Consider the following 57,255-nt stretch of genomic DNA (forward strand, 5'->3'; position numbering starts at 1 on the left):
GTTCAGGCGGAAGCAATAGGCCAGCCAGATCGTCAGAACGCAAAAGCTGGAATCCACCAGCAAAGCCAGAGCGCGTTTGGCAACCCGCGGCATCGCCAGCAGAGGAGTGACGAGCGCTTGCATCGGCGTTAGGAACCATGCCGAGCGCGACGTCTCAGTGGGCGTATTGTCAGGCATTGCTAACCAGCGTCTCGTGGATCAATCGGACAAGCACCTTCTTGTCATTTTCTGCAACGAGCGCAACTGAAATAATCGGAAAGCACAGTCTTCCGCACCGTTCATCTATCAGAAGTAGGTGGTTTAATGCCGTATTCCCTTTCGGCGGATAACCTTCCCTGCGGTCATAAACAGGACGCGCATATCGAAGCCGAATGAACGTCGCTCGAGATATTCGACGTCGAATTTCACCTTCTCTGGAATCGGCAACTCGTCGCGGCCGTTGATCTGTGCCCAACCCGTCAATCCGGGCAGTAACTTGTCGACGCCGTGCGCCGTCCGCAATTCGATCAGATCATCCTGATTGTAGAGCGCCGGCCTGGGTCCGACGAAACTCATTTCACCCTTGAGAATGCACCAGAGTTGCGGCAGTTCGTCGAGGCTGGATTTGCGCAAAAAAGAGCCGATGGGTGTCAAAAACCGATCCGGATTTTCGAGCAGATGCGTGGCAACCGTTGGTGTGTCGACGCGCATGCTGCGGAACTTCGGCATCAGGAAGATCTGATTGAAGCGGCCGACACGTTTTGACCAATAGAGGATTGGTCCCGGCGAGGTGAGGCGAACACCAAGAGCGATGATAAGGATCGGAACGAGCAGGATGATCGAAGCAATCAAAGCCAGGAAAAAATCCACCGCCCTCTTCAAACCCATGTTCCCCAGCTCTCTTCCCTACCACCGGCGGTTCCCGCCATTTGCGCTATCGATTGCCGTATCGTCAAAAAGCATTTCGCGTCAACTGCGCGAAATCGTACCCTCTGTGGACCGGCGTGGTTGATCATCGGACTCATTCATTTCCCTGGTTCCGAAGAACCGAGCATCCTGTAACTCTTTGATCACAAACCTAGAAGCGTCCAATAAGAAGCTATCTCGCCCTTCATTTCCGTCACATTTCATTAACCATAATAGTCACCACACAAAGGAAGAGCGAATTTCATCCCGCTTTACCTCTCACCGGCGAATTGATACGGGCGAGCGCCATCAACATCGGTCCGATGGCAAATTCCCCCTTTTCGGCGCGGCGTGTCAGATCGCGCAGATAACCGCCGGCGGAGGTGATATGCCCTGCCCTTTCGAGGACGCAGGCCATGACGGTGGCAGCGTTTTCAGCTCCCATGATCTCGCAGGCCTGCTCATAGGCCGACGGACTGACGCCGAGCATCGACCGGACGACCACGGCCGCGGCCATCAGATCGCGCCACGTGCCAATCGCGCCCTGGGGTCCGTATGCTGTGATTTCCGGACAGGCCTGCAGCACCAGTCCCAGCGGGAAGGATTTGAGCGCAGCGTTGGCCGAGGCGGCGGCGTTTGCGCCCGAGACAGGTTCGCTTTTCCGCTCAACCTTCTGTATTTGTTCTGTCGGCCCGACCCGACCTTTCGATCGGTCATCCGCCGTCTCGCCCTGCTTCCTTTCGAAAGCTGGTTCAAGTTCAGTAATGGATTGTGGATTTGAATTCTGTATGTGCCGCTCAGTCTGTTGGGCATTGCCGCTTTGATTATGGGTTTTAACCTGCATTTCCAACTGATTGACGATCTCTTCGCGCAGCATCTCCATTTCGTCGAGCGTAGTGGCGATTTGTTCGGCGGACGGCGACCGTGGCAGTTGCTCGACGACATTGCGAAAATGCAGATGAATAGCGCTCCAATCGCCAGCAGCACCCTCCTCCAAGGCCATCTCGATCAGCTTGGCGACGTCGCGCCGGCAAAGCGTCAGACGTTCTCTCAGCCGCTGCAGGTGCAATCGCTCCGCCACCACCTCCGCCGCCAGCCGCTCGATCTCCTCAGCACGCACGAGCAGCGGCGCCAGCGAAAAGCCGAATGCTTCGCGCAGTTCTCCACCCTGCTCCTTGCGGGCGTAACGCTTACCGTTTGGGCTATCCTTGCGGATCAACAGCCCGGCCTCGATCAAGGTCGCCAGATGCCGACGGATCGTCTGTTCCGCCATTCCATGCGCGCGCAGCGAGAGCTGTGCATTGGAAGGAAACACGACGAGCCCGTTGTCTTCGGAGAGCTCTCCCTTGGGATAAAAGCTCAGCAAGGCGTTCAGAATGGCGAGCGCCCGGTCGGTGATGCCGAGCAACGGCCTGGCCTCGCACAGCGCGCGATAGAGTTTCCACTTATCAATTGATTGGCCGGGCTCGATTTTTCGAGCAGCCGCCTGGCTTGCTAACATGCCAAGCGTCATCGACCGCCGCCCGAAGGGCGTCGTCACACTTCCGCTTTCCATTTTCTTCGCCTTCTTCAAGGCAAAAGATCACAGCTCACCAAATTCGGTGCCAAAGACTCTTGACTATGATTCGCGGAAATGTGATTCTCTGGGTGTCTAGATCAGAGAGGGCTTCCGCGGCGGCAACGTTCGGGGGCCTTTTCTTTTGCTTATTGATCTCCGTTTTTCGTCAAATCCTGTGTCTTCTCGAACGCCTCGTAAAGACGATCCAGATTGCTGGCGATATAGGCTCCAAAGGCTGACGCCTTCTCCGCCTTCAGCGCGATGGTGAACTGCTTCCCGTCATCCTTGATCTTCGCCTTGACCGCGCCGTCCTTGCGCTGCCAAGCGCGAGCGGCAGGCTGAAGCGCCGCTATGGATGATATCGGCTGTTGCCTTCTGCTGATGAAGGCAACCAGCATATCGAAGCGGGCATCCGGCTCCGCCGTCTCGAATTCTGCCGACGTGCTGAACTCTATCGCCCGAGCAGAGATGTTATCGGTCTCGAATTTTACCGACAGATCGTGCCAGCGGTCACGGCCGATGGTCTTTGCCGCACCGATTGCGGTCAAGACTTCGGCTGGGATCCGTTTGGTGACAGACAGCATCTTAGAAACCGTCGTTTTTTCGGCGCTGAGCGCCGACATGATTGTATCCCTATCGAAACCCAACGTGTCGAGCTTGTCGGCGAACATCGTCCTCTCGATGAACGAAAGATCGGCGCGCGCCGAATTCTCCTGGCCCTGCGCGATGACATGATCGCGATCGTCAAGCTTTTTGACGACGGCGCGGACAGGTCTACCCAGCTCTTTGGCGGCCCGGGCGCGACGGTGGCCGAAGGCGATCTGATACCGGCCGTCCTTTTCCGGATGCGGGCGAACGAGGATCGGTGAATCCTGACCCCGCTGGCGGATAGCCTCGACCAATTCGCGAAACTGTTCGTCGGTATGCGCCAGCCGGTCCATGACGAACGAATCTTCGATCAGGGCAGGGTCGAGATCAATCACCGTCTCGCCGGTCGCCAGCTTCTCCTCGATGGCTTTGGCCGCATCCGCCTTGGCAGCTAGCGCATCGATGCTGCGCGTCACCGCACCAAGAGCGCCGATCCCCTTATAGGCGATATGCTGTTTCTCGTCCCTGTGGGGCGGCGCATCTTCATTGTTTACCGCAGTAAACTTCTTGGAATCGTCCATCAGGCCCGAGAGTAAGTTTTTACGCGCCATCAGCCAGCTCCCCGCCCCGGTTTACCGCAGTAAACTTCTCGGTCATTTCCGCCCCCAGGCCTTGTGAACGAGATCGACGATCTCATTATTGACGGCATCCATCGCCTCCATGGCGCGGTCGTAGGTCGCGCGGGTAAACTGGCTCCGCTCCACCTCATAAAGCGTCTGGTTGGTCATCGCCGCATCGGAGATCGCGACACTGCGCAACATCGGATTGGTCAACACATGGTTCTTGAACATCGAACGCATGAAGGCGACCATCTGCGTCTGCGGCCCGTCCTGCGGGTCATAGCGGGTAACAAGATAACGCAGCCAATCGAGATTCATGTTGCCCCCAGCGCCCTTCAGCGTGTTCAGCACCTCGCCGAGCATCTGCAGAAACTGGCACATCGACATGACGTCGAGCATCTGAGGATGGACGGTGATCAGAACCGCTGTTGCGCCGCAAATCGCGCTCATCGTCAAAAAGCCGAGCTGCGGAGGGCAGTCGATGATGACGACATCGTAATCGTCGGCGACCGAGGACAGCGCCTCGTCAAGCCGTGCAAAGAAGACGCGTCCATAGTCGCCGGCCTTGCCCTGTGCAAGCACCCGCGGCGTATCATGCTCGAATTCCATCAATTCGAGATTGCCCGGCACCAGATGAAGGTTCGGAAAATTCGTCGGCCGGATGATCTCCCTCAGCGGTCGCCGCTGATCGTCATAGCGAATGGCGGCGTAGAGCGTCTCGTTTTCGTTAACATCGAACTCAGGCTGAAAACCATGAATGGCGGAGAGAGACGCCTGCGGATCGAGGTCGACGGCAAGCACCCGATGACCAGTCAGGGCAAGATGCTGGGCAAGATGCGCGGCACTCGTCGTCTTTCCACTGCCGCCCTTGAAGTTGACGACCGCTACGACCTGCAGATGTTCGTTGCCTCGACGATGACTTAGGTAATGGGTTCCGGCACGCGTATTGTGTTCGAGGAAGCTGCGCATCTCTTCCAACTGCGCCGCCGTATAAGAGCGACGGCCGGACGGCGTGACCTGGGGAAGAGGGCCCTTGCCCTCCAGCGACAGATTGCGAAGGTAGCCGCTGGTGACGCCGAGGAAGCGCGCCGTTTCAGCAAGCTGAAACTCGCGCAACCCCTTCAGCGCGCGCGGCGGAAACATTTCGAGCCGATGCTGCTTTAGCTTGTCGGATAGCTCCTGCGCCTGACCAATAATCAGCTGGTCGACATCGGAAATTGCTTTTTCTATCTGCGGTGCCATATTCATGGAAATCTCGGAAATGCGATTTAAAAGCCCTGCGAGCCTAGAAAGCGCATTTAGTCCCGATTCTAGCAGAGTGGCAAGGCAAATAGGGTTAACAAGACCCTATCGCTGGGTTGTCCAATCTTTTTCAGAGGCTTGGACATGCGGCCGGTGGCGCTACCGGTGCAGCAAATCGCGTCGTTGCAGACCGAATCGCAAGAATAATGGCCACATCGGCATCATAGCCGATCAGAAAAACTGAGAATCGAATTATCGATACGTGCGGCTCCCCGAAGCAAGCCGGCAACGGCGAGGCATGTGGCAGGGGAAGGGCATTTAGTGCCGCGTACCGAGCAGGCCGCCGCCATCCTGGCCGCTTTCGTGGGAAAGGGACACGCCGCTTCTGTCGAGATCCTGCATGAGGGCGCCGAGCGCAAGGTCCAGGCAATAGGCGGAAAATTCGGCATTCAGGTCTCTGGCGTTCTCTCGGGCATAGGCAACGAGCCTGGCGAGCGATACCAGCTCCTTGAGTTCGTCGTCACTTTTCGGCGCCATCATTGCTTCGGTTGCATCATGCATTTGAGAATTCTCCGGCTTGCCTTGCCAGCGCCTGCCGACAAAGCAAAGGCAGCTTAATCCCCTTGAACGAAAGAGGCGCGTGACACGGGCGTGACAGGATTTTTCGGCACCGCTTTCCGGCGTCAGGCCTCAGAAGCCGGCCTTGCGTAGAGCCACGCGATACTGTTCCTTCTGCCATTGCTCTTTGAAAGGAACGACGGAAAGCCATTTGTCGACATCGAAATCCGGATAGATCTCCCGCACTTTGCGCATATAGATACGCGCGTTTTTCATATCGCCGAGCATCGCCCAGCAGGCAGCCGAAAGCCGGTCCGCCGGGGTGCGGTCGTCCATTGCCGAGATTTGCTCCAGCGCCTCGGCATAGTGGCCGAGGGCGAAATTCGCGCCCGCCGCCGTCCATAGATAGTCGGTCGGGGTCAGCGGGTTGAGGGAGATGGCCCGCTCGATCTTGGCCAATGCATCGGCAGGGCGCGACGCGTGGACGAGCGTATCGGCATAACTTGCAATGCCGTCGGCATAGTGCGGGCTCAGCTCTTCCGCGAGCTTCAACGCCACGACGCTTTCGTCAAGATCCCCGAGATAAAGTTTGGCAACGCCGAGCTCACGAAAGCCCGCTGCAAGCGACGGATCAGCGACGATTGCCCGGTTCGCATAGTCCTCCGCAAGTCCGAGCAACTCGCTGTCGCCGCGTGCCGTCAGCAACCATTCGACGAGAAAGGTGCGCGACAATCCGCTGAGCGCAGGGGCGAAATGTGCGCTGTGCTGAAGCGCCTCGCGGAAAGCCTTTCGGGAGCGGCGAACATCGGGGAGGGCGAGCCGCTTGATATCCCGGAGACCGAGAAGGTAGCTGTGATAGGCAGCCGAGTTGCCCTCGAAGGAATCGCGCATGGTTTCATGCCGGCGGACCTGCCCGGCAAGCTCTCGAGCGATCTGCCGGGCGATGTCGCGCCGGTGACTTATCAATTCGTACTTCTCGAGGCTGAAACGTTCGGCCCAGATAACTTCATCGCTGCCGGCATGGATCAGCTGGACAAAGAGCGCACGATTGCCCGCACGATCGGTCAGCCTCGTGTCGAGAACATAAGTAATCGAATGACGCAGGATCAGCTCAGTTCTGTCGGCATTGCGTGCAATCCGAGCGGCCGTGTGGGGCGCCACCACCGAAACCGTGTTCAGCGCGCAAAGGCCGATGGTCACGTCCTCGATCAGCGCTTCGGAGAGCATCGGCAAGGCACCCACATCGGTCTCGCCCGGCGGCAGCAGCACCAGACGGGGCAGGGGACCAGGAACTCGAACGTCGCCGTCGCTGAGCGGCATCGCAACGCTCTGCGCAGGTTGACCACCTGCAAAGATTTTGCGGACCTCTGCCAGCGCCTGGACATCAAGGCCGATATCGAATTTGCTTTCCAGCTGATATTTGCTGGTCTCGAAAAGGCGGCGCGCTTTCTCCAACTGTCCTTCGGACTCGTAGGCATCGAGAAGGATACGACGAATGTTCTCGTCATCCGGGGCCTCGCGAAAAATCCTAAGCGCCGCCTCCTTGATCAGGCTCACATCCTCTCGCGACCGGGCCGCCGGCAGCGCCGTCTTCAGCGCATCCACCAAGATTGCCATATGCCTGTCGCGCTGACCGGCGATCCATTGCCGCGTACCGACGCTTTGGTCGGCGAGCCCCGCCAGGAAATCCTGGCGAAGGATAGTAACCAGTCGCCGCAGCTTGCCAAGGGCGTCGTCGCTGTCGTGATTGACGAGTTCGGAGAGATCACCAGCAAATGCGTCCGGCCTGACCCGCACACCGGTCGCCGTGAAGATCAGAAGTTCGGTACCGAGCTGGGTCTGACGCGCCTGGACACGCGATATGGTCTTGCGCAGGTTGGCCATGATGTCAGAATTGTCATGGCTGTCCCACAAGAACCGCGCCAGCGCCGAGCGCGGAAATTCGCTCCCAGCCCCTTCGCGCAGATCACGGTCCAGCAAATAACAAATCGCCAACAGGCCCTTTTCCGGAAAAGCCGCTGGTTTCCCGGCCGGGTCGATCAACCGCAACTCACCAAATGACTCGAGCCGGAGTTTCATGCGAATATGCCTGACTATTCTCCAAGCGGAAGGCTGATATCCGCTGCGGAGGCGCCCAATGTTACACTGCGGCTTTCCGTCTGCGCCATTGCCTTCACCAGTGCAATGACTGATTCACGGATTTTCCGGTCGGCAATCTTCAGAAAAGCACGATTGAGCACCAATCCCTCTTTCGTTCTGAGGAATTCGACGACGGGATCGGTGTTTGCGGGCAGTTCCAACCCTTGCAACGTCAACGGCTCGGAATTTTCCTGTTCAAAGAAGAAGCTCGGCGACGTATGAAGCACCTCGGCTATGCGCTGCAGACGGCTCGCGCCGATGCGGTTGATGCCCTTCTCGTATTTCTGAACCTGCTGGAAGGTCACGCCGATTTGGTCGGCAAGCCGTTCCTGGCTCATTCCGAGCAACTGCCGGCGCATTCTTATGCGCGCTCCGACATAGCCGTCTATCGCATTCGGTGTCTTGACATTCATCGTGTGTTTTCAGCCTCAATCGCATTTTCCATCACCGCAGCTGTAGTATCTCGCGCCCCAGTTTTCCATGGTTGTTTTTACATCGTAGGCTATATACGCCGCGATGGCGATCGATTGTGGTATGAAAGCCCCTCAAGTCAGAGGTGAAGCGACGCAGCCTTAGGCGGCAAAAGGGCAAATCGAACAAAAGCCGTACCGATCCTGATGAAATGGGACTGTGATTACCCCCTGGCTTACGCTAAATGCACTTCATCGACCGTCGCTTGATCATCTCTCCCAGCCCCGATCGCCCGACATCCATCGAACAAAAGCGACGCGGCACGGCAACCAACCGGGCCGTTCAGGAGGAATGTCCATGGCAACCGTTGCCGAGACCGCGCCCCGTTTCCAAAAAACAACGATGTCCATCCTGGTGGCGGTCAGCTTCTGCCATATGCTGAATGACATAATGCAGTCGCTGCTCGCCTCGCTCTACCCGCTGTTCAAGGCGAACTACGATCTCGATTTTGTTCAAATCGGCCTCCTGACGATGACCTTCCAGGTCACCGCTTCACTGCTGCAGCCACTGGTCGGCGTCGTCACCGACCGCTGGCCGATGCCCTATTCCCTGCCAGTCGGCATGGCGAGCACCTTCTGCGGCCTCATCCTGCTTGGCAACGCCGGCAGCTTCGCATTGCTGCTCGTCGCCGCCAGCCTGATCGGCTTCGGTTCGGCGGTCTTCCATCCGGAATCCTCGCGCGTCGCCCGTCTTGCCTCCGGCGGTCGCCACGGTTTTGCGCAGTCGTTCTTCCAGGTCGGTGGTAATGCCGGCCAGGCGCTCGGCCCGCTGCTCGCTGCCTTTATAGTGCTGCCGCTCGGCCAGCACAGCGTCTCCTGGTTCGCCGCCATCGCCATGGTCGGCATGGTCGTGCTGAGCTGGGTCGGCAACTGGTACATGAGCCACAGGCGCCAGAACGCCAGCAAGCCGGCGGCAAGCCGGACCCTGCCGCTGCCGCAGAACAGGGTTGTCTGGGCGCTGCTGATTCTCGTCCTGCTGACGGCAACAAAGAATGTCTACATGGCGAGCGTGTCGAGCTATTTCACCTTTTATGTCATCGACAAGTTTGCGCTGAGCATACAGCAGGCACAGCTGATGCTCTTTCTGTTCCTTGGCTCGGTCGCCGTCGGCACGTTCCTCGGTGGACCGATCGGCGATCGCTTCGGCGCCCGTTTCGTCATCTGGTTCTCAATCCTCGGCGTCATTCCTTTCGCGCTTCTCCTGCCCTATGCGAACCTTTTCTGGACCGGCATCCTCAGCGTCGTCATCGGCCTGATCTTCGCTTCGGCCTTCTCGGCGATCGTGGTCTTCGCCCAGGAACTGGTGCCTGGGCGCGTCGGCCTGATTGCCGGCGTCTTTTTCGGCTTTGCATTCGGGGCAGGGGGGCTTGGCGCAGCATTGCTCGGCAGTTTCGCCGATACTCACGGCATCGACTTCGTCTACCGCGTCTGCTCCTACCTGCCGCTGCTCGGCCTCCTGACGGTCTTCCTGCCGCGCATTCCCAAGCAGAAACCTGCCTGAGGCGATATCGCCCCGGACGGTATCGAGCCCGAAGCATCAGGCGATTTCAGACGCTATGATCACTCACGGGATGAACGTATTTTTCTCTTCCCATAGGGCGGGAGGGATCACCATTCCTTTAATCCACTATTTTTATAGATAATATTCGTCCGATGATACCGCCGGTCTCGGCATGATATTGGAAGGAAACGGCATGTCTGCTTACAAACTGGTTGGCCTTGCGGGTAGCTTCAACCGCCCCTCGAAGACCTTAGCGCTTGTCGAAAACATTGCCGGCCTCGCCGGTGCGACATACGGCTTCGACAACACCCTCTACGACCTCACCGATGTCGGCCCCTCGCTTGGCCAGGCGCTGCGCCGTGACGATCTCGACATTCGCGCAAAGGAAGTCATCGACGACATCGTCAATGCCGATCTGCTGGTCATCGGAGCGCCGACCTACAAGGGCAGCTATCCCGGCCTCTTCAAGCATCTGATCGACCTGATCGACCCGCATGAGTTACGCGCCAAACCAATCATCATCACCGCGACCGGCGGCGGCGAGCGCCATGCGCTGATGGTCGAGCATCAGTTGCGCCCGCTCTTTGGCTTCTTCATGTCGCATACGCTGCCGACGGCCGTCTACGCGTCCGACCGCGACTTCACCGATTACCGTGTCGCATCCGAACCGCTTTCCAACCGCATCACCGAGGTTGTCGGTGAGCTCGCGGCCTTCTTTCCCAGCCGGGGTCACGCTCTTATCGCTGCCGAATGAAGAGTGTCGGAACTTTAAAACGGCGCCCGCTGAGGCGCCGTTTTCGTTTTTAGGACCCATTCGGAAGCCGTCATGGTTCACAAATTTGATGGAAATTTATCCTGCCGATATCGATGGCAGGGCAAGAGTTTTTCCGACCCTTCCTCCACATCAGACATTCGTGCTTCGCGCCCGATAGGCGCATTTGCCATGATCGGCCAGCTCGGGGCGCTTGGCCTCATTCAGTCAGACGGGATATAAAATGACCAAGAATAAAAATCACGGCCTCCACCTTTCGCGCCGCGCAACTCTTGCCGCCGTTTCCGCCGCCGCGCTCTTTGCCTTTGCAGTGCCCGCTCCCTCCTTTGCCGAGGATAAGTCGATCAAGGTCGGCATCATGGCCGGCGAAGAGGAAGACATCTGGCGCGTGGTCACGAGCGAGGCTGCCAAGAATGGCCTCAAGATCGAGACCATCACCTTCAACGACTATACGCAGCCGAATGAAGCGCTGGAGCGTGGCGAACTTGACGCCAACGCCTTCCAGCATCAGCCCTATCTCGACAACCAGATCAAACAACACGGTTATCATATCGTTCGCGTCGGATATACCGGGGTCTGGCCGATCGGCCTCTACACCAAGAAGTACAAATCCGTCGGCGAGATCCCCGAAGGCGCGGTCATCGGCGTGCCTAACGATCCCTCGAACGAAGGCCGGGCGCTGCGCGTTCTCCAGAGCGAAGGGTTGATTAAACTCAACGACGGCACAGGCATTCTGGCAACGGTCGCCGATGTCAGCGACAACCCGAAGAAGATCGAGATCAAGGAACTCGATGCCGGCATCGTTGGCCGTTCGATCGATGATCTGGACGCCGGAGTCGTCAACACCGACTGGGCGCTGAAGAGCGGTCTTTCGCCGGCCGAGCGCATTGCCCAGGAGCCGATCGCCGATAATCCCTACCGCAACTTCATTGCCGTCAAAGACGAGAATAAGGACGCCGAGTGGGTCAAGACGCTTGTCTCTTCCTATCAGAACGATACCGTCAAGGCCGAGTTCGACAAGGTCTACAAGGGAACGGGTCTCAGCGCCTATTGACCCGAAATTAGGCCGGGGTTAAGGCCTGCCGAGATGCGGTCCGGGGGTTCTTGCCCGGGCCGCCTTCCGTGTTTGCAAGGAAAAACACATGAATTCCTTTGTTTCCACCACGGTGATCGAGGCACAGCCGCAAGCGGCGGTCGAAGAAGTGGTGAGGCTTAACGACGTCAAGCGGCGGTTCGGAGCCACGGCCGCCCTTGACGGTATTTCACTGACGGTCAGAAAAGGCGAGATCCTCGGTATCATCGGCCGTAGCGGTGCCGGCAAATCGACGCTGATCCGCTGCCTGAACGGCCTGGAGCGCGCCGATAGCGGCGAGATCCTGATCGAAGGCCGCGACATCACCGGACTTGCAGAACAGGAACTGCAGCCGCTGCGCCGCCGCATCGGCATGATCTTCCAGCACTTCAACCTGCTTTCGGCCAAGACCGTCGAGGAAAACGTCGCGTTGCCGCTGAAAATCGAGGGCATTGCAAAGAACGAGCGCTTAAAACGGGCGTACGAGTTGCTCGATTTGGTCGGTCTTGCCGACAAGGCGAAAGCCTATCCCTCATCGCTGTCCGGCGGTCAGAAACAACGCGTCGGTATTGCCCGGGCGCTTGCGGCACGCCCAGCACTGCTGCTGTCCGACGAGGCGACGTCGGCGCTCGATCCGGAAACGACCCGGTCGATCCTGGCGCTGCTGAAGGACATTAACCGTAAGCTTGAACTGACCATTCTGCTGATCACCCATGAGATGGAAGTGGTGCGCGGCATTGCCGATCGCGTGGCGGTCATCGATGCCGGGCGGATCGTCGAGGAAGGGCAGGTATGGTCGGTCTTTGCCAACCCTAACGCTGATATCACCGCAAGCCTGCTCGGCGGCATCCGTCCGCAGCTTCCGGATCACATCGCCAGCCGGCTGTCGGCAACAACAGGCAGCGACGCAATCCTCAGCGTCGATCTCGCCGGACCTGAAGCGCAGGGTGCGCTGTTTGCCGAACTCTCTGCGGCGCTGCCGCATTCCTTCCGGCTCGTGCATGGCGGCATCGATCATATTCAGAACCAGCCGGTGGCGCGGTTCTTCATCGCCATTCCCATGCGCGACCCTGCGCTTGCCGGAAAGGTCGAACAATTCCTGACGGCCCGGTCCGCCCGGGTGGAGGTGCTTGGTTATGACACCGATCATGCTTGAACTGCTTGTTCGCTCCCTATGGGAGACGATCCTGATGACTGTCGCCTCGGGCGTGATATCACTCGCCGCCGGCCTGCCGCTCGGCCTTGCGCTGGTGGCAACGGCACGCGGCGGCATCGCCGAAAACCTCTGGATCAATCGCGTGCTCGGCGGCATCATCAACGGCTTCCGCTCGGTGCCCTTCATCATCCTGCTGGTGGCGCTGATCCCGCTGACGCGGCTGATCGTCGGCACCGCACTCGGCACATGGGCAGCCATCGTGCCGCTCGCCATCGCCGCGACGCCCTATTACGCCCGTATCGCCGAAGTGTCGCTGCGCGAGGTCGACCGTGGGCTGATCGATGCCGTGCGCGCCATGGGCGGCGATCGCTGGACGATCATTCGAGAGGTGCTGGTGCCCGAAGCGCTGCCGGGCATCGTCGCCGGTTTCACCGTCACGCTGGTAACGCTGATCGGCGCCTCGGCGATGGCCGGCGCGATCGGCGCCGGCGGCCTCGGCGATCTCGCCATCCGCTATGGCTATCAACGTTTCGAAACCAATGTGATGATCGCGGTGGTGGTAGTACTCATCGTCCTCGTCTGCGGCATCCAGTGGCTCGGCGACCGGCTGGTCGCCAAGCTGGATCATCGATAGATCAGCGCCGGTATCCGGCAGCGGGATGAGCGGCGGGCAACCTGCCGTTCCCGCCGCCGAAGAGCTTCTGCCGCAATGGCCCTTCGGTATAATCGGCCTTGAAGACGCCGCGCTCCTGCAGCACCGGCACCACCAGATCAACGAAATCGCGCAGGCTCTCCGGCGCCACTGTCCGTGCGAGGTTGAAGCCGTCGATACCGCCTTCCTCGATCCATGTCTCGAGGTGATCGGCGACCTGCTGCGGCGAGCCAACCATCGGCTTCATCCGGCTACCGAGGACCATCTGGTCGATGATGTCACGTGGTGTCACCGACTTTGCCGCCTGTTTGGTGATTGAAGCAAGTGCCGATTGATTGGCGTTCGTCGACCTCTGATCGATGACCTCATCCAATCCATATTTCGACAAGTCGATGCCGATAGAGGCAGAGTAATGCGCAAGCGAGGCCTCGACGCTCGAATGCCGGCGATAATCCTCAAGCTTGTCGTGTGCTTCCTTCTCAGTCCGCCCAACGACGACGCTGATCAGGTTCAGGATCTTCAACGCGTCGGCGCCGCGGCCGAACGCCGCTGCCTTCGCCCGCAGCGCATCAACGGTCGATCTCGCAGCCCTGGGAATCGGACTGGCGATGAAGACACATTCGGCGTGTCGTGCGGCAAAATCCTGCCCGCGGGCCGAAGCGCCGGCCTGGAAGAGCAGGGGCGTGCGCTGCGGAGACGGCTGGCAGAGATGGATGCCCTCCATCCGGTAATATTTGCCGTTGTGACTGACAGCTCGCACTTTGGAGGGATCGGCATAGATGCCGCCCGCCTTGTCGCGCAGAACCGCATCGTCATCCCAGCTGCCCTCCCAGAGCTTGTAGACGATCTCGAGATATTCCTCGGCGGCGTCGTAGCGCGCATCATGTTCCGGGAGCTTGTCGAAACCCATGCTGCGGGCAGCGCTGTCGAGATATCCGGTGACGATATTCCAGCCGATCCGCCCCTTGGTCAGGTGATCGAGCGTCGACATGCGCCGCGCCAGCAAAAAAGGCGGCTCGTAGGTGGTGTTGACCGTTACGCCGAAACCCAGATGTTTGGTGACATAGGCCATCGCTGAAATCGGGATCAACGGGTCATTGACGGGGACCTGCGCCGCCGTCTCGATCACCGGCGCCGGACTGCCCTTGTAGACGTCATAAACGCCGACGATATCGGCGAGGAAGATGCCGTCCAGCTTGCCGCGTTCGGCGGTCCTGGCGAACTCCGTCCAGTAATTGAGATCGGTATAGTCCACCGACCGGTCCCGCGGATGTGTCCACAGGCCATGGTTGATATGCCCGACGCAATTCATGTCGAAGGCATAGATCTGCATTGTCTTCATGAGACGAGTCCTGACGAGGGAATAACAATCAAGGATTTGTATCGCACGGCGATCCTGTGGAATGGTAGGGTGCGGAAGAAAAAGCCGGAGAAAACGCATGACGAAGAAGACGCTGTCGGATTGGACGGAGCTCGCGCAGAAGGAATCGCGCGCCTCGCCAGAAACCCTGACCTGGCAGACGCCGGAGGGTATCGCCGTCAAGCCGCTCTATACGGCCGAGGATCTCGAGGGCGCCGATCACCTTGGCTCGCTTCCCGGCTTTTCGCCCTTCACCCGCGGCCCGCGCGCGACGATGTATGCCGGCCGGCCCTGGACGATCCGCCAATATGCCGGCTTCTCGACGGCAGAGGCATCGAACGCTTTTTACCGGAAGAATCTGGCCGCCGGTCAGAAGGGCCTCTCCGTCGCCTTCGATCTCGCCACCCACCGCGGTTATGACAGCGACCATCCGCGCGTCGAAGGCGATGTCGGCAAGGCGGGCGTCGCGATCGACAGTGTCGAGGACATGAAGATCCTGTTCGACGGCATTCCGCTTGCCGACATGTCCGTCTCGATGACCATGAACGGCGCCGTCATCCCGATCCTCGCCTCCTACATTGTCGCCAGCGAGGAGCAGGGCGTTTCGAAGGCCGATCTGTCGGGCACCATTCAGAACGACATCCTCAAGGAGTTCATGGTCCGCAACACCTATATCTACCCGCCGGAACCGTCGATGCGGATCGTTGCCGACATCATCGAATATACGGCAAGGGAGATGCCGAAATTCAACTCGATCTCGATCTCCGGCTATCACATGCAGGAGGCTGGCGCGACGCTCGTCCAGGAACTCGCCTTCACGCTTGCCGATGGTCGGGAATATGTCAGGGCGGCGATCGCCAAGGGGCTGAGTGTCGACGATTTCGCCGGAAGGCTCTCCTTCTTCTTCGCCATCGGCATGAACTTCTTCATGGAGGCGGCCAAGCTTCGTGCCGCCCGCCTGCTTTGGACCCGGATCATGGAGGAGTTCCAGCCAAAGAAGGCTTCCTCGCTGATGTTGCGCACCCATTGCCAGACCTCCGGCGTCTCGCTGCAGGAACAGGATCCCTATAACAACATCATTCGCACCGCCTTCGAGGCGATGTCGGCCGTGCTCGGCGGCACGCAGTCGTTGCATACCAATTCCTTCGACGAAGCGATCGCGCTGCCGACCGAATTTTCGGCCCGCATCGCCCGCAACACTCAGCTGATCCTGCAGCATGAAACCGGCGTCACTAGGGTGGTCGATCCGCTGGCTGGCTCTTATTACGTCGAGAGCCTGACGAAGGAGCTCGCGGAAAAAGCCTGGGCGCTGATCGAGGAGGTGGAGGCGCTCGGCGGCATGACGAAGGCCGTCAACGAGGGTCTGCCGAAACGGCTGATCGAGGAAGCAGCCGCGCGGCGCCAGGCGGCCGTCGACAAGGGCGAGGAGGTCATCGTCGGCGTCAACCGCTACAGGCTCGACAACGAACAGCCGATCGACATTCTGGAGATCGATAACAGTGCGGTGCGCACAGCCCAAATCAAACGCATCGAGGAAACGAAGCGGCGGCGTGATAGCAACGCCGTGCGCGAGACGCTGGCGAGGCTGATGAACACCGCACGCAGCGGCAACGGCAACCTGCTCGAAGCCGCGATCGAAGCGGCGCGAGCCCGCGCTACGGTCGGTGAGATATCGGATGCCATGCGCGAGGCCTTCGGCGATCATGCCGCCACGCCGGAGGTCATCACCGGCGTCTATGGCGAGGCCTATAGCGACGAGCCGGAACTCGCCGTGCTGAAGGCCCGCATGACGGAGGTGACGGAAGCGATGGGGCACCGGCCGAAGATCATGGTCGCCAAGCTCGGCCAGGACGGGCACGACCGGGGCGCCAAGGTGATCGCTTCAGCCTTCGGCGATATCGGTTTCGACGTGCTCGCCGGCCCGCTGTTCCAAACGCCTGACGAGGCCGTCGAGATGGCGCTCGGCGAAAAGGTCAATGTCGTCGGCGTCTCATCGTTGGCGGCCGGTCACAGAACGTTGCTGCCGCAGTTGATCGACAGACTGAGAGCGCAGGGCGGTGACGATATCATCGTCGTTTGCGGCGGCGTCATCCCGCGGCAGGATTATGAATTCCTGCACGAACACGGCGTTGCGGCCGTGTTCGGTCCGGGCACCAACGTCCTCGAAGCGGCAAACTCCGTCCTCGACCTGCTGCAGGGCAGGCGGCGGAACCAGTAAGAGGGCGTAGCGTTGTTCTCCCGCTAAACGCTAGACTAATGGAGAACAAAGGGGGAAAGCGTTTATGCGCCCTCATCAGATAGCCAGATCCGCAATTGGCCGACGGGCTTGAAACCCAGCTTTTTCATTTCGTCTAGCACTTCACCGCGATCATATCCGACAAGGGGCAAATCGGCTGCAAAAGCGATAGTAGCCAATGAAATTGCATCCTGGAAGGCCTGAGGCGTACCAGCCAAACTAAAAATATTGGAGATGCCTACAACCTGCGGCGATCGATTTGCGATGCATCCCGCATCAAAGCCGTCGCCGGCCAATCGACCGTAGATGTGCATGTCGGGATCGGAAAGCAGGGCAGGTGTGAAGACGTTGGCATCGGTCGGGCTACCAGACTCTTTCCAGGAACGTTCCCAGCGATCCAGCGCTGCCGCCTCGCGAACGCGTACCCAACCTTGAGGCGCACTCGATGAGCTTTTATGAGGTTCAACCCAAATCCATGATGCGGAAAACAACAACCGGAACCCGTTGTTGTTGAGATCTAGCTTGGAAAAGCCGTCTTTGATACCAGGTCGCCGTCCTAGCCGATCTGTCAGCCGATCGATTTCAATCAGCTGCTCCTGTGTTGCATCCCGGTCGAGTGTCGTCATGTTGGAATAGTATGGAGGTGCGATTGCATCACTTGACCAAAACGCACTGGTTCGCTGATCAGGCAATCCATGGGCACGGAATATTGCCCGGTACAAGTCGGCATTGTTAGCGGCACAAAACCGCACTTTTTCTTCATCTGAGCGTTTCGGGATACCGCTTTGTAAAGAGCTATCTGTCATAGCAAACCTGTTGATCAGAGCAGCCGATACATTTCGCGACAAGCTGTGCGCTCAATAACTTATAGCAATCCGCGCTTCGCCAGATTGAGCATCAGCGCCGAAATGCCGAAGGTCCAGGGTGGGCATTCGGTGGAGAGACGCACAGTGTTGACGAGGGCGCCGAGCCCTGCCGAGGAGATCTCGACGACATCGCCGATCTTGTGAGTGAAGCCCTGCTTCTGCGCGTCGCGGTCCTGCGTCGGCGCAAACAGTGTGCCGAGGAAAAGCATGAAACCATCCGGATATTGATGATGGGGGCCAAGCGTCTGCTTGACGAGATCGGTCGGGTCGCGGCTGATCTGCGACATCGAACTCTTGCCGTGCAGCACGAAACCGTCCTTGCCTGACACCTTCAGGTCGAGTTCGGCTTTGCGCACATCATCGAGGCCGTAACCGGCATCGAATAGCCGGATGAAAGGACCGATCGAGCAGGAGGCGTTGTTGTCCTTGGCCTTGCCGAGCAGCAGTGCCGAACGCCCCTCGACATCGCGCAGGTTGACGTCGTTGCCGAGCGTCGCCCCCTTGATTTCGCCGCGGCTGTTGACGGCGAGCACGATTTCCGGCTCGGGATTGTTCCAGGTCGAGATCGGATGCAGGCCGACATCAGCGCCCCAACCGACGGAAGACAGCACGGGCGCCTTGGTAAAGACTTCGGCATCGGGACCGATGCCGACCTCGAGATATTGCGACCACATGCCCTCGTCGATCAGGGCCTGCTTGACCTTGGCGGCTTCCTGTGAACCAGCCTTCAGATTGGTGAGGCTGCCGCCGATCAGCGTGCTGACGCGCTCACGGATCGAGGCGGCGCGTTCCGGATTGCCGGCGGCCTTTTCTTCGATGACGCGCTCGATCATCGACTGAGCGAAGGTGACGCCGCAGGCCTTGACTGCCTGCAGGTCAACAGGCGCAAGCAGATAGGGACGCGCTTCATCCGGTGCTCCGGAGCTGTTGGCGGCGATCTCCTCCACGGAGCCGACCGCCTTGCCGCCTGCAGCGCGGACAAAGGCGGCGGCATCCTGTCTCTCGAGCAGGGCGCTCAGCGTCGGCGCTTCGCGCGACGTGATGTCGACCAGCACTCCGTCGCGAAGTGTCACGACGCTCGGCCCGCCAACCTCGGGATTCCAGATGCGGCCGACAAAAAGACCGGCCGAAGCGGCAGCATCGAAAAGGGGATGAGACATGGCAATCTTCCATCACAGGCGAGCGGGGAGCGCTCTTTAAAATTTTTCGGAGTCGTTGCCGCTCTCCAGCCCAGCGGCGGCCGAAATCGATCACATTCATGGAGATCGAGCAAGATACGGCTAGGAAAAAGACTTTCACGTGAGCGGATCGAACGGCGACCTTCTGGCGGATTGCAATCGCCGAAAGCACGCAAAATAACTATTTAGATACAAAATAATCATTATACTTCATATACTTAATTCATGACATGGCCGTTTTCGCCTCTTGTCTTATCTTGACAGACGCCAGCTTTCGTTATCTGTTTTGCCCGACATGGAGGAAGCTGGCCTCGGCGGGCCGGATGAACATCCCAGGAGGATATTGCAGCGATGTTGAGATTTGCCGTCGTCGGAATCGACCATGGGCACACGTTCGATCACGTGAAGGGATTGCTTGCCTCAGGCGGCGAGTTCGTCGGCTATTGCCCGCAGACTTCGGTGCCGGCATTGCGCGAGGCCTTCGAGAAGACCTATCCCGACGTGCCGCAGATCGACCGGGAAAAGCTGTTCGAGGATCCGTCGATCGATGTCATCTGCATTGCCGCGATCCCACGTGACCGCGCCGGGCTTGCCGTCCGCGCGATGAGGTCGGGCAAGGATGTGATGACCGACAAGCCCGGCGTGACGACCTTCGCCCAACTGGAAGAGGTCAGGCGGACCGTCGCCGAGACCGGCAAGATCTTCTCGATCTGCTTTTCCGAGCGTCATTGCGTGCGCTCCGCTGTCAAGGCCGGCAAGCTTGTCGCCGAAGGCGCGATCGGCAAGGTGATCCAGACGCTCGGCGTCGGCCCGCACCGGCTGCAGCTCCCGACCCGACCGCACTGGTTCTTCGATCCCGAAGCCTTCGGCGGCATCATCGTCGATATCGCCTCGCATCAGGTCGACCAGTTCCTGTTCTATACCGGCTCGATCACAGGCGAGGTCATCGCAAGCTCGATCGGCAATTTCGGCATGCCCGACAAGCCTGATTTCCAGGATTTCGGCGAGGTGCTGCTGCGCTCCGACCGAGCGGCGGGTTATGTTCGCGTCGACTGGTTCACCCCGGAGGCGTTGCCGACCTGGGGCGACGGCCGCCTCACCATCCTCGGCACCGAAGGCTATATCGAACTACGCAAATATATCGATATTGCCGGCCGGCCGGGCAAGGATCACCTGTTCCTGGTCAACGGCAAGGAGATGACCCACATCGATTGCAGCGATGAAAAGCTCGACTATTTCGATGCTTTCACCGCCGATGTCGGCAATCGCACGCAGACGGCGATGACGCAGGATCACGTTTTCGAAGTCTGCCGCCTTTCGCTTGAAGCCCAGACGAAAGCCGCGCGGATCGGCGCTCGCTGAGGAGGATATCATGACCAGGAAATTGCGCGTCGGTGTCATCGGCGCAGGCATCGCTGCGCGGCATCTGGCCGGCTTCGGCTGGAACGAGGAGCTTTTCGAGGTTCCCGTGCTCTGCTCGCTCGACGAGGAACGCGGCAGGGCTCTGTGCGAGGAGTACGGCATCGGCGAGTATACGCAGGACGCAGATTCGCTGTTTGCCCGTGATGATCTCGATATCATCGACATTTCGACGCCGCCGAGCTCGCATTTCGAACTCTGCCGCAAGGGCATCGAATCCGGCAAGCACGTCATCTGCGAGAAACCGCTGTTCGGCTCGATCGCCGAGGTCGACGAGATGGGCCGCATCCTCGCCCGTTTCCCCGGCAGGAAGCTGATGCCGATCTTCCAGTATCGTTATGGGTCTGGCCTGCAGAAGCTGAAGCTGCTGATCGAAAGCGGCCTCGCCGGCAAGCCGTTCCTGACGACGATCGAGACCCATTGGTGGCGCGGCCCGGATTATTACGCCGTGCCGTGGCGCGGCAAATGGGCGACTGAACTCGGCGGCGGCCTTCTCGGCCATGCGATCCACGCCCATGACATGCTGAACTATGTGCATGGTCCCTGCGCTGAAGTGTTTTCCTATGGCGCGACACTGGTCAACCCGATCCAGGTCGAAGATACGGCAGCGCTTTCGGTCAAGATGCAGAATGGCTCGCTGGCGACGCTGTCGATGACGCTCGGCTCGCGCAAGGAGATCTCGCGGTTGCGCTTCTGCTTCAGCGATCTCGTCGCCGATAGCATCCTCGAACCCTATACGATGGGCCGCGATCCCTGGGTCTTCACCGCAGGAACGGAGGACCATCAGGCGCGGATCGACGCGGCGCTCGCCGCATACGTGCCCGGCGAGGACGGCTATACCCGTCAGTTCGAGCTCTTCCATAAGGCGATCGTCGAGGATACTGCGCCGCCGGTGACGCTACAGGATGCCCGCAATTCGCTGGAGCTGGTGACGGCCGCCTATTTCTCGCAGCGCACCGGTCAGCCAACGCCGATGCCGATTGCCGCCGATCATCCGCTCTATCGTTCCTGGCTTCCGGAAGAAGAGCGGCGCGCGGCTGCCGGCTAGAACAGGATGATTTCAGGCCGAATCGGCCTGAAATCTGAATCCTCTTCTAAATTAAATAGTTAGAGCATGATGTTGTCCGAAAACCGCTCACACTTTTCGGCATCATGCTCTGAGCAGGGAAGGGCGCTCTCATGCTGAAATCCTTCGAACATGTCGGCATGACGGTGAGCGACATGGACCGCACTGTGGTTTTTTACTGCGGCCTGCTCGGCCTGCGCCTGCATCTGCGCAAGGTCATGGCCGACGGCTCTGAGATCGCCTTCCTCGATGCCGGCGGCGGCATGCTCGAAATCTTCGCACCGGCGGGCGGTGCGGCAAGGGCAGTGGATGTGCCGGAGGCTACCGCCGGCCTGCGTCATCTGACCTTCCTGTTCGAAAATGTCGACCAGACCTTCGCCCGGCTGGAAATGGCCGGCGTCGGGATCAAGGAGCGGCCGCGCCTGGCAATCAATGCCGAGGTGCTTCACAAGGTTGCCTTCCTGCGCGATCCCGACGGCATTCAGATCGAACTTGCCGAGAAACGGTAAGCCGTCAGCGCAAGCCGGGTCTGCCGATCGCCCTGGTTCGCGCGGTCAGCCCCGTCAGGAGATGCGCAACCAGCCGCTTGAACATCCGTCGCCATTCTTCGCTCCTCACGCTCAGCTCGCCAACTTGACGCGAATATAGCTCCGCCAGCCGCCGAGCGAGGTGATGTCTTCGGCGCCGTTCACCGCATGTGCCTCGCAAAGAAAACCGGAAACGCTCGTGCCATCGTCGAGCGCCACCTTTCCGATGCCGAGCGGCGCCGGGATCTTCTGGACGAAGCGGCCGAAGGCATCGGCCGGCAGTGCCCAGATCTCAACCTCCAGACCGCGGCCCTTGTGGCCAGGTTCACGGATGAGGCCTGGCTTCGGCGGCACCGTGTCCGGCAGCACGAAGAGACGGTATTCGCCAGTCGTGTTGCAAGTCTTGATCAGCCGACCGCCGGCGCCGGTCAGCTCATGATTGAGCGGCATGCCGGTCAGATGCGCGCCGACCACGACGATCTCGACGAAGCCGTCATCGACAGCCGCAACACGGCTGGCTTCGGGGATGGCCGCCTGCCGGTCGATGCCCAGTCCGGAGCGTGCCGCGCGATGCAGCGCATCGGCGAGCGGCGCCAGCGCATCGTCGGTAAAAGCAGACGCGATCACGGTAACGCCGCCCGGCAAACCGTCTTTTCCGAAGCCAGCCGGAACGGCGATCGCCGCGCAATCGAGCAGGTTGACGAAATTGGTGTAACGACCGAGACGGCCGTTCAGCAACACAGGATTGGCGAGCATGTCAGCGACCGTGTAGGTGGTCGGTGCGGTCGGCAACAGAAGAACGTCCGCCTTTTCCCATTCGGCTTCGGTCTTGCGGCGCAGTTCTTCCAGCCGGTAGCGGCCATTGAAGGCCTCGACCGCGGTCTTGCCCCTGGCGCCCTCGATAATCCCCCGCACCGTCGGATCAAAATCGGCCGCATTCGTGGCGAGGAAGGTCTCGACCGCCGCAAGGCGCTCGGCGACCCACGGCCCGTCATAAAGGAGAGCGGCGGCCTCGCGGAACGGCGCGTAATCGAAAGGCACGATGGTCGCGCCGAGCACTCTGGCCCGCTCGATCGCCTGGTCGTAGAGCGCCTCCACCTCCTTGTCGCCGAAGAACTCACGCTCGGCGTCGGTGAGGACGCCGATGCGCAACCTCGACACCGGCAGGTTTGCCGGCTTGGCGCGACGGGAGAAAGGATCGGCGGCATCGAGGCCTTCGGCGACAGTGCGGATCGCAACGCCGTCACCGACGGTCGCGGCAAAGATCGTAATGCAGTCCATGCTCTTGCAGGCCGGAACGACGCCGGTGTTCGGCAGAAGGCCTGGGGTCGGCTTGATGCCGACCAGATTGTTGAAGGCGGCAGGCACGCGGCCGGAGCCCGCCGTATCCGTGCCGAGCGCGAAGGCGGCCAGGCCGGAGGCGACCGTGACCGCAGATCCGGAGCTCGAACCGCCTGAAATATAGGCCGCATCGAAGACCGAACGCGGTGCGCCATAGGGCGAGCGTGTCCCGTTGAGGCCGGTCGCGAACTGGTCGAGGTTGGTCTTGCCGATGATGATGGCGCCGGCCGCCTTCAGCCGCGCAACGACGGTGGAGTCCGCTTCCGGCCGATACTCATAAGCCGGGCAGGCGGCGGTCGTCGGCAGGCCGGCGGCATCGATATTGTCCTTCACCGCAAAGGGCACGCCCCAGAGCGGCAGGCTGTTTGCCTCAGGCGCGCGCGTCATCAAGGCTTTCGCGGCAGCGCGCAGCTCTTCGTCGGGCACCGGCGTGATGAAGATCGCCGCATCCTTCGAGGCGGCGCGGCGCGTTATCACCTCTTCGATGGCATCGAGCGGCGTCAGGCCGGATTGATAGGCGGCGCGAAGGCTTGAGAGATCGAGAATGGTCGGCAGCATGTCAGCATTCCTCCAGGACGACGATAATATCGCCGGCTTTGACGTTTCTTCCCGGCCCGGCGCGCAGATCGCGGACGCGGCCTGGCGCATGGGCGGTGACGTTGATTTCCATTTTCATCGATTCGATGATCGCAAGTGTATCGCCGGCCGCAACCGGGGTGCCCGGCTCGACCAGCAGTTTCCAGATATTGCCGGGCACTGCGCTGGCGACGCCGAAGCAGCCATCCGGAATATCTCCATCCGGGCTTTCGCCGGCGCCTTCGTCGGTGACGAAGCTGTCGAGGCCTGCTTCCTTCCAGCGCTGGCGTTCGGCATCGAAGGCTGCCTGCTGCATCGTCTTGAAGCGGCCGATCGACACCGAATTCGCCTGCAATTCCTTCTCATAGGCGGCATAGGAGAATTCGGTCTCCTCGATCCTGATGGGATAGCCGCCGTGCGGGAAGGCGGCGCGCGCCTCCGTCAGTTCCTGGTTACTGACCGGGAAGAAACGGATCTGGTCGAAGAAGTTCAGCAGCCAGGGCTTGCCCCTTGCAAAGGCCGGCGTCTCCCGCCAGGTGTTCCAGACCTGGATGGTGCGGCCGAAGAGCTGGTAGCCGCCCGGCCCCTCCATGCCGTAGATGCACATATAGGCGCCGCCGATGCCGACGGCGTTCTCAGGCGTCCAGGTACGGGCCGGATTGTACTTCGTTGTGACGAGGCGGTGGCGCGGATCGGTCGGGGTCGCAACCGGCGCCCCGAGATAGACATCGCCGAGACCGAGCACGAGGTAACTCGCATCGAAGACGATGTCGCGCACCGCCTGCTCGTCGGGAAGACCGTTGATACGGCGGATGAACTCGATATTCGACGGACACCACGGCGCGTTCGGGCGCACAAGCTCCTGATACTTCCGCATCGCAAGCTCCGCATCCGGATCGTTCCAAGAGAGCGGCAGATGCACGATGCGGCTCGGCACCTTGACATCCTGCGCCGCCGGCAGCGTCGCTTCGATCTCGGAGAGCAGCCCGAGCAGCCGCTTTCGCGTCAGTGTCGTGCCGTCATAATGGATCTGCAACGAACGGATGCCGGGCGTCAGATCGACGACGCCGGGAAGACGGGCCTCGACGATCGCCTGCATCAGCAGATGCACCCGCAGCCGGAGCGCAATATCGAGCGTCATCGGCCCATATTCGACGAGCAGATTGTCGTCGCCCTGGCGGCGATAGACGACGGAAACCGGGCCGTCCTCCCTGATACCGACGATCGGCGAACCCGTCTCTTCCGCGACCCGCCGCACTGCCGGGCCGGCGATCGGGTCTTCCGGCCGCGCCACGGCGTGGAAACGGATACGGTCGCCGGGCTTGAACTGGCCCATTTTCCACTGTTCGTCGCGAGCGATCACCGCCGGGCAGACGAAGCCGCCAAGGCTCGGGCCATCGGGGCCAAGAATGATCGGCATGTCGCCGGTGAAATCGATCGCCCCGATCGCATAGGCATTGTCATGCAGGTTGGACGGGTGCAGTCCGGCCTCGCCGCCATCGCGGCGCGCCCATCGCGGGGCGGGACCGATGAGGCGCACACCGGTGCGGGCGCTGTTGAAATGCACCTCGTAGGCTGTCGAGAACAGCGTCTCGATATCGCCATCCTCGAAGAAGTCAGGTGCGCCATGCGGGCCATAGACGACGCCGACATCCCATTCGCGTGTCAATGCGGCTGGCTCCGTCGCTGGCGTCGCCGGTTCGGCCGGCGCCTGCCGGTCGAAATGCAGCACATGGCCCGTCTTCAGCGTGCCGGTGGCGTTGCCGCCGAACTGACCGAGGCCGAAAGTCGCCCGGGAGCCGAGCACAACAGGCGCGGCAAAACCGCCGGCGACTGCGAGATAGGCGCGCTGCCCCGGCCCTTCGATCGTGCCGATCGACAGAACTTGGCCAGCCCGGATCGTCACCGGCTCGTCATGCGGTACTTTTACGCCATCGCATGCCATTGGCATCCGGGCACCGGCCAGCGCGATGGTCTGCTCGGCATAAAACCTGAGCGTCGGGCCGGAGACCGTCAACTCCAGTGCGGCCGTCACATCGGCATTGCCGACCAGGCGATTGGCATGACGGAAGGAGCGCTCGTCCATCGGACCGCTCGGCGGCACACCGACATGCCAGAGGCCGAGCCGGCCCGGCAGTTCCTGGATGCTCGATTGCGCGCCAGGCGTGAGAACCTCGACGACATCGGGAACGAAGGCGAAGTCGCGCAGCGCCGTCGTCGCCACCTTGGCGCCGGCAAGCAGTTCGGAAGCGGCGATGGTTCTGAGATAATCGAGATTGGTCTCGATGCCTGATATCGATGTCGCCGCAAGTGCTACCTTCAGCTTTTCGATCGCCGCAGGCCGGTCCTCCGCCGCCACGATCAGCTTGGCGAGCATCGGATCATAGAAGGGCGTCACCTCGGTTCCCGTCTCGATCCAGCCGTCGACGCGGGCACTTTCCGGGAAGATGACCTCAGTCAGCAGGCCGGCGCTCGGGCGGAAATCGGCATGCGGCATCTCGGCATAGATCCGCATCTCGATCGCCGCACCCTTCGGCGACAGCGCCTCGGCGCCCGAGAGCACATCCTCGCCCGCCGCCTGCCGGATCATCCATTCGACGAGATCGATGCCGAAGACGGCTTCCGTCACCGGATGCTCGACCTGCAGGCGGGTATTGACCTCGAGAAAATAGAATTCCTCGCGCTGGGGATCGTAGATGAATTCGACCGTGCCGGCGGATTCATACGAGACCGAGCTTCCCAGATCGACCGCCGCCTTGTGCAGCCGCACTCTGGTTTCGGCGGAGAGGCCGGGGGCAGGGGTCTCCTCGACCACCTTCTGGTTCCGCCGTTGCAGCGAGCAGTCGCGCTCGCCGAGCGCGATCACCCTGCCCTTGCCGTCGCCGAAGATCTGCACCTCGACATGGCGCGCTTCGGCAACGAAACGCTCGATATAGACGCGGGCATCGCCGAAGCTGGCCCGCGCGGTCCTCTGCACGCTTTCGAAGGAGGCCTTCAGGGCCGCCGCATCGGCGCAGAGCTGCATGCCAATGCCGCCGCCGCCGGCCGTGCTCTTCAGCATGACGGGGTAACCGACAGTCTCGGCCGCCGAAAGCGCCGCCTCAACGCTCTGCAACAGATCGGTGCCGGGCAGCAGCGGCACGCCGCTCGCTTTCGCCAGTTGGCGCGCCGTATGCTTCAGGCCGAAGGCCGACAGCTGCTCCGGCCGCGGGCCGATGAAGGCGATACCTTCGGCGGCGAGCCGCTCGGCAAAGCCGATATTCTCCGAGAGGAAACCGTAACCCGGATGCACGGCTTGCGCTCCCGTCGCCTTGCAGGCCGCGATGACGGCATCGACGTTCAAATAGCTTTCGGCAGCTGGCGCTGGACCCAGGCGTACGGCTTCGTCGGCAGTCAGCGCCGGCTTCGAGAAGCGATCGGCATCGGAATAGACGGCGACCGAGGCAATGCCCATCCTCTTCAATGTGCGGATGACCCGGACAGCGATTTCGCCGCGATTGGCGATAAGGACCTTGGTGAACATCGATCAGTCCTCGCCATCCCAGATCAGCACCCGGATCGGCGTCGGATCGAAGCCGTTGCAGGGATTGTTGATCTGCGGGCAGTTGGAGATGACGCAGAGCACATCCATCTCCGCCACCAGTTCCACATAGTCACCCGGTGCGGAAATGCCGTCGACGATGGTCATCTCGCCGTTCGGCTTGATAGGCACATTCATGAAGAAGTTGATGTTCGGCACGATGTCGCGCTTGCTCATGCCGTGCCTGGTCACTTCGAGCACGAAATTGTCGCGGCAGGCATGCAGGTATTTCGTGCCGTGGCCGAAACGCACGGTGTTGCTCTCGCAGGAGCAGGCGCCGGCTGATGTGTCGTGCCGGCCGCAGCTGTCGGCCGTCATGACAAGCATGACGTTGCCTTCATTCGATATGATCTTCGTGCCGGTGCCGATATAGGCGCCACCCTGCGCCCGCATCGTATCCTGGTTGGAGTAACGCTCGGCAAAGTCATTGGCGCGATAAAACAACGTGTCGATCGCCTGCTGGCCGTAGCTGTCCTCGATGCGGATCGTCTGACCTTTGCGCACGATGCCGGACCATGGCGCTTCGGCCGGAATGAAATGATCCTGCACGGCATTTTCGATGCGGCGCGATGCGGCGGTCTTGATGAAATCGGTCATCGGCATCCCTCCTCAGGCCAGCATCGATGCGTTGTTCTCGAAGCCGCGAAAGGCTTCGGCGGTCGCCGTGCGCGAGAGGTCGTCGGCTGCGGGCACAGGTGACCGAAAGCGCGTGACGATCACCGGCTTCGGCTGATAGACCGGGTCGGGATCGAGCGGATGCGGGCAATTGGAGAAGCCGACGATCATGTCCATCTCGGCGCGCAGCTCGGCATAATCGCCGCTGTTGGAAAGCTTGCCGCGCCAGTGGAAGCCGCCGTCATCGTCGACGCGGACGGGGGCGAAGAGATTGAGAATCGCCGGAATGTCGCGCCTGGCAAGGCCGAGTTTTCCGGTGATGAGCACGAGATTGTCGCGGGTATTGCGGGTCTTGACGCCGGGGTATCTGGCGGCGTTGGAGGCAGCCGTCGATCCGCCCATCAGGCAGTCATGGGCGCCGGAACTGTCCTCGATCAGCGAAAACATCACCCGGCCCATATCCGAGAAGATGACGCGACCCTTGCCGAGCGCCGTCGTCCACTGCACCTTGACCGTATCGACGAGGTTGAGTCTTTCGCTGGTGTCGGCGGCATTCCAGGCAACGAGCGCCACGGTCGAGCCGCCTTCGCCCTGATCGATGCGGATGGCCTCGCCGCGCTTCAGCGCTGTCGACCAGTACCAGCCGCCGGGGATGGTTTCCTGGTGGATGATCGCGGCCGCATCGATTGTGGACACGGGCAGGGGGCTCGGCGCCGGCAGGGCCTTCGGCGCAAATTCCAGCCCCTTCTTCTGATGTTCCTCGTAACGCTGCCGGTTGGCGGCGATCTCTTCGGGCGAACGCCTTACATGCATCATGGTTTTTCTCCTGACGGACTGGAAGCCGGGTCGTCCCGGCGAAGGCCCAGAGAAATGACCGGGCCGTCCCGGTCGGGGCTGAAGATGGAGGGCGTGCCGGCAAGCCTCGGCGGCCAGATCGAAATGTCCTTGGTGATCGTCGCGCCGTAGCGCTCCTTCTCCTCCGGGCGGTCACGCCGGCGCTCGAAGGCGACGACGCGCGTCGCCAGCGTGAAGGCCTCGCGCATATCGTGCGTCACCATGACGACGGTCATCTGCGTTTCGTGCCAGAGGCGCTTCATCAATGTGTGAATCTCGGCGCGGATGCCGGGATCGAGTGCGCCGAAGGGCTCATCGAGCAGCAGCACTTTCGGCTTCATGATCAGCGCCTGCGCCAGCGCCAGGCGCTGCTGCATGCCGCCGGAAAGCTGCGCCGGATATTTGTCCTCGGCGCCGGAAAGGCCGACTTCGGCAATCAGCCGCCGCGCCTCGTCGACGGCGCTGCGCCGGGCGGCGCCGAAAACCTTGGCCTTGTAACGGGAAGCGGAGAATTCCCGCCCGAGCAGGACATTGCCGAGCACGGTCAGATGCGGGAAGACGGAATAGCGCTGGAAGACGACGCCGCGGTCCGGCCCCGGCTCCTGCGGCAGCGCTTCACCGTCGAGCCGGATTGTGCCCCGTGTCGGCCGCTCCTGGCCGAGCAGCATGCGCAGAAACGTCGTCTTGCCGCAGCCGGACGGACCGACAAGGGCGACGAAGGAACGCGAGGCGACGGTCAGCGACACGTCTTCGAGCACGATCTGGTCGCCATACTCCTTCCAGACCTTTTCGATCACCAGTTCGCTCATGCCTGCTTCTCCAGCTCAGACCAGGGGAAGACGGCGATGCGGATGCGATCGAGGACATAATTTATGATCACGGCGAGCAGCGTGATCCAGACGACATAGGGAAAGATAATGTCCATCGAGAGATAACGGCGCACGAGGAAGATGCGGTAACCGAGGCCGGAATCCGACGAGATCGCCTCGGCCGCGATCAGGAACAGCCAGGCGGGACCGAGCTGAAGCCTGAGACAGGTGATCAGCCGGGGCAGGATCTGCGGCAGCACGACGCGAAGGCCGATCTGCCAGGAGGAGCCGCCGAGCGTTTCCGCCTTGACGATCTGTTCGCGCGGCAGTTCCAGCGCCTTCAGCGCAAGGTCGCGGATCATCGTTGGCGCGACGCCGATCACGATCAGCGCGATCTTGGAGGCTTCGCCGAGCCCCATGGCGATAAAGAGGATCGGCAGCAGCGCCAGCGGCGGCACCATCGAGATGACGGCGACAAAAGGGGAGAGCAGCGCCCTGAGATAAGGCAGCATGCCAATCAGCATGCCGATGACAAGGGCAGTGATCGTGGAGATGCCGAGGCCGGCAAACAGCCGGATCAGGCTCGCGCCGGTATCGGACCACAGCAAGTATTGGCCGGTGCGCGGATCGGCGATGAAGGCCAGGCGGTCGATCGCGTCGGCAAAACCGGCAAGACCGGGCAGCAGCTTGTCGGTGGTGTTTTCCGCCAGCCGTGCCGCCGAGCCGAAAGTGTAGGCAACGATCAGCAGCACGAAGGGCAGCAGCGTCAAGGCAAGCTGTGCGCCCCGGCTCGGCCTCGTGTTGATCCAGCGCATGGGGAAAGCTCCGCTGATGAAAGGTTGGGCGGCGCGGGCAGGGCCGCGCCGCTGCTTGGACATCGCTCAGAGCGAACTGTCGGCGGCCGCCTTCATGTAGGTCTCGGTGAAGCGCAGCTTGACGTTGCCGCTGTCGCCGAGAACCTTGCCGTCAGGCATCTCGATGCCGATGACGTCTGCCGACGGCGCGCCATTGCCGAGCAGGCCCTTCTCGAACAGGAAGTTGCGGACGAGATCCATGGTCTTCGGCAGGCTGCCCGAGGCGGTGAAAGCAACGGCATCGGTCGGCTTGGCAAACAGCTTGGTGGCTGCAAGCTGGGATTCGAAGCCCTTGAGATCGGTGCCCGATGCCTGGCCCATCGCCTCGCGCGCAGCCTTGCCGTCGGCACTGTCGGCGGTCAGGAGCGCTGCGGTCTCATACCAGATGCCGGCGAGCGCCTTGCCGAAATTCGGATTGTCCTTCAGCACGCCGGTGTTGGCGACCATCAGATCGATGATCTCGCCTGGCACCTGCGAGCTGTCGAAGACTTTCTTGGCCGTGGGGTCCTCGAGTATGGTCGAGACCAGCGGGTTCCAGGTGACGACCGCGGTTACGTCAGCCGTCTTGTAGGCAGCGACCATATCGGCATCGGAGGTGTTGACCACCTTGACGTCGCGCTCGGTCATCTTGATGCTTTCGAGCGCGCGGGCCAGCAGATAGTGCGAGACGGAGAATTCTACGAGATTGACGTTCTGGCCTTTGATGTCGGCAAGGCTCGCCTTGTCCTTGAGGATGACGGCATCATTGCCGTTCGAGAAGTCGCCGACGATCACGGCTGTCGTATCGACGCCACCGGCAGCCGGGATCGACAGGCCGTCCATATTGGTGAGGGTCACGGCATCGAAGGCGCCGGCGGTGTACTGGTTCATCGATTCGACGTAGTCGTTGAACTGGGTGACCTCGATCTTGATGCCGTATTTGTCGGCCCATTTCTTGACGATGCCGTGATCGGCCGCGTAACCCCACGGCATCCAGCCTACATAGATCGACCAGGCGACCTTGAAATCGGTCTTCTGTTCGGCCTTCGCGATGGAGCTGAGCCCGAGCGTCAGGGAGGCCGTCAGCGCGGCCATCGATAGGATCTTCGAAAAGGTCTGCATTGAAATTCCCCTTTGCTTTTCTTCAAAAGGGATCGGCAATGACCATCGTGCCGCCAATCCCTTGGCTTACGAGGTCTCCCGGGCTTTTATCCCGCCGTGCACCCGACGGGATGTCTCCCCCGCCGGTGGCAGCTCTCGGACCAGCCGCGCCTTGCGACGCCGGAACCCTAGCCACCAACTCTGCAACTATCGAAGCAAAGTGCGTGCCAAACCATAAATCATTGATTTTATTGAGAGTGCGCTGGCATCATCTCTCACAGAAAATGCAATAGTGCATGCACTTGCACAGAAAATGTGCGCATTCTGCCGCCGCCTTAGGCGCTGCTAGTTTCGGAAGGCGCCGGCGGGAACCGTCGTCACCAGTCGGATATCGCGGCGGAAGTCCGATGGCGACATGCCGGCGATGTGGCGGAAGGATTTATTGAAGGCGCTGATCGAGCCGAAGCCGCTGTCCATTGCCACCTGCAGCACGTTGGCGCCCTCGCTCATCAGCATCGCCTGGGCGCGCGACAGCCGCAGCAGCGTCACATATTTGCTGAGCGTCATACCCGTCGATCGCTTGAACAGGTTCATCGCATATTTCGGATGCAGGTCGGCAGCGCGGGCGATATCGACCGAATCGATGTCGTGCAGGAAATTGGCGGCGATGAAATCGCACATGCGGGCGACGCTGCGCGAAGAATGCGAATGCGGATGATCACCGTCGAGATTGATGGCTTGCGACGTCATCGAATAGGGTTCGAGCGCGATACGCTCGATGCGCAGCAGCAGTTCGTCGACGGCATGCTGGGCCTTGGCGGGATTGCCTGAGTTGGCATAACGGAACCAGCGGGCGAAATTGTCGACGTCGGCGGCATCCGTTGCCGAAGTCAGCAGTGTCTCGCCCTTCATCAGCCGACTGGAAATGCTGATCGGCAGGCGCAGCCGGAAGAAATAGACGAGCGGCAGATGCGCGCCGGCATAGAGCGAATCATCGGAGGATTCGTCCATCTGATGCGGCTGCCCACCCCAGAAGAGACACATTTCACCGGCGTTCAGCCGGAATTCGTGGTCGCTCATGCGATAGTGGACGCTTCCGCGAATCACGTAGTTGACCTCGACCTGCGCGTGCCAGTGCGGCATCGCCATCACAGGCGGGTGGGCATGAAACATTTGCAGCGCCGTCGGCGACCCCTCGATGCTGCTCGCTCCGGGCTGATAGATTGCCCGCACGCCAACCTTACTTTCCGCCAAATTCATATTCCCTTTTTAGGAGACAGCCGCTCCCTGACAGTTAGTTTAACCGGGTTCGTGAAAGGACGGCAATTGAAAAGGGAGGATTTTCAATGCGCTTCAAACTTCTGGCTGCCACCGCAGCTGTCGCACTGCTTGCTTCCGGCTCCGCATTCGCGCAGTCGGCCAATCTGACCATCTGGAGCTGGAATGTCGCTGCGTCGGCATTGAAGTCCACGCTTCCAGGCTTCAACAAACAGTTCCCCGATATCAAGATCACCGTCGAGGACCTTGGAAACAGCCAGGTTTTCGACAAGACGCTCGCTGCCTGTGCAGCCGGCGGCGACGGCCTGCCTGACATCGTCAGCATCGAAAATTTCGAGGCTGAAATCTTCTGGAGCCGTTTCCCGGATTGCTTCGCCAATCTGAAGGAACTCGGCTACACGCCCGAGATCCAGGCGAAATTCCCCGATTTCAAGCGTACCGAGCTTGAGGTCGGCGACGTCGCCTATGCCATGCCCTGGGATTCCGGTCCTGTCGCCGTCTTCTACCGCCGCGATCTCTACGAAAAGGCGGGCGTCGATCCGAGCACGATCAACACCTGGGACGATTTCATCGCCGCCGGCAAGAAGATTTCCGCCGCCAATCCCGGCGTCGTCATGGCGCAGGCGGATTTCAACGGCGACAGCGAATGGTTCCGCATGCTCGCCAACGAACAGGGCTGCGGCTATTATTCGACCGATGGCCAGAATATCACCATCAACCAGCCAGCCTGCGTCGCCTCGCTTCAGAAGGTGAAGGAAATGAAGGACGCCGGCACGCTGACGGCGGCCAACTGGGACGAAAAGATCCAGGCCAATACCGCCGGCAAGGCCGCAAGCCAGTTGTATGGCGGCTGGTATGAGGGCACAGTGCGCTCGACCTCTCCCGATCTCAAGGGCAAGTGGGGCGTCTACAAGATGCCGAGCCTGACGGCCGACGGCCCGCATGCGGCCAATCTCGGCGGTTCGTCGCTCGCCATTTCGGCAACCTCGGCAAACAAGGAAGCAGCCTGGAAATTCGTCAACTACGCCCTCGGCACGAATGAGGGCCAGATCACCATGCTGAAGGAATTCGGCCTGGTGCCATCGCTGCTTTCGGCTGAAATGGACCCCTTTATCAGCGAACCGCAGCCCTATTGGGGCGGTCAGAAAGTCTGGGCCGATATCCTGGCGACGCTGCCGAAGATCGTGCCGAGCCGCGGCACCGCTTTCCAGAGCGACGCCGAAGCCATCTTCAAGGCAACGCAGACGAAATTCTTCGCCGGCGGTTATCCCGATGCGAAGGCAGCCCTCGACGATGCCGCCAAGCAGATCGCTTCGGCGACCGGGCTTCCAGTGGCACAATGAATGACGATGCCGGGCGTTTCAGGCGCCCGGCGTTTCCCGGTCATTCGTTCGTGAGGAGGAGGCTTGATGCCGTTCAGAACCCGGAGCGCCTATGCGTTCCTTGCACCCTATCTGCTGGTCTTTGCCACCTTCTGGGTCTGGCCGATCATCAATTCGTTCCTGATTTCTTTTCAGAACACCCGCATCAACCCGTGGAAATACAGTTTCCAGGCCAATTGGGGGCGGCTGTTCTACGACCCGGCCTTTTACAATGCCCTTTATAACACGCTGATCATCCTGGTGATCCAGGTGCCGGTCATGATCGGCCTTGCGACCGTCATGGCCGTGATGCTCAATTCGCCGCTCTTGAAAGCGCGCCCGCTCTTCCGCTTTGCTTTCTTTGCGCCCGTCGTCGTCGGCGAGGTCGCCTATGCAGCGGTATTCCGGCTGATGTTCAGCCTCGATTTCGGCATCATCAACAAGCTGATCTCCGCCGTCGGCCTCAGCCCGGTGTCCTGGTTCGACAATGCCAATGCCGCCATGGCGCTGATCATCCTCGCCGTCACATGGCGCTGGGCCGGCTATAACGCCATCATCATCCTTGCCGGCCTGCAGTCGATTCCGGACGATGTCTACGAGGCAGCGACGCTCGACCGGGTGAGCAAGGTACAGCAGTTCTTTCATATCACCCTGCCGCTTCTGAAACCGATCATCCTCTTCTGTGTGGTGCTCTCGGTGATCGGCACCATGCAGCTCTTTACCGAGCCTTTCCTGATTACCAATCGCGGTGGTCCGGGCGGCGGCACGGAGACCCTTGGCCTGTTGCTCTACCGCCAGGGCTTTACCTCGTTGAACTTCGGCTATGCCTCGGCGATCGCCTATACGATGGCGGCCCTGGCCGTGGTCATCTCGCTTCTCAATCTCTGGGTCGGGAGGGATCCGAAATGAAATCCAGGTCGCAATCCCTTCTCATGCGCCGGATCGCGCTGCACGCCGCACTGGCGCCGCTTGCGGTAATCTGGCTGTTTCCACTTTGGATGATGTTCGTCTTCTCGACCATGCCCGACAACGGCATCTTCAGTCCCGACATCGTGCTCTGGCCATCCACCAACTTCATCGAGAATTTCAAGAACCTGCAGGCCGATACCGATTTCGTCGGCGCCATGGTGATTTCCGTCGGCGTCGCGATCATCTATACTTTCCTGTCGGTGATGCTGACCTCGATGGCAGGTTGGGCGTTGGCGCGATACCGTTTCGTCGGCCGCTCCATCGTCATCGCCATCATCATCGGTACGATCACGCTGCCTTTCTCCGTGGTGGTCATCCCGCAATTCATCATGGTGGCGCGCGAATTCCGCCTCGCCAACACCTGGGTGGCGCTGATCGTGCCGCCACTGTTCAACTCGCTCGGCGTGCTGTTCATGCGCCAATCCTTCTCGATGATGCCGGGTGAGCTTTTCGATGCGGCCCGCGTCGAGGGCGTCAAGGAATGGCAGATCTTCCTGCGCATCGCCCTGCCGCTGGCGCGCCCGACCATGGCGGCCTTGGCGATCATCCTCTTCCTCGCCTCGTGGAACAACTACCTCTGGCCGCTCCTCATCAATTCCAGACCGGGAATGATGACGGCGCCGGTGGCATTGGGAACGCTGATCGGCCTCACCAAGGTCTCCTGGGGCGGCATCATGGCTGGAGCAGTGCTGCTAACGGCGCCGATCCTCGTCATCTTCGTGGCTCTCCAGCGCCATTTCATCGCCGGCATCGCGGCCGGCGCAATCAAGTAAACGGGGAGCTGCATGGCAGAGCTTTCACTCAGCAATATCGTCAAGCGCTTCGGCGGCTTTGAGATCATCCATGGCGCCAATCTGGAGGTGAAGGACGGCGAATTCGTCGTCTTCGTCGGCCCGTCCGGCTGCGGCAAATCCACGCTGCTGCGGATGATCGCCGGTCTCGAGGACATCACCTCCGGCGAGCTTCAGATCGGTGGCAGGATCGTTAATGACGTCGAGCCCGCCGATCGCGGCATCGCCATGGTTTTTCAGTCCTATGCGCTCTATCCGCACCTGACCGTCGAAGAAAACCTGAGCTTCGGCCTGCGGATGAACGGCAATCCGAAGGCCGATACCGAGCGGCGCGTGAGCCATGTCGCCGAGATCCTGCAAATCACCGAGCTGATGAAGCGGCGGCCGAAGCAGCTTTCCGGCGGTCAGCGCCAGCGAGTTGCGATCGGCCGCGCCATCGTCCGCGAACCGGAGGTGTTCCTGTTCGACGAGCCCTTGTCAAACCTCGATGCCGAACTGCGCGTGCAAATGCGTGTCGAGATTTCCAGGCTGCACAAGAAACTCGGCACGACGATGATCTACGTCACCCACGACCAGACGGAGGCGATGACACTCGCCGACCGGATCGTCGTGTTGCGCGCGGGCAATATCGAGCAGATCGGCGCACCGCTCGATCTCTACGACGATCCCGCCAACCAGTTCGTCGCCGGCTTCGTCGGATCGCCGAAGATGAATTTCCTGAAGGCCGTGGTGGTCGAGACGCAGCCGGGCAGGGCGGTGATCGCGCTGGAAAGCGACACCAACATGCGCCTGCCGCTGCCCGTCGCCGATCCGATCGACGCCGGTGCGAAGGTGACGCTTGGCATCCGTCCCGAACATTTCGTCGATGCGGGTATGGGCGATGCCGATCTCACCGTCGCGATCGACGTCGCCGAACATCTCGGTAACACCAGCTATATCTATGCCGCGATCGAGTCCGAGCAGTTGATCATCGAGCGGCCGGAATCGCGCGTCGCCGGCAATCGCGAGACGATGATGGTCGGCCTTCCCGCCAGCCGCACGTTCCTTTTCGACAGGGCCGGCAAACGGCTTCGCTAAACCACAATCCCAAGGCAGAAAGACGAAAGAGGTTTCTATGACTTCCGATCAACCGATCCGCTGGGGCATCATCGGCCCCGGCACCATCGCCCGCACCTTTGCCGACGGCGTCGCCCATTCGCGTACCGGCAAACTGGTGGCAATCGCCACCCGTAATCCGTCCAAGCCGGGACTTGCAGAAAACTTCCCCGGCGCCCGCATCGTCAATGGTTATGAGGCGCTGCTTTCCGACCCGGAGGTCGATGCGGTCTATATCTCCGTGCCCCATACCGGCCATGCCGAATGGGCGATCAAGGCCGCGCGCGCCGGCAAACATATCCTCGTCGAGAAGCCGATCGCACTTTCGGCCTATGATGCCGAAGCCGTCTATTACGAAGCCAAGAAGGCCGGCGTCTTTGCCGGCGAGGCCTTCATGTACCGCGTGCATCCGCAGACGGAAAAGCTGATCGAACTCATCAAGAGCGGCGTCATCGGCACTGTCCGCATCATCCGCTCGAGCTTCGGCTTCAACATGGGCAGCTATAAGCCGGAACACCGGCTTTTCGCCAACGATACCGCCGGCGGCGGCATTCTCGATGTCGGCGGTTATCCAGTCTCGATGGCGCGGCTGATCGCCGGCGCCGCAGAGGGCAGGGCCTTCCTCGAACCGGAGAAGGTTTCGGGCGTTGCCCATCTGGGACAGAGCGGCGTCGATGAATGGGCGTCCGCCGTGCTCAAATTCCCGAACGAGATCATTGCCGAAGTCTCCTGCTCGATCATGGCGCAGCAGGATAACGTCTTGCGCATCATCGGCTCCGAGGGCCGGATCGAAGTCGCCGACTTCTGGTTCGCCTCCGGCCACAAGGGTGGCGTCGGCAAGATCGAGATCTTCAAAGGCGGCAAGCAGGAGACAATTGAGGTCAGGGAAGACCATTGGCTCTATTCCTTCGAGGCGGATGCGGCGGGTGATGCCATCCGGGCCGGCAGAACCGAATTCAGTTCACCCGGCATGAGCTGGGCGGATTCGATCGGAAACCTGCGCGTGCTCGACCAGTGGCGCGCCTCTGTCGGCCTCGAATATGGCGTCGAAAAAGCGGAGAAACGCACGGCCAACATTGCCGGCGGCGCGGTGACGCGGGGCAACAGCATTCCGCAGCGCCAGATACCCGGCATTTCCAAGCCGGCCTCGGTCGTGACCCTCGGCTTCGAGTTCTTCCCGAACTTCGCCGCCGCCTCGCTGACGCTCGACGCCTTCTATGAGGCCGGCGGCAATGTCTTCGATACCGCCTATGTCTACGGGGCCGGCAAGACGGAAGCGATCTTCGGCGACTGGCATACCAGCCGCAAGGTGCCGCGCGAAGAGATGGTGCTGATTGGCAAAGGCGCGCATTCGCCGCTCTGCTATCCCGATATGATCGCAAAACAGCTCGACCAGTCGCTCGCCCGACTGAAGACCAACTATGTCGATATCTACTTCATGCATCGCGACAATACCGACGTGCCGGTCGGCGAATTCGTCGATGCCATGGATGCCGAGGTCAAGCGTGGCCGCATTCGTGGTATTTTCGGCGGTTCGAACTGGACGCGGGCGCGTTTCGATGAAGCGATCGCCTATGCCGAAAAGACCGGCAAGGCGGCGCCGGCGTCGCTTTCCAACAACTTCTCGCTCGCCGAGATGCTCGATCCGATCTGGGCCGGCTGCGTCGCCGCGTCCGATGACGATTGGAAGAAATGGCTGAACGAGAAGCAGATCCCGAACTTTGCCTGGTCGAGCCAGGGCCGCGGCTTCTTTACCGATCGTGCCGGCCGCGACAAGCGAGACGATGAAGAGATCGTGCGGGTCTGGTATTCCGAGCGGAATTTCGGTCGCCGCGACCGTGCCATCGAACTGGCCAACAAGCTCGGCCGCAATCCGATCCACGTCGCGCTTGCCTATGTGATCGCCCAGCCCTTCCCCGTCATACCGCTGATCGGGCCGCGCACCGTCGCCGAATTGGAAGACAGTCTTTCCGCGCTCGACATCCGGCTGACGCCCGAAGAGGTGAAGTGGCTGGAAGGCTGATGAAGAGAAAAGGGCGCGGTTCAAGCCGCGCCCTTTCCATATCTACTTCAGCGTCTCGGACGCCCTCTTTCTGGCTGCGTCGTCCATCAGCTCATACCACATGGCGTTGAGGACGGCGAAAGCGGCTGCCAGCGGCAGGCCGAGGATCCATGCAAAATACCACATCGTTTCGTCTCCCTTAGTAAGCGTGGCTGTTTTTGTCGGTGACGGATTTCTCGTCGACCTTGCCCCATAGAACTTTGTAGACCCAGGCCGTGTAGGCAAAAATGATCGGCAGGAAGATCGCCGACACCACCAGCATTATGAACAGCGTCATATGGCTGGAGGATGCATCCCAGACCGTGAGGCTCGATCGCGGATCGAGCGAGGAGGGCAGGATGAACGGGAACATCGAGAGGCCAACCGTCGAGATGATGCCGAAGATCGCCACCTTGCTGAAGAGCAGCGTCATTACCTCGCGCCTTGCCCGCATGGCAATGAAGGCCAGAGCCGCGCCCGCAAAGCCGAGGACGGGTGCCGCGATCATCCACGAATGGGCGCTGTAATTGGCAAGCCACGCGCCTTTCTCCAGCGATACGGTCTTCAAGAGCGGATTGGAAGGCCCGATGGTGCTGATATCGCTGGTGATGCGGTAACCGCCAACGCCGATCCACAGGAAGAGGCCGCCAAGCGCGAAAAGCACGATGGCGGCAAGGGCGGCGATGCTGCCATAACCTCTAGCACGCTCGGCAACCGGGCCACTTGCCTTCAGTACCAGCCAAGCTGCGCCATGCATCGTCAGCATGGCTAGGGAAAGCAGGCCGCAGAGCAGCGCATAGGGGTTGAGCAGAGCAAAGAACGAGCCTTCGTAGAAGATCCGCATGTCGTCGGCAAAGCGGAAGGGCACGCCCTGCAGCACATTGCCGACAGCAACGCCGAAGATCAGCGACGGCACGAAGCCTCCGATGAAGAGCGCCCAGTCCCAGCCGGTGCGCCAATTGGCGCTTTCGCGCTTCGACCGGTATTTGAATCCGACGGGGCGTAGGATGAGCGCGAAGAGGATCGCGAACATCGCCAGATAAAAGCCCGAGAAGGAAACCGCATAAAGCGGCGGCCAGGCGGCGAAGATGGCGCCGCCGGCGAGGATCAGCCAGACCTGATTGCCTTCCCAGGTGGCGCCGATGGTGTTGATCGCCACGCGCCGTTCCGTATCGGTCCGGGCGACGAAAGGCAGAAGCGTGCCGACGCCGAGATCGAAGCCGCCCGTCGTCGCAAAGGCGATCAGCAGCACGCCGAGCAGCACCCACCAGATGAGACGCAGGGTGTCGTAATCGAGGAGTTCGTGAAGGATCATGGCGGTCACTCCGCGGCCGGGACGAGGGTTTCGGAAATCAGCACGGCTTCCGGCTCGTCGTCCGGCTCCGGCCCTTGCTTGATCGCCTTGATCATCAGGCTCATCTCGATGACGATCAGCACCGTATAAAGTGCGCCAAAACCGATAATGGTCAGAAGCACGGTGCCGGCACCAAGGCTGGAGACGGCGGCAGCCGTCGGCAGCACGCCTTCGATCACCCATGGCTGACGGCCGAATTCGGCGACGACCCAGCCGAGTTCGATAGCGACAAAGGGCAGGGGGATCGCCAGCACGGCAATCCGCAGAAGCAGTGGATATTTATCGAGATGGCGGCGCGCCGACAGCCAGAAGAAGGTGGCGGTCAAGAGGATGAAGAACATGCCGAGGCCGACCATGATACGGAAGGACCAGAAGAGCGTCGGCACGTGCGGGATCGTGTCCCGCGCGGCCTGAGCGATCTGCTCGTCGGTCGCCTGGCGCGGATCGTCGACATAGCGCTTCAAAAGAAGCCCGTAACCGAGATCATGGCCGAGATCCTCGAAGGAACTACGCACCTCCTGCGCCACCTGATCCTGCGCTGGCGCGGCACGGATCTGCGTCAGTGCATCGTAAGCTTTGATGCCATCGCGGATGCGAGTTTCGGCCTGCTGTTCGAGCTTGTCGATGCCCGGGATCTCTGTTGTCAACGACCGTGTGCCGATCAGCCCCATGACCCAGGGGATGTGCACGGCGAAATGCGTCTCGCGCGCTTCCTGATCCGGGAAGCCGAAGGCGGTGAAGGCAGCCGGAGCGGGCTCCGTCTTCCACATGCCCTCGATCGCGGCAAGCTTCATCTTCTGGTTTTCGGTGGCAAGATAACCGCTCTCGTCGCCGAGCACGACGACGGAGAGCGCCGAGGCGAGGCCGAAGGAGGCGGCGACCGTCATCGAGCGCTTGGCAAGTTCGATATGCCGGCCCTTGAGCACATACCAGGCCGAGACGCCGAGTACGAAGATCGAGGCGCAGACATAACCTGCCGATACCGTATGGACGAATTTCGCCTGGGCGACCGGATTGAAGACCACGTCGAAGAAGCTTGTGATTTCCATGCGCATCGTCTGCGGATTGAGCGCCGATCCCACTGGATTCTGCATCCAGCCATTGGCAATGAGGATCCAGAGGGCCGAGAAGTTCGAGCCGAGCGCCACCGCCCAGGTGGCGACGAGATGGCCGACCTTCGACAGCTTGTCCCAGCCGAAGAAGAACAGGCCGACGAAAGTCGCCTCGAGAAAGAAGGCCATCAGGCCTTCGATTGCCAGCGGCGCGCCAAAGATGTCGCCGACATAATAGCTGTAATAGCTCCAGTTCATGCCGAACTGGAATTCCATGACGATGCCGGTGGCGACGCCGATCACGAAATTGATGCCAAACAGCGTGCCCCAGAATTTCGTCATCTGCCGCCAGATCTGGCGGCCGGTCATGACATAGACGGTTTCCATGATCGCCAAGAGTACGGACAGGCCGAGCGTCAGCGGCACGAACAGGAAGTGGTAAAGCGCCGTCAGTGCGAATTGAAAGCGCGATAGCGCAACGATATCTAGTTCCATTTGTCTTTCTCCCACGGTCCCACGGGGTACGGAGCGTTCCTCAGCGCCGGTCGGCGCCTGAGGGCATGCGATTTGCTCAGTCCGGCCGAAGCCGGTCGAGCGCCTTTTCGAACGCCGCCTCTCCACGGCGCGAAACCTCTAGGATGCGGCCGCCTTCGATGACGGCGATGCGGTCCGCGATAACAGCCTCACGGCGGATATGCGTGGCGATCACTAGCGAGCGGCCTGCCGCCATTGCCGAGAGACGTTGGAGGACATCTCGGGCGGTGGCGCCGTCGAGGCCTTCAGTCGGCTCGTCGAGCAGCCACAGCGGCGTGTCGCGCAGGAAGAGCCGGGCAAGCGCCAAGCGACGCGACTGGCCGCCGGAAAGGCCGAGACCGCCTTCGCCAAGTGACGTATCGATCCCTCGCGGCATGGCCTCAACATCGGCAAGCAGACCGGCCGCGGCGAGCACATCCAGAAGACGGGCCTCGCCTGCTTCCGGGTTCGCAAGGGTGAGATTGCCGCGCAGGCTGTCCTCGAAGAGTTCCGTCCGTTGGGTCAGCAGCGTCGTCGTCATCGCGGCGACGCTTCCCGTCTTCGCCGGCAATTCACCGGAGAGCAGAGCGAGCAGGCTCGACTTGCCGGCGCCGCTGCTGCCGACGACGGCAAGGTGTTCGCCCTGTCGAAGCACAAGTCCTATACCCTCGAGAACCGGTACGGCGGAGTTTTCATGGAAGGCGGACACGTCAGCCAGCGAAAAGGCGTATCCCGGCAGTGGCGGCGCCAATGGTTCGGGAGCCGCCGTGGCGGTCAGCCGCGGCACAATGCGCCTTGCCGCCAGCAACGTCCGCCCAAGTTCCAGAGCACCGCGGCGCAACGCCGTAAAGGGTTCGACTGCCGCGAAGGCGACGAGCAGCCCAAGTGCGGCGACAGGCGCGGTAATCACCTTCGTTTCCGCAAGTGCGGCGACGGCGAGCAGCGATCCCGTCAACAGAAGGGTGGAGACAAGGCCGAAGCCAAATGTCAGGCCGGTCTCGATGCGGTTCAGTCGGTCGTCGGCGCAGGCGGAGTGATGGTCGGCGGCAGCGATTGCCTCTCTCTGCGCGCCAAGCCGGCCGGCCATCAGGATATCGGTCTGACCGGCGACGAGATCGATTGTCCGCGACCGCAGCGCCTCGATGCCATGGGCACGCCGGCGGGCATGTTTGCGCGCCGCGCGGCCGGCGATCAAAGGCAGGCCGAGGCCGGCACCGGCGAGAAAAAGGCCGAAGCACAGGCCGAACAATGGATGCATCAGCCCCAGCACGAGGCTTGCCGCAAGGGTAGCGCCGATCGCCACCGCGGCCGGCACGAGAATGCGGAGATACAGGGAGTCGAGCGCATCGATATCGGCCGTCAGCCGGAAGAGCAGCCTTGCAGGACGATGCAAAAGAGAGCGCGCCGCACCCGGTTCGGCGAAGCCACGAAACAGCCTTTCGCGAAGAGCGGCGAGCACGCCGAGCGTCGCGTCATGGGTCGCAAGCCTTTCACCGTAACGTGCTGCCGTGCGGACAATGGCAAGAAGCCGGATTCCCGCCGACGGCGCAAAGACGTCGAAGGTGATGGCGGCGGCGGAAAGGCCGGCAAGCGACGTGGCGGTGATGAACCAGCCGGATAGGCCGAGCAGGCCGATGCCGGCTGTGACCGTCGTCGCCGAAAGTGCGGCGCCGAGCAGGAGCGCGCGCCGGCGCTCGGCAAAAAACAGACGCAGGACCGGTTTGAGGTCTGCAGCAGATGTGCTCATTCGGCGGCCTCCCTCATCATGATATCGGCGTCGATGCGCATGATGCGATGCATGCGTGCGGCAAGCAGCGGATCATGGGTGGCAACGATCAAAGTGCGACCGTTAGCGAGCGAAAGCAGGCTCTCGGTGATCTCCGCGGCGGTCGCGGCATCGAGATGCGCGGTCGGCTCGTCGGCAAGGATGATCCTCAGATGCGGATTGCAGGCCGCACGCGCGATCGCAAGCCGCAGTGCCTCGCCGCCGGAAAGCCCGATCCCGCCCTCGCCGAGCGGCCGGCTGCCATAGGCTTCGGCCACTTTCCCGAGTCTCGCGGCGTCAAGTGCATCGGCAACATCGCCGCGCAGCACGCCGGGTCTGCCAAGCGCGATATTCCCCGCAATGGTGCCGGCAAAGATATGCGGCTTCTGGCCGATCCACGCCATGCCGCCGCGCAAGAGCGCGGCGGTATCATCCGCAAGCTCGAGGCGGCCGATGACGATGCGGCCGCCGGTGCAGGGCGCCAGCCCCGCCATCAGCGAAAGCAGCGTCGATTTGCCGGAACCGCTGGCCCCGAGAAGCGCCAGATGTTCGCCGGCGGCGATATCGAGGTTGAAATCGCCGAGGATCAACGGTTCGTCGGCGCCATAGCGAAAGGCGAGATTTTCAAGTCGAATGGCCGATGCTTCGGCGACGACAGGTACCGCTGACGCGATTTCGGCTGCTCCTCGAATAGACGGGCCGCCGGCAGTCAGACCGTCCAGCGCCTTCAGCGCTGCTTCGCCGGCCGCCCGATCGTGCCAGACTGCCGAGAGTTCACGCAGCGGCTCGAAGAAGGCCGGCGCCAACAGCAGGATGAACAGGCCCTCGGTCAGGTCGAGCCGGCCGACCCAAGTGCCGAAGCGGATTTCGCCGAGCAGGCTGAAGCCGACATAGACGGCAATCATCGCCACGCCGAGCGCGGCGAAAAGTTCGAGCACGGCCGAGGAGAGGAAGGCGATCTTCAGCACCGCCATGGTGCGCACGCGCAGCGATTGCGCCTCCCGGCGCAGCCGCAGCGCCGTTGCCTCAACCGCATCGAGCCCACGGATCGTCGCCAATCCACGCAGCCGATCGAGCAGGAAACCGTTGAGGCCACCGGTCGCAACGAGTTGTCTTTCGCTGGCCGCCTGGGCGCGCCAGCCGATCAATGCCATGAAGATCGGGATCAGCGGCGCGGCAAACAGCAAAACCAGCGCGGCGATCCAGGAGAGCGGAAAGAGGACGGCAAGAATTATGAGCGGCACAAGGCTCGCCTTTATACGCGCCGGCTGGAACCGGGCGAGATAGGGCACGATGAGTTCGGCCTGCTCGCCAAGCACGCTTGCGGCTTTGCCGGACGCCGGCCTGCCGCGATCGATCGGCGATGATATCGAGAGTGCCGCAGCGGCGGCCCGCCGCCTGCGGCTGAGCTCAGCGCGCGCGACATGAAAGGCTAGGCGGCCGCCAGCCGCGTCGAGGCAGCTCCTTGCAAATCCGAGCAAGAGGATACCCAAGGCTGGCCAGAGGACGTCCTGCAATGCGCCGCCATCGGCGATGCGCCCGACCGAGACTGCCAGCAGCCCGGCCTGAGGAATCCAGATCGCGGCCGCCAATGCCTGCAGCATCGCTGCTCTGCGCAGCCCGTTTTTCGCGTCATTCGGGCCGGTGATGGACGAGACGGTATCGCCGTTCGGCACCGGTTCGGTCTCTCCCCTGTCCGTCGCGTCGAAGAAAGCGGTGCTCATGGCGCTAACTCTTGTTCGCAGGATTCGGCCGGCGGCTGCGGCCGAGCGAAACGACCCGGTCCTTGGCCTCCAGAAACTTTGTCACTTTCGCGCCCAGCGAGAGTAGCGTTGCGAGCCTTTCGGTTTCAAGTTGTTTTACATCTTCATACCAATGCGTCAGCTGCTCGATCAGCGTGTGCATCTCGCTCATCCGCGACTGCGCATGCCGTTCGGCCTCGCTGGCCGGCCGCTGCATCAGGATCTCCCGCAGAACCGACAGCGTCGGATCGACTTCGCGTTTCTTTCGCTCCTCGGCGAGCGTCCGCAATATGAGCCAGACATCGTCGGGCGTGGTGAAGAAATCGCGGCGATCGTCTGGCTTGTGTTTGAGGATAACGAGGTTCCAGGCCTGCAGTTCGCGGAGGCTCATCGACACGTTGGAGCGCGAAATGCCGAGTGAGTCGGCGATCTCCTCGGCGCAGAGCGATGCGGGGGAAACGAAGAGCAGCGCGTAGATCTGGCCGACTGTGCGGTTGATTCCCCAGCGGGAGCCCATTTCGCCGAAGTGGAGAACGAAGGACTGGACAAGAGGCGGCAGGTTCATCGTTGTTTCCGTTGCGTCTGTGATTTCAGAAATTTCTGAAATCACTATACTGACTTTCGCACCTCGCCGACAACCGGCAAGGCGGCCCTGCGTCAATTTGGACGTCCGTTCGTTGATCGTGCGTCAGATATAGCCTGACGCGGCGTGGCTGGATTTGATTTGGGTCAAGTCCGCCGCACTTTGCAGCAATAATGCAGAAACGCCCGGCATTGCGTTGCGCATGCCGGGCGTTCTCATTGGACGGTGACGTGTGGAGGCGGCTGGAGTGCCGTCAGGCTCAGATCAAGCCGGCCAGAATGCCGACGCCGGATATCGCTGCAATACCACCAGCCGCACGCGTGACGAAGACGCCCTGACGTTCGCCGGCGCGGCCGATGACGTAACCAAGGGCGAGGCCGCCGACATGCAGCAATGCGGTCGCCATCATGAAACCGGCGGCATAAGCGGCACCGGCGGCATTCTCCGGCATTTCCGCGCCGTGGGCGTGGCCGTGGAAGATCGCGAAGAGACCGACGACACCCATCGCAACCGCAGTCGGAGCCTTGACGTTGAGGGCAACGATGGCGCCGAGGACGACGACGGAAAGCGCGATGCCGGTCTCAACGAAGGGAACATTGACGCCGGCAACGCCGAGGGCACCGCCGAACGCCATCACCAGAACGAAGGTCGTCGGCACCAGCCAGATGGCGCGACCACCGAGCTGAAATGCGAAAACGCCGACCATCACCATGGCAAGGATATGATCGAGACCGGAAACCGGATGACTGAAGCCATGGATAAAACCGGACGTCTGACCAACACCGGTATGTGCATAGGCGACGGCTGGAAGCGCGGCGGCAGCCAAGGCAAGCAGGCCGCTCTTGAGTGCTGATTTCATGGCTCATTCCCTCGTGAGTTTTCGAATATCCTGCCACCGCCAAACACAGGCACGGCTCCATGTCGCGCGCATCACGCTAGTTCAAAGAATTCGTGCCGTCAACGAAAATGCCATGAAATAGCAAGGCAATTCAATTGCTTATCTGATAGGCAAATGCCGTTTTCGATAGCTTCTCCCGTTAACCCAAGATCCACCTGGAAACCGCCCCGCACAGGGGCTATCAATCATCGGCGGAGACGGCGCAAATGGCCCGCAACGGAGGAGACGCCCATGACGAATATCGAACGGCCGCTGGCGATCAGCGCGCCCGAGCCACGCACGCTCGATCTGATCTTCAACGACAAGGCGCGCGCCGAACTGCATGCGAAATACGAAATCGTCGAGGCCGATCCCGAGAATATCGCCGGGCTCGGTGACGAGATCCTCGCCAGGACACGTTATATCATCGGCCAGCCGCCGCTTTCGGCGGAAACGCTGGCCAGAATGCCGGCCCTGCGCTCGATCCTCAACGTCGAAAGCAATCTTCTCAACAACATGCCCTATGAGGTGCTTTTTGAGCGCGGCATTCATGTCGTGACGACAGGCCAGGTTTTTGCCGAGCCGGTCGCCGAAATCGGTCTCGGCTTCGCGCTGGCCTTAGCGCGCGGCATCGTCGATGCGGATGTCGCTTTCCGCCAGGGCTTCGAACTCTGGGGAGGGGAGGGCAATGCGAGCGCCCGGCTGATCGCCGGTTCCGAGATCGGCATCGTCGGCTTCGGCGATCTCGGCAAGGCGCTGCGCCGGCTGCTGTCCGGCTTCAGGACGCGCGTCAGGGTGTTCGATCCCTGGCTGCCCCGCTCGATCCTCGAGGAAAACGGAGTCGAGCCGGCAAGCCTGGACGATGTTCTGACAAAGAGCGATTTCGTCTTCGTCGTCGCCGCCGTCACCAGCGAAAACAAGGGATTTCTCGGCACCGAGGCCTTCGCCAGCATGCGCAGGGGCGCGGCCTTCATCCTGCTCAGCCGCGCCGACGTCGTCGATTTCGAAGCGTTGATGGCGGCCGTCTCGTCAGGCCAAATCGTCGCGGCAAGCGACGTCTATCCGCAAGAGCCGCTGCCGCCCGATCATCCGGTGCGGAGCCTGAAAGGCTTCATCCGCTCGGCGCACCGGGCCGGAGCGCTCGACAGCGCCTTCAAGAAGATGGGCGACATGGTACTCGAAGACATGGACCTGATGGATCGCGGCCTACCGCCGATGCGCTGCAAGCGGGCGGAACGCGAAACGGTTTCGCGCATGCGTTCTAAACCGGTCGCGGTGAATTAAGCCAGGAGAGGCGCCACCTCAGGCGGCGCGCTGCTCACTTCCCTGGATCGCGGCGAGCTTCCAGTCTGCGCCGGGCTTGCGCACGAAGGTCCAGACCTCAGTGCTTTCGCTCGGGCGGCGATCGTCGCCGGAAACGACGCGGCCGCTGTCGCGTTCGACCATGGCATCGATCGAGGAGTAACGCATGGCGAGAGTCGCATATTCCCCGCCATCTTCGCGCCAGGCCTCGGCGATATCACCCTGCAGCAGCTTGACGTCGGAGACCCGGTTACGCACGCCGTTGGTGGCGTTTTCGCCGAGCTCCTCGGCAAGATAGGACATTGCCTCAGGCGTCGTCAGCTTGCGCAACGTACCGTAGTCTTCGGCACCGTAAGCGGTCTGAACGTCGGTCAGCAATTCCTCGAACTGGTCGAGATCGGCCTGCGCGAGCCCGATCTCGTCGCTCGGGCGGTTGCCGCGCGAGGACGAACCTGAACCGGCAGCCGAGCCAATCGTCGGGACCTGGAAGGACGAGTTGCGTGCTGGCGACATGCCATAGGACTGGCTAAAGGAGCCGCTTTGGCCACCGGCACCGTAGGAAGGCTGGCGGCGGTTAGCGAAATAACGCATGGCGAGCACGATGGCGCCGCCGATCAGCGCGATCTGCAGAAGCATGCCGAGGAAGCCGAAGCCGCCGCCGAAACCGTGACCGAGCAGCATGCCGAGGAGGCCGCCGGCAATCAGGCCGCCGATCATCGAACGGCCAAAGCCGCCGAAGAGACCGGGGCGTTGGGCGCCGAAGGGCTGCTGCGCGGTCGCAGGTGCCGTCGTCTGCGGACGCGGCGTCATCGATCGTTCGATCGGCGCGACGGGGGCGGGCGCGGTTTGGGTGACAGGTGGAGCCTGGAAGGTGCGGGTACCGCGGCTTCCGAAACCGCCGCTGCCGGCCCGGCGCGCTTCTGCATCCTCAAGGGAAGCAAAAACGGTTGCGCTCGTCAGAGCGGCAATTGCCGCGAACTTGGCAAAACGCGAAATGGCACTCGGCATTCCTGATCTCCTGTCATTCGCAGTCACGGCATGTCAGGATAGAATATAGGTACTCTTTCGCAGGTTTGAAGTTTTTTCACCGCCTTACTGGCAGACATCGACCCAGCTGGCGCCGGTCAGCTCGGCCAGCCGCCCGGTCTCGATGCGCACGGCCGAATTCGTCGAGCCGGCCGCGGGCACCACTTCATCGAAGCGTTTCAGCGAGATATCGCAATAGATGGGCAGCGGCGAGGGCAGGCCGAAGGGGCAGACGCCGCCGACCGGATGGCTGGTGACCGCCACCACCTCTTCGGCGTCGAGCATGCGTCCCTTGGCTCCGAACGTGTCCTTGAATTTGCGATTGTCGAGCCTTGCCGTGCCGCCGGCAACGACCAGCATCATCTGCTCGCCGACGCGCAGGCAGATCGTCTTGGCGATCTGGGCGGGCTCGACGCCATGGGCTTCAGCGGCAAGCGCTACCGTCGAGGAGCTCTCGGCGGTTTCGATGATGTCGATATCGGGTGCATGCGCACGCAGGAAAGCGCGGACGGATTCAAGGCTCATGGCCGGATGCTAGCGCATCGGCCCGGAAATCGGAACCGATTTTCGGAAAGCACGATGCGCGGATCGAAAGTGCTGCAGCGTCCCTTGCGCGTCTCGAAGAGCGCGGCGCTGCAGGAGGAAAAGCGCAATTTGCAGCGCAAAAGGCACAGGCCGAAAACCGCCGCTTGCAAGTCGCCCAGACATCGTCATAATAATTTTGCACACGTGCTCAATTTTGTCATTCGGCCGTTACATCGAAGCCTTAGAGCGGACATCGTCACGTTTTCGTGGGGTTTCGGAGCGGCCATCATCAGCAGTGCTGACCCGCCAAGAGGCTTCACACTGCTCTTCTAGGGAGACGAAGAAAATGACCATCTTGCCGACACTGAAATCCCTTGCCGTCGCGGCCGCCATCCTGGCCTCGAGCTCTGCAATTGCGCTCGCCAAGGACGTTCACATTAGCGTCTGGGCTGGCGGCACCGGCCCTAACGACGTCTATCGCCTCGACGCCATCGAGATCGCAGCCCAGCAGCTGCAGCGCGAAGCCGCCCTCAAGGGCGAAGACCTGAAGATCACCGTCGAGAAGAAGCCCTATTCCGCCTGGGAGGACTTCAAGCAGGCGCTGACCCTTGCCGCGGAAGCCAAGACCGCGCCGAACATCGTCGTCAGCGGCCATGAAGACATCGCGCCCTGGTCGCAGGCAGGCCTCATCGTTCCAATCGAGGATTACGTCGATCTCGACTCCTGGCCGCTCAGCGACATCTATGAAAACCTGTTGAAGATCGCCTCTTACAACGGCACCGTCTACGGCATTCCGCAGGATGCCGAGTCCCGTCCGATGTTCTTCTGGAAGCCCTACATGAAGGCGATCGGCTACAGCGACGCCGATCTGGATGCGTTGCCGCAGAGTGTGCAGGACGGCAAGTATACCATGAAGAACCTGCTCGAAGACGCCAAGAAGATGCAGGACAAGGGCCTCGTCCAGCCCGGCTACGGTTTCTATCCCCGCACTAGCAACGGACCTGACTACTGGCAGTTCTACACCAGCTTCGGCGGCACGATGGAAGAAGGCGGCAAGCTCGTTTTCGACAAGGCCGCGATGACCCGCACCTATCAGTTCTTCGCCGATGCTGTGAAATCAGGTGTCACCAAGAAGAACCATATCGGCATGCCGGGCGACCAGTGGTGGAAGGAAGTCGCCACCGGCAAGGCTGGCATCTGGGACGGCGGCACCTGGCACTATGCCCGCCTCGTCAACCAGGAAGGCCTCAAGGACTTCTTCGGCAATGTGATCTTCACGCTGATCCCCGCCGGCGAAGGCGGCAAGGCCAACACGCTGACCCACCCACTGGTCTACCTGCTGACCGCAGGTCACGACAAGGAAGACACCGAGATCGCCGCCCAGCTGGTCAAGATCGCCTCCGAGCCACGCACCAACGCGCTGCATGCGGTCAAATCGGCCCATCTCGGCATCTCAAAGTCGGAATCCACCGTCGACTTCTACTCGGCCGACCGCTGGACCCGCGAAGCCACCGAGCGCCTGCTCCCGCATGCCAATGCGATGCCGAACAATTCCGATTTCGGCAAATACTGGAACATCATGTGGAAGAACCTCGAAGCGTCCTGGACCGGCGCCAAGACCGTCGACGCCGCCGTCGGCGATGCCGAGAGCGAGCTGAAAAGCACGCTCGGCGACAAGATCGTCATTCGCTGAAACAGCCTCCGGGTGACGGCAACCCCGCCGCCCGGTCGGTTCCGCGAGGAGGCCTTCCATGAAATCGTCCAGAACGCTCGGACTGGTGATGATCGCGCCTGCGGCGGTCATGATCATCCTGTTCTTCCTGATGCCGGTGGTTCTGACGGCAGTCTTCTCGATGACCAACATGACGACGGCGACCGGCATTTCCGGCGGCGTCTACCAGATCGCGCCCAACTCCCTGATCGCGCTGAAATCGGCGATGCCCGAGATCGCTGCCGAGATGGCCGAACCGCGCTACACGATCGACGAGGCGGGCCTCACGGCCGTCGAGGGCCTCGGGATGGCGCCGGGAATTGTCGCGGAACTGCGCGCCAAACATATCGGCGAGGTCTTCCCGGCACGCCGCGATGTCGAGCGCATGATCAAGGATCTCGCCGAGCGACCTTCGACACGTGAGGTCAAGCAGACCTCCGAACAGTTCAACCGTTCCGTCCTCAACACCCGCTTCGACAGCAAGGAGCAGCTCTTTTCAGCGCTGGACAATCTGGGTTTCAAGCTGACGCCGGAGCAGAAGGAAATCGTCGCCAAGACCACCTATACCGGCTGGACTTGGACGACCGAGAATTTCTCACGCATGGCCAGTTCGCCCGACATGGCGCGTGTGCTTTTCAATACCGTGCTCTATGTCGCGCTGGTGCTGACGCTCTTCAATGTCGGTTATGCCCTGCTGCTTGCCATCTGGACACATTATATGCCGCCGACGCCTGCCTCGATCTTTCGCGGCATCTGGCTCCTGCCGCGCATCACGCCCGTCGTCATCTACGTGCTGCTGTGGAAGTGGCTCGCCTGGGACAGCGGCTTCATCTCTATTTTGATGGGCAAGTTCGGCTACCTCCCGAAGAACTACCTGCTCGACACCGCCTATAATGCCTGGTTCTTCGTCGTGTTGATCAACGGCTTCATCGGCGCTTCGATGGGAATGCTGGTGTTTTCCTCGGCAATGAAAGCCATTCCGAAGAGCCAGTTCTACGCGAGCGAGGTCGACGGCGCCTCGCGCTGGCAGCAGATCCGCTACATCATCCTGCCGCAGATGCGCTGGCCGATCCTCTTCGTCACCTGCTACCAGACGCTGTCGCTGCTGGCGTCGTTCAATGAAATCCTGCTTGCCACCAATGGCGGGCCGGGCAACGCCACCGAGGTATGGGCGCTTGCGGCCTATCACACCGCGCTCCGGAATTATGCCGGCAATCTCGAATACGGGCTGGGCGCGGCCATGGCGCTGGTGCTCGTCGTCATCGGCGTGACGCTGTCGCTCCTCTATCTGCGCGTCTTCAACTACGGCACGCTTGTCGCCAAGCCCCTGATCGAGGATTGACCATGGCCGAACGCTCGCAGCCCTCGGCAAACTACCGCAGTTGGCCTGTCATAACGGCGCTGACCATCGTCAGCCTGCCGCTGCTGCTGATGTATGTCTATCTGTTTCTCGACACCGTGACGGTGAAACAGCCGGATGCCTTGCTGCCCTCCGGTTTGACACTTAATCACTGGCGCTTCCTGTGGCAGACGACGGCGGGCAAGGCGAACATCTGGCAGGTGACGCTGAATACGCTGCTGTTTTCAGCCTGCACCACCAGCCTGGTGCTCATCATCTCGTCGATGGCCGGTTATGTGCTGTCACGGCTGAATGTGCCGGCGCGCGGCTTCTTCCTCGCCGGTGTCATGGTGCTGCACGCCTTCCCGTCGGTGACGCTGATCATCGCCATCTTCATCGTGCTGCAGATGATCGGCCTCTATAACTCACTGATCGGCGTCATCCTGGTGAAGGCGGCGATCGACCTGCCGCTCGGCATCTGGCTGATGAAGGGCTTTTACGACACCGTGCCGTGGGAAATCGAAATGGCCGGCGTCGTCGACGGCGCTTCGCGTTTTCGGGTCTGGCGCAGCCTCGTGCTGCCGCAGGTCAAACCCGGCATCATGGCGCTCGGCCTGTTCTCTTTCCTCGCCGGCTGGGGCGAGTTCATCCTGCCGCAGGTGCTGGCGCCGGGCAATCAGGTGCAAGTGCTGTCGGTCTATCTCGCGGGCTTCCTCGCCGACGACAACAATTACGATTTCAATATGTTCAAGGCGGTCGGCCTCTTCTATCTCATCCCGGTGCTGATCGCTTATGCACTCTTCAACAAGTATCTCATGAACATCTACGGCGGCGGGAGCAAAGGCTGATGCGCATCCTTCTCGACAATTTTTCGAAGAGCTTCGGCTCCACCAAGGTCATCGAGAACATGCAGCTCGAAGTCGGCAACGGCGAGATGCTGGCGCTGCTTGGCCCTTCCGGCTGCGGCAAATCGACGACACTTTTTTCGGTCTGCGGCATCCACCGGCCGACCAGCGGACGCATCCTCTTCGGCGACCGTGACGTTACGGACCTGCCGAGCCAGGCCCGCAATGTCGGCGTCGTCTTCCAGTCCTATGCGCTCTATCCGCACATGACGGTTGCCGAGAACATCGGTTTTCCCCTGAAGGTGAAGGCCGTCAACGCTGCCGAAATCCGCAAGGAGGTCGAGCGCATTTGCGGGCTCGTCCATATCAGCAATCTTATGGAACGCCGCCCGGCGCAGCTTTCTGGCGGCCAGCAGCAGCGTGTTGCGCTGGCGCGAGCGCTGATCCGCAAGCCCGACGTGCTGCTGCTCGACGAGCCACTTGCCAATCTCGACGCCAAGCTGCGTCTCGAAATGCGCTCGGAAATCCGCCGCCTGCAGCGCGAAACCGGCATTACCGCCATTCTCGTTACCCACGATCAGGTGGAAGCGATGAGCATGTGCGACCGCATCGCCATCATGAAGGAAGGCGAGATCGTCCAGATCGCCACGCCGGCCGAGATGTACAATGATCCGAAAACCGCCTTCGTCGCCGGCTTCCTCGGCAATCCGCCGATCACCTTCCTGCGCGGCGTCGTGGACAGGGGCGCCTTCGCAATCCCGGAAAGCCAGATTCGGGTGCCATTGCCAGGCTCCGTCGGTGCCGCCGAGGGCACGAAGCTGATGCTCGGCGTCCGGCCGGAGCACTTCACCCCGGCGGGCGACGTCCCCGTCTCCGGCAAGGTCACCTTCGCCGAAACGCAGGGTCGCGAGAACCTCTACGACGTGGCGCTTGCCGGCGGGCCGCTGCTGCGCTCGATCCAGCCGGTGCGCAGCGACATCCATGTCGGCGACGATGTCCGCTGGGCGATCGACAGCCGCGGCGTCTTCGTCTTCGACGAACATGGCAGGAGGCTCTGATGACCCGCGATTTCCAGGCATTTTTCACCCGTCACGGCTGGCCGACGGCCAAGGGCCATCTTCCCTTCTGCATTGGCCATCGCGGCGCCAGCGGCCATGAACGCGAGAACACGATCGCTGCCTTCCGCCGCGCCGCCGAACTCGGCGCTGAGATGTGGGAGCTGGACACGCAGCTGACCCGGGACGGCGTCGTCGTCGTCTCGCATGACGACCATCTGGAGCGTGTCTTCGGCATCGACCGCCGCATTTCCGAAATGACGGCGGCCGAACTCGCAGCCCTCGACGGCGTCGACGTGCCGAGTTTTTCGGAGGTGGCTGCACTCGGCCGCGAGACTGGAACCGGTCTCTATGTCGAGCTTAAGGCGCCCAGGACCGGCATGCTCTGCTGGCGGCATCTTGCCGAGATGAACCAGCGTTTTGCCTGCCTCGGCTCCTTCGATACGGCGCAGGTGCGCGAACTCCGCGACGCGGCCTGCGACTTCCCGCTTTCGGTACTGATCCGCGTCGGCCACGATCCACATGGGCTCGGCGACGAGGCCGGCGCCGATATCCTGCATCTCTGCTGGGAGAGGGCAGGTGAGCGGCCGCAGGATCTGGTGACCGAAGCGCTGATGCACCGCGCTTTCGAGGCGGGCCGCGAGATCGTGCTCTGGCACGAGGAGCGGCGGACCATTCTTAATGACATCATGAAACTTCCGGTTCTCGGCATCTGCACGGATCTGCCCGATCTGATGCGGCCGTCGGCGGTTGAGGAAAAAACAGTTGGCAGACAGGGATAAGGGACCGCGCAAGGTAACCTCCTTCGACGTGGCGCGTGTGGCCGGTGTCTCGCGCGCCGCGGTGTCGCGCGCCTTCACGCCCGATGCCAGCGTCTCGCCAAAGACACGCGAGAAGGTGTTTGAAGCCGCCAAGGAACTCGGCTATCGGGTGAACTATCTTGCTCGGAGCCTGACCAACAAACGCTCCGATCTCGTCGGCCTCGTCGCCGCCGGCCTCGACAATCCGTTCCGCACGCTGCAGATCGAGAACCTGGCAAGGGTGCTGATCGCCCGCAATTTCCGCCCCATCCTGCTGCCGACCTCGCAGGAGGCGGATACGTCGACGGTCATTGGCCAACTGCTGCACTACGCCGTCTCAGGCGTCATCGTCACCTCGGATGCCCCGCCAACCGAAATCTGCGAGCAATGTGCGGCCGAAGGCGTGCCGATCGTGCTCATCAACAAGGGCAACGACATCCCGTTCGTCGACCGCATCATCTCCGACGATCGCATGGCCGGCCATCTCGCCGCCAGCCATCTGATCGGCTGCGGTGTGCAGAGGCCCGCCGTCATGGCGGCTCCTGCCATATCCTATACGGCGCGGCGGCGCAGCGAGGCGTTCCTTGCGCGCTGCAAGCAGCTCGGCACCGAGGCGCAGTTCCTGCAGCTCAGGGTCAACGACTACAAGAGCGGCTATGATGCCGCAGCCGAACTCGCCGCATCCGGCATCGACGGTTTGTTCTGCGCCAATGACTACATGGCCTGCGGCGTGCTCGACCGTGTCATGCAGGGCCGCGGCCGCGATGATGCACCGCCGCTCTCCATCATCGGTCACGACGACATTCCACAGGCAAGCTGGGCCGCCTACGACCTCACGACCATCCGCCAACCCTGCGACATTCAGGCCGCACAGACGGTCGACCTGCTGATCAGCCGGATGGCCGAGCCGGATTTGACGGCGCGTGTCGAATTCACGCCGGTGACACTGATAAAAAGAAGGACCGCCTGATGAATTCCGCATTCGACGCCGCTGCCATCCACGCCCGTGCTGAGGTCGCGATCGCCATCGCCCTCGAGGTCGGACGGCAAGCGGCCCGGTTTCGGCGCGACTCGAACTCCGGCACGCTGGCCGTCGAGAACAAGGGATTGCAGGACTTCGTCACCATCGCCGACAGGAAGGCCGAACAGGCGATCCGCGATGGGCTGCTCTTACGCTTTCCGGGCGATACGTTCATGGGCGAAGAGAGTGGCGGGCGATCGAGCGAGGCCGGCACCTGGGTCGTCGATCCGATCGACGGCACGACCAACTATATCAGGGGCTTCCGGCATTGGGGCGTCTCGATCGCCTTCGTCGTCGCCGGCAAGGTCGAAATCGGCGTGGTCTACGATGCCACCGAGGACAAGGTCTTTCACGCCGTCCGCGGCGGCGGCGCCTTCAAGGACGGAATTCCTGTCCATGCAGCGGCGACCGCCGATCCCGCCAATGCGCTCGTCATTCTCGGCCATTCCCGCAAGACGAGTTTTGACGACCATCTTGCGCTCTCCAAGCGGCTCCACGAACGCGGCATGGACTATCGCCGCACAGGCGCGGCCGCCATCGATCTCGTTCGCGTCGCCGAGGGTGCTGCCGATCTCTATTACGAACGCCATCTCAATGCCTGGGACATGCTCGCCGGCGCGCTGATCGCCGAAGAGGCCGGCGCCACGGTGGCGATG

General features: G+C 61.5%; 49 protein-coding genes and 1 riboswitch (1 of these 50 only partly in view). Of the genes, 22 read left to right on the plus strand and 27 right to left on the minus strand.

The annotated features are described in order from the left end of the window. Window positions 1–300: 300 nt before the first annotated feature. The 7 genes from HJB89_RS18360 to HJB89_RS18390 form a co-directional block, all read right to left on the minus strand. Complete coding sequence (locus HJB89_RS18360) at window positions 301–867, minus strand: sugar transferase (RefSeq protein WP_207585842.1); 567 nt, start codon at window positions 865–867, stop codon at window positions 301–303. 280 nt (window positions 868–1,147) lie between these two features. Then, window positions 1,148–2,440 (minus strand): plasmid replication protein RepC, encoded by a 1,293-nt coding sequence (gene repC / locus HJB89_RS18365; RefSeq protein ID WP_221150349.1) that lies wholly within the window; start codon window positions 2,438–2,440, stop codon window positions 1,148–1,150. A 149-nt stretch (window positions 2,441–2,589) separates the two neighbouring features. Beyond that, complete coding sequence (gene repB / locus HJB89_RS18370) at window positions 2,590–3,642, minus strand: plasmid partitioning protein RepB (protein WP_221150350.1); 1,053 nt, start codon at window positions 3,640–3,642, stop codon at window positions 2,590–2,592. 42 nt (window positions 3,643–3,684) lie between these two features. Continuing rightward, window positions 3,685–4,899 (minus strand): plasmid partitioning protein RepA, encoded by a 1,215-nt coding sequence (gene repA, locus HJB89_RS18375; protein ID WP_221150351.1) that lies wholly within the window; start codon window positions 4,897–4,899, stop codon window positions 3,685–3,687. Between the two features lie 312 nt (window positions 4,900–5,211). After that, the gene (locus HJB89_RS18380) at window positions 5,212–5,454 is read right to left on the minus strand and encodes a hypothetical protein (protein WP_207585846.1); all 243 of its coding nucleotides are present in this window, start codon (window positions 5,452–5,454) and stop codon (window positions 5,212–5,214) included. Between the two features lie 129 nt (window positions 5,455–5,583). Further along, on the minus strand, window positions 5,584–7,530 hold the full coding sequence (locus HJB89_RS18385) for an SARP family transcriptional regulator (RefSeq protein ID WP_221150352.1): 1,947 nt from the start codon (window positions 7,528–7,530) through the stop codon (window positions 5,584–5,586). Between the two features lie 14 nt (window positions 7,531–7,544). After that, a complete protein-coding gene (locus HJB89_RS18390) occupies window positions 7,545–8,003 on the minus strand; it encodes a helix-turn-helix domain-containing protein (RefSeq protein ID WP_207585848.1) in 459 nt (152 codons plus the stop codon). A 355-nt stretch (window positions 8,004–8,358) separates the two neighbouring features. Between HJB89_RS18390 and HJB89_RS18395 the strand changes: the two genes are divergently transcribed. From HJB89_RS18395 to HJB89_RS18415, 5 genes are all read left to right on the plus strand, one after another. Next, entirely contained in the window at window positions 8,359–9,561 is a 1,203-nt protein-coding gene (locus HJB89_RS18395) for an MFS transporter (protein WP_207585849.1), read from the plus strand. A gap of 193 nt (window positions 9,562–9,754) precedes the next feature. Beyond that, window positions 9,755–10,315, plus strand: a complete 561-nt coding sequence (gene msuE, locus HJB89_RS18400) for an FMN reductase (RefSeq protein ID WP_207585850.1) — start codon at window positions 9,755–9,757, stop codon at window positions 10,313–10,315. A gap of 241 nt (window positions 10,316–10,556) precedes the next feature. Then, window positions 10,557–11,387, plus strand: a complete 831-nt coding sequence (locus tag HJB89_RS18405; RefSeq protein ID WP_207585851.1) for a MetQ/NlpA family lipoprotein — start codon at window positions 10,557–10,559, stop codon at window positions 11,385–11,387. Between the two features lie 88 nt (window positions 11,388–11,475). After that, window positions 11,476–12,561: a methionine ABC transporter ATP-binding protein gene (locus tag HJB89_RS18410; RefSeq protein WP_207585852.1), complete on the plus strand. Its 1,086-nt coding sequence runs from the start codon at window positions 11,476–11,478 to the stop codon at window positions 12,559–12,561. Next, the gene (locus HJB89_RS18415; RefSeq protein ID WP_207585853.1) at window positions 12,542–13,195 is read left to right on the plus strand and encodes a methionine ABC transporter permease; all 654 of its coding nucleotides are present in this window, start codon (window positions 12,542–12,544) and stop codon (window positions 13,193–13,195) included. The genes HJB89_RS18410 and HJB89_RS18415 overlap by 20 nt, the downstream gene beginning before the upstream one ends. A gap of 1 nt (window position 13,196) precedes the next feature. Here the strand turns inward: HJB89_RS18415 and HJB89_RS18420 are convergent, their stop codons facing one another. Then, window positions 13,197–14,555, minus strand: a complete 1,359-nt coding sequence (locus HJB89_RS18420) for an LLM class flavin-dependent oxidoreductase (RefSeq protein WP_221150353.1) — start codon at window positions 14,553–14,555, stop codon at window positions 13,197–13,199. A gap of 97 nt (window positions 14,556–14,652) precedes the next feature. Between HJB89_RS18420 and scpA the strand changes: the two genes are divergently transcribed. Further along, a complete protein-coding gene (gene scpA, locus HJB89_RS18425; protein WP_207585855.1) occupies window positions 14,653–16,791 on the plus strand; it encodes a methylmalonyl-CoA mutase in 2,139 nt (712 codons plus the stop codon). A gap of 62 nt (window positions 16,792–16,853) precedes the next feature. Here the strand turns inward: scpA and HJB89_RS18430 are convergent, their stop codons facing one another. After that, on the minus strand, window positions 16,854–17,615 hold the full coding sequence (locus tag HJB89_RS18430) for a hypothetical protein (protein WP_207585856.1): 762 nt from the start codon (window positions 17,613–17,615) through the stop codon (window positions 16,854–16,856). A 59-nt stretch (window positions 17,616–17,674) separates the two neighbouring features. Further along, entirely contained in the window at window positions 17,675–18,835 is a 1,161-nt protein-coding gene (locus HJB89_RS18435) for a fumarylacetoacetate hydrolase family protein (RefSeq protein WP_221150354.1), read from the minus strand. Window positions 18,836–19,204: 369 nt separating this feature from the next. On the opposite strand from HJB89_RS18435, the gene HJB89_RS18440 reads away from it, so the two are divergent. The 3 genes from HJB89_RS18440 (at window position 19,205) to HJB89_RS18450 (ending at window position 21,847) form a co-directional block, all read left to right on the plus strand. Continuing rightward, on the plus strand, window positions 19,205–20,215 hold the full coding sequence (locus HJB89_RS18440) for a Gfo/Idh/MocA family protein (RefSeq protein ID WP_221116218.1): 1,011 nt from the start codon (window positions 19,205–19,207) through the stop codon (window positions 20,213–20,215). Window positions 20,216–20,225: 10 nt separating this feature from the next. Continuing rightward, the gene (locus HJB89_RS18445) at window positions 20,226–21,320 is read left to right on the plus strand and encodes a Gfo/Idh/MocA family protein (protein ID WP_207585859.1); all 1,095 of its coding nucleotides are present in this window, start codon (window positions 20,226–20,228) and stop codon (window positions 21,318–21,320) included. A 131-nt stretch (window positions 21,321–21,451) separates the two neighbouring features. Beyond that, window positions 21,452–21,847: a VOC family protein gene (locus tag HJB89_RS18450; RefSeq protein ID WP_221150355.1), complete on the plus strand. Its 396-nt coding sequence runs from the start codon at window positions 21,452–21,454 to the stop codon at window positions 21,845–21,847. 111 nt (window positions 21,848–21,958) lie between these two features. Here the strand turns inward: HJB89_RS18450 and atzF are convergent, their stop codons facing one another. From atzF to HJB89_RS18490, 8 genes are all read right to left on the minus strand, one after another. Continuing rightward, window positions 21,959–23,764 (minus strand): allophanate hydrolase, encoded by a 1,806-nt coding sequence (gene atzF / locus HJB89_RS18455; RefSeq protein ID WP_221116216.1) that lies wholly within the window; start codon window positions 23,762–23,764, stop codon window positions 21,959–21,961. Window position 23,765: 1 nt separating this feature from the next. Beyond that, window positions 23,766–27,305, minus strand: coding sequence for an urea carboxylase (gene uca, locus HJB89_RS18460; RefSeq protein WP_221131170.1), 3,540 nt, complete (start codon window positions 27,303–27,305; stop codon window positions 23,766–23,768). A gap of 3 nt (window positions 27,306–27,308) precedes the next feature. Then, window positions 27,309–27,959, minus strand: a complete 651-nt coding sequence (locus HJB89_RS18465) for an urea amidolyase associated protein UAAP2 (protein ID WP_221150356.1) — start codon at window positions 27,957–27,959, stop codon at window positions 27,309–27,311. Window positions 27,960–27,971: 12 nt separating this feature from the next. Next, a complete protein-coding gene (locus tag HJB89_RS18470; RefSeq protein ID WP_221116214.1) occupies window positions 27,972–28,793 on the minus strand; it encodes an urea amidolyase associated protein UAAP1 in 822 nt (273 codons plus the stop codon). Continuing rightward, a complete protein-coding gene (locus HJB89_RS18475) occupies window positions 28,790–29,620 on the minus strand; it encodes an ABC transporter ATP-binding protein (RefSeq protein WP_207585865.1) in 831 nt (276 codons plus the stop codon). The genes HJB89_RS18470 and HJB89_RS18475 overlap by 4 nt, the downstream gene beginning before the upstream one ends. Beyond that, entirely contained in the window at window positions 29,617–30,435 is an 819-nt protein-coding gene (locus tag HJB89_RS18480) for an ABC transporter permease (protein WP_221150357.1), read from the minus strand. Before HJB89_RS18480 ends, HJB89_RS18475 begins: the two co-directional genes overlap by 4 nt. Window positions 30,436–30,501: 66 nt before the next feature. After that, complete coding sequence (locus tag HJB89_RS18485) at window positions 30,502–31,575, minus strand: putative urea ABC transporter substrate-binding protein (RefSeq protein WP_207585867.1); 1,074 nt, start codon at window positions 31,573–31,575, stop codon at window positions 30,502–30,504. 73 nt (window positions 31,576–31,648) lie between these two features. After that, window positions 31,649–31,757: riboswitch (guanidine-I (ykkC/yxkD leader) on the minus strand. Window positions 31,758–31,899: 142 nt separating this feature from the next. Then, on the minus strand, window positions 31,900–32,814 hold the full coding sequence (locus HJB89_RS18490; RefSeq protein ID WP_207585868.1) for a helix-turn-helix domain-containing protein: 915 nt from the start codon (window positions 32,812–32,814) through the stop codon (window positions 31,900–31,902). An 86-nt stretch (window positions 32,815–32,900) separates the two neighbouring features. Here HJB89_RS18490 and HJB89_RS18495 point away from each other — a divergent pair, with 86 nt between their 5' ends. From HJB89_RS18495 to HJB89_RS18515, 5 genes are all read left to right on the plus strand, one after another. Continuing rightward, window positions 32,901–34,175: an extracellular solute-binding protein gene (locus tag HJB89_RS18495; RefSeq protein ID WP_221150358.1), complete on the plus strand. Its 1,275-nt coding sequence runs from the start codon at window positions 32,901–32,903 to the stop codon at window positions 34,173–34,175. 66 nt (window positions 34,176–34,241) lie between these two features. Next, window positions 34,242–35,102, plus strand: a complete 861-nt coding sequence (locus HJB89_RS18500) for a carbohydrate ABC transporter permease (protein ID WP_007637285.1) — start codon at window positions 34,242–34,244, stop codon at window positions 35,100–35,102. Beyond that, window positions 35,099–35,935, plus strand: coding sequence for a carbohydrate ABC transporter permease (locus HJB89_RS18505; protein WP_207585870.1), 837 nt, complete (start codon window positions 35,099–35,101; stop codon window positions 35,933–35,935). Before HJB89_RS18500 ends, HJB89_RS18505 begins: the two co-directional genes overlap by 4 nt. A gap of 12 nt (window positions 35,936–35,947) precedes the next feature. Then, window positions 35,948–37,030, plus strand: coding sequence for an ABC transporter ATP-binding protein (locus tag HJB89_RS18510; RefSeq protein WP_221150359.1), 1,083 nt, complete (start codon window positions 35,948–35,950; stop codon window positions 37,028–37,030). A 37-nt stretch (window positions 37,031–37,067) separates the two neighbouring features. Then, a complete protein-coding gene (locus HJB89_RS18515; RefSeq protein WP_207585872.1) occupies window positions 37,068–39,071 on the plus strand; it encodes an aldo/keto reductase in 2,004 nt (667 codons plus the stop codon). A gap of 42 nt (window positions 39,072–39,113) precedes the next feature. On the opposite strand, the gene cydX is transcribed toward HJB89_RS18515, so the two are convergent. The 7 genes from cydX to HJB89_RS18550 all read right to left on the minus strand — a co-directional run bounded on the left by cydX (window position 39,114) and on the right by HJB89_RS18550 (window position 46,957). Next, window positions 39,114–39,236: a cytochrome bd-I oxidase subunit CydX gene (cydX, locus tag HJB89_RS18520; RefSeq protein ID WP_207585873.1), complete on the minus strand. Its 123-nt coding sequence runs from the start codon at window positions 39,234–39,236 to the stop codon at window positions 39,114–39,116. A gap of 13 nt (window positions 39,237–39,249) precedes the next feature. Continuing rightward, complete coding sequence (cydB, locus tag HJB89_RS18525; protein WP_207585874.1) at window positions 39,250–40,404, minus strand: cytochrome d ubiquinol oxidase subunit II; 1,155 nt, start codon at window positions 40,402–40,404, stop codon at window positions 39,250–39,252. 5 nt (window positions 40,405–40,409) lie between these two features. Then, a complete protein-coding gene (locus HJB89_RS18530) occupies window positions 40,410–41,990 on the minus strand; it encodes a cytochrome ubiquinol oxidase subunit I (RefSeq protein ID WP_207585875.1) in 1,581 nt (526 codons plus the stop codon). A gap of 76 nt (window positions 41,991–42,066) precedes the next feature. Next, window positions 42,067–43,755, minus strand: a complete 1,689-nt coding sequence (locus tag HJB89_RS18535) for an amino acid ABC transporter ATP-binding/permease protein (protein ID WP_221116210.1) — start codon at window positions 43,753–43,755, stop codon at window positions 42,067–42,069. Next, on the minus strand, window positions 43,752–45,497 hold the full coding sequence (gene cydD / locus HJB89_RS18540; RefSeq protein ID WP_221150360.1) for a thiol reductant ABC exporter subunit CydD: 1,746 nt from the start codon (window positions 45,495–45,497) through the stop codon (window positions 43,752–43,754). Before cydD ends, HJB89_RS18535 begins: the two co-directional genes overlap by 4 nt. A gap of 4 nt (window positions 45,498–45,501) precedes the next feature. Then, on the minus strand, window positions 45,502–46,080 hold the full coding sequence (locus HJB89_RS18545; protein ID WP_207585878.1) for a GbsR/MarR family transcriptional regulator: 579 nt from the start codon (window positions 46,078–46,080) through the stop codon (window positions 45,502–45,504). A gap of 277 nt (window positions 46,081–46,357) precedes the next feature. Next, window positions 46,358–46,957 carry a HupE/UreJ family protein gene (locus HJB89_RS18550; protein WP_221150361.1) on the minus strand — a complete coding sequence of 200 codons (600 nt, stop codon included), beginning with the start codon at window positions 46,955–46,957 and terminating at the stop codon, window positions 46,358–46,360. 270 nt (window positions 46,958–47,227) lie between these two features. Between HJB89_RS18550 and HJB89_RS18555 the strand changes: the two genes are divergently transcribed. Beyond that, the gene (locus HJB89_RS18555) at window positions 47,228–48,259 is read left to right on the plus strand and encodes a hydroxyacid dehydrogenase (protein WP_221116207.1); all 1,032 of its coding nucleotides are present in this window, start codon (window positions 47,228–47,230) and stop codon (window positions 48,257–48,259) included. A gap of 18 nt (window positions 48,260–48,277) precedes the next feature. Here the strand turns inward: HJB89_RS18555 and HJB89_RS18560 are convergent, their stop codons facing one another. Both HJB89_RS18560 and HJB89_RS18565 read right to left on the minus strand, forming a co-directional pair. Continuing rightward, window positions 48,278–49,285 carry a Tim44 domain-containing protein gene (locus HJB89_RS18560; RefSeq protein ID WP_221150362.1) on the minus strand — a complete coding sequence of 336 codons (1,008 nt, stop codon included), beginning with the start codon at window positions 49,283–49,285 and terminating at the stop codon, window positions 48,278–48,280. Between the two features lie 84 nt (window positions 49,286–49,369). Beyond that, window positions 49,370–49,828: a YbaK/EbsC family protein gene (locus HJB89_RS18565; RefSeq protein ID WP_054184262.1), complete on the minus strand. Its 459-nt coding sequence runs from the start codon at window positions 49,826–49,828 to the stop codon at window positions 49,370–49,372. 346 nt (window positions 49,829–50,174) lie between these two features. On the opposite strand from HJB89_RS18565, the gene HJB89_RS18570 reads away from it, so the two are divergent. The 7 genes in view from HJB89_RS18570 to HJB89_RS18600 are tightly spaced (at most 58 nt apart) and all read left to right on the plus strand, a layout consistent with a single transcriptional unit that may run on beyond the window. Then, on the plus strand, window positions 50,175–51,521 hold the full coding sequence (locus tag HJB89_RS18570; protein ID WP_221150363.1) for an extracellular solute-binding protein: 1,347 nt from the start codon (window positions 50,175–50,177) through the stop codon (window positions 51,519–51,521). A gap of 58 nt (window positions 51,522–51,579) precedes the next feature. After that, window positions 51,580–52,881 (plus strand): carbohydrate ABC transporter permease, encoded by a 1,302-nt coding sequence (locus tag HJB89_RS18575; RefSeq protein WP_207585884.1) that lies wholly within the window; start codon window positions 51,580–51,582, stop codon window positions 52,879–52,881. A 2-nt stretch (window positions 52,882–52,883) separates the two neighbouring features. Beyond that, window positions 52,884–53,726, plus strand: coding sequence for a carbohydrate ABC transporter permease (locus HJB89_RS18580; RefSeq protein WP_207585885.1), 843 nt, complete (start codon window positions 52,884–52,886; stop codon window positions 53,724–53,726). Then, window positions 53,726–54,781 (plus strand): ABC transporter ATP-binding protein, encoded by a 1,056-nt coding sequence (locus HJB89_RS18585; RefSeq protein ID WP_221150364.1) that lies wholly within the window; start codon window positions 53,726–53,728, stop codon window positions 54,779–54,781. Before HJB89_RS18580 ends, HJB89_RS18585 begins: the two co-directional genes overlap by 1 nt. Then, window positions 54,781–55,560, plus strand: a complete 780-nt coding sequence (locus HJB89_RS18590) for a glycerophosphodiester phosphodiesterase (protein ID WP_221116200.1) — start codon at window positions 54,781–54,783, stop codon at window positions 55,558–55,560. Before HJB89_RS18585 ends, HJB89_RS18590 begins: the two co-directional genes overlap by 1 nt. Continuing rightward, window positions 55,544–56,548, plus strand: a complete 1,005-nt coding sequence (locus tag HJB89_RS18595; protein WP_221116199.1) for a LacI family DNA-binding transcriptional regulator — start codon at window positions 55,544–55,546, stop codon at window positions 56,546–56,548. Before HJB89_RS18590 ends, HJB89_RS18595 begins: the two co-directional genes overlap by 17 nt. After that, window positions 56,548–57,255: the 5' portion of an inositol monophosphatase family protein gene (locus HJB89_RS18600; protein WP_221150365.1), read on the plus strand. Its footprint extends 114 nt past the window's final position; only the first 708 of its 822 coding nucleotides appear in the window; it begins with the start codon at window positions 56,548–56,550; its stop codon lies off the right edge, out of view. The genes HJB89_RS18595 and HJB89_RS18600 overlap by 1 nt, the downstream gene beginning before the upstream one ends.

The sequence above is a fragment of the Rhizobium sp. NZLR8 genome, from assembly GCF_019685025.1.
Taxonomy (GTDB): domain Bacteria; phylum Pseudomonadota; class Alphaproteobacteria; order Rhizobiales; family Rhizobiaceae; genus Rhizobium.

Excerpts from the sequence above, each read along its gene's own strand:
- cydD (WP_221150360.1), bottom strand. The coding sequence starts at position 45,497 with ATGAGCACCGCTTTCTTCGACGCGACGGACAGGGGAGAGACCGAACCG.
- HJB89_RS18505 (WP_207585870.1), top strand. The coding sequence starts at position 35,099 with ATGAAATCCAGGTCGCAATCCCTTCTCATGCGCCGGATCGCGCTGCAC.
- HJB89_RS18450 (WP_221150355.1), top strand. The coding sequence starts at position 21,452 with ATGCTGAAATCCTTCGAACATGTCGGCATGACGGTGAGCGACATGGAC.
- HJB89_RS18555 (WP_221116207.1), top strand. The coding sequence starts at position 47,228 with ATGACGAATATCGAACGGCCGCTGGCGATCAGCGCGCCCGAGCCACGC.
- HJB89_RS18360 (WP_207585842.1), bottom strand. The coding sequence starts at position 867 with ATGGGTTTGAAGAGGGCGGTGGATTTTTTCCTGGCTTTGATTGCTTCG.
- HJB89_RS18445 (WP_207585859.1), top strand. The coding sequence starts at position 20,226 with ATGACCAGGAAATTGCGCGTCGGTGTCATCGGCGCAGGCATCGCTGCG.
- HJB89_RS18435 (WP_221150354.1), bottom strand. The coding sequence starts at position 18,835 with ATGTCTCATCCCCTTTTCGATGCTGCCGCTTCGGCCGGTCTTTTTGTC.
- HJB89_RS18495 (WP_221150358.1), top strand. The coding sequence starts at position 32,901 with ATGCGCTTCAAACTTCTGGCTGCCACCGCAGCTGTCGCACTGCTTGCT.
- HJB89_RS18470 (WP_221116214.1), bottom strand. The coding sequence starts at position 28,793 with ATGATGCATGTAAGGCGTTCGCCCGAAGAGATCGCCGCCAACCGGCAG.
- HJB89_RS18565 (WP_054184262.1), bottom strand. The coding sequence starts at position 49,828 with ATGAGCCTTGAATCCGTCCGCGCTTTCCTGCGTGCGCATGCACCCGAT.
- HJB89_RS18420 (WP_221150353.1), bottom strand. The coding sequence starts at position 14,555 with ATGAAGACAATGCAGATCTATGCCTTCGACATGAATTGCGTCGGGCAT.
- repC (WP_221150349.1), bottom strand. The coding sequence starts at position 2,440 with ATGGAAAGCGGAAGTGTGACGACGCCCTTCGGGCGGCGGTCGATGACG.
- repA (WP_221150351.1), bottom strand. The coding sequence starts at position 4,899 with ATGAATATGGCACCGCAGATAGAAAAAGCAATTTCCGATGTCGACCAG.
- HJB89_RS18515 (WP_207585872.1), top strand. The coding sequence starts at position 37,068 with ATGACTTCCGATCAACCGATCCGCTGGGGCATCATCGGCCCCGGCACC.
- msuE (WP_207585850.1), top strand. The coding sequence starts at position 9,755 with ATGTCTGCTTACAAACTGGTTGGCCTTGCGGGTAGCTTCAACCGCCCC.
- HJB89_RS18590 (WP_221116200.1), top strand. The coding sequence starts at position 54,781 with ATGACCCGCGATTTCCAGGCATTTTTCACCCGTCACGGCTGGCCGACG.
- HJB89_RS18405 (WP_207585851.1), top strand. The coding sequence starts at position 10,557 with ATGACCAAGAATAAAAATCACGGCCTCCACCTTTCGCGCCGCGCAACT.
- HJB89_RS18560 (WP_221150362.1), bottom strand. The coding sequence starts at position 49,285 with ATGCCGAGTGCCATTTCGCGTTTTGCCAAGTTCGCGGCAATTGCCGCT.
- scpA (WP_207585855.1), top strand. The coding sequence starts at position 14,653 with ATGACGAAGAAGACGCTGTCGGATTGGACGGAGCTCGCGCAGAAGGAA.
- HJB89_RS18385 (WP_221150352.1), bottom strand. The coding sequence starts at position 7,530 with ATGAAACTCCGGCTCGAGTCATTTGGTGAGTTGCGGTTGATCGACCCG.
- HJB89_RS18545 (WP_207585878.1), bottom strand. The coding sequence starts at position 46,080 with ATGAACCTGCCGCCTCTTGTCCAGTCCTTCGTTCTCCACTTCGGCGAA.
- cydB (WP_207585874.1), bottom strand. The coding sequence starts at position 40,404 with ATGATCCTTCACGAACTCCTCGATTACGACACCCTGCGTCTCATCTGG.
- HJB89_RS18440 (WP_221116218.1), top strand. The coding sequence starts at position 19,205 with ATGTTGAGATTTGCCGTCGTCGGAATCGACCATGGGCACACGTTCGAT.
- HJB89_RS18430 (WP_207585856.1), bottom strand. The coding sequence starts at position 17,615 with ATGACAGATAGCTCTTTACAAAGCGGTATCCCGAAACGCTCAGATGAA.
- HJB89_RS18580 (WP_207585885.1), top strand. The coding sequence starts at position 52,884 with ATGGCCGAACGCTCGCAGCCCTCGGCAAACTACCGCAGTTGGCCTGTC.
- HJB89_RS18535 (WP_221116210.1), bottom strand. The coding sequence starts at position 43,755 with ATGAGCACATCTGCTGCAGACCTCAAACCGGTCCTGCGTCTGTTTTTT.
- HJB89_RS18575 (WP_207585884.1), top strand. The coding sequence starts at position 51,580 with ATGAAATCGTCCAGAACGCTCGGACTGGTGATGATCGCGCCTGCGGCG.
- HJB89_RS18550 (WP_221150361.1), bottom strand. The coding sequence starts at position 46,957 with ATGAAATCAGCACTCAAGAGCGGCCTGCTTGCCTTGGCTGCCGCCGCG.
- HJB89_RS18510 (WP_221150359.1), top strand. The coding sequence starts at position 35,948 with ATGGCAGAGCTTTCACTCAGCAATATCGTCAAGCGCTTCGGCGGCTTT.
- HJB89_RS18530 (WP_207585875.1), bottom strand. The coding sequence starts at position 41,990 with ATGGAACTAGATATCGTTGCGCTATCGCGCTTTCAATTCGCACTGACG.
- HJB89_RS18395 (WP_207585849.1), top strand. The coding sequence starts at position 8,359 with ATGGCAACCGTTGCCGAGACCGCGCCCCGTTTCCAAAAAACAACGATG.
- cydX (WP_207585873.1), bottom strand. The coding sequence starts at position 39,236 with ATGTGGTATTTTGCATGGATCCTCGGCCTGCCGCTGGCAGCCGCTTTC.
- HJB89_RS18390 (WP_207585848.1), bottom strand. The coding sequence starts at position 8,003 with ATGAATGTCAAGACACCGAATGCGATAGACGGCTATGTCGGAGCGCGC.
- HJB89_RS18500 (WP_007637285.1), top strand. The coding sequence starts at position 34,242 with ATGCCGTTCAGAACCCGGAGCGCCTATGCGTTCCTTGCACCCTATCTG.
- HJB89_RS18485 (WP_207585867.1), bottom strand. The coding sequence starts at position 31,575 with ATGCAGACCTTTTCGAAGATCCTATCGATGGCCGCGCTGACGGCCTCC.
- HJB89_RS18465 (WP_221150356.1), bottom strand. The coding sequence starts at position 27,959 with ATGACCGATTTCATCAAGACCGCCGCATCGCGCCGCATCGAAAATGCC.
- HJB89_RS18475 (WP_207585865.1), bottom strand. The coding sequence starts at position 29,620 with ATGAGCGAACTGGTGATCGAAAAGGTCTGGAAGGAGTATGGCGACCAG.
- HJB89_RS18585 (WP_221150364.1), top strand. The coding sequence starts at position 53,726 with ATGCGCATCCTTCTCGACAATTTTTCGAAGAGCTTCGGCTCCACCAAG.
- atzF (WP_221116216.1), bottom strand. The coding sequence starts at position 23,764 with ATGCTGCCGACCATTCTCGATCTCTCAAGCCTTCGCGCCGCCTATCAA.
- repB (WP_221150350.1), bottom strand. The coding sequence starts at position 3,642 with ATGGCGCGTAAAAACTTACTCTCGGGCCTGATGGACGATTCCAAGAAG.
- HJB89_RS18490 (WP_207585868.1), bottom strand. The coding sequence starts at position 32,814 with ATGAATTTGGCGGAAAGTAAGGTTGGCGTGCGGGCAATCTATCAGCCC.
- HJB89_RS18380 (WP_207585846.1), bottom strand. The coding sequence starts at position 5,454 with ATGCATGATGCAACCGAAGCAATGATGGCGCCGAAAAGTGACGACGAA.
- HJB89_RS18410 (WP_207585852.1), top strand. The coding sequence starts at position 11,476 with ATGAATTCCTTTGTTTCCACCACGGTGATCGAGGCACAGCCGCAAGCG.
- HJB89_RS18480 (WP_221150357.1), bottom strand. The coding sequence starts at position 30,435 with ATGCGCTGGATCAACACGAGGCCGAGCCGGGGCGCACAGCTTGCCTTG.
- HJB89_RS18570 (WP_221150363.1), top strand. The coding sequence starts at position 50,175 with ATGACCATCTTGCCGACACTGAAATCCCTTGCCGTCGCGGCCGCCATC.
- uca (WP_221131170.1), bottom strand. The coding sequence starts at position 27,305 with ATGTTCACCAAGGTCCTTATCGCCAATCGCGGCGAAATCGCTGTCCGG.
- HJB89_RS18415 (WP_207585853.1), top strand. The coding sequence starts at position 12,542 with ATGACACCGATCATGCTTGAACTGCTTGTTCGCTCCCTATGGGAGACG.